Below are 57671 nucleotides of genomic sequence, written 5' to 3'. Positions count from 1 at the left end.
GTAAAGAGCTTTATCGCTCAATCTATATTTTGTGCAATATGAAAGATTGTGAAGTCTTGGAATTAAATGTTCAGCCGGATCACATTCACTTGGTTGTGATAGTTCCACCAAAAGTTTCGATATCAACGTTGATGGGAGTATTGAAAGGGCGTTCAGCAATCCGCTTGTTTAACAAGTTCCCACATATAAGAAAGAAACTGTGGGGTAATCATTTTTGGGCAAGGGGATACTTTGTTGACACAGTTGGTGTGAATGAAGAAATCATCAGGCGTTACGTAAGGCACCAAGACAAGAAAGATCAAGAATATGAGGCGCAGTTAGAGTTGAAGATAAACTAGCAGCGCAGGGATGCCCCCTTATAGGGGGCTATAAACCAAAGCCGCCTTCTAAGAAGGCGGATTTTTACTTAAGGGATAAAAAGATCAACTGGCGTCGAGATCCCTTATCGTGATTATTCTTTTATATCGCTACTTAGCAATGCTCAATAGTGTTCCTGACTTACATTGAAATGAGTAATACTTAGTGCTTTCATTGAATTTGCCAAGACCTTCACCATCACAATATTCAATGTTGATATTACGCATGGTATCCAGTGTTTTTTCACTATTAAGCGCAAATTTAGAACCATCGGCACAAACGATACGTACGCGACCATCATCACTCACCGAATAGATACTAACTTCGGTATTACAAAGCTCAAAAGATGCTTCACGATAGTTATCCTGTTGTGTATTGGATGCACAACCGGCAGTTAATGCGGCAGCAATAAGCGCCAATGTACTGATCGTTTTCATTTGGATTATCCTTAGCTTTGTTATTGTACTTATATAATCCATAAGCCTATAGAACCTCAGCTCAATATTCAAGTTTCTGATATTTTCGTTAAGACAAACAAAAGCCGATATATAGGTATCGGCTATCGATTTTACTTATCAAACAGAAGATTTATTTTACTTCCAGTCCTTTCGCTTGCATGTCGGCGTGATAAGACGAGCGAACGAATGGGCCGCAAGCTGCATGAGTAAATCCAAGCTCTAATGCAATTTCTTTGAGTTCATCAAATTCTGATGGTGGAACATAACGTTCCACAGGTAAATGATGTCGACTTGGCGCTAAATATTGGCCAAGTGTAAGCATGGTGACACCATGCGCTCGCAAGTCTTTGAGTACTTCTACGATCTCTTCTTTAGTTTCGCCCAGCCCCATCATCAGTCCTGATTTCGTTGGAATGCTAGGGTGCTGCTCTTTGAATTTCTTTAGGAGTTCCAGTGACCATTTATAGTTCGCACCCGGACGAGCCTTACGATAAAGGCGAGGAGCTGTTTCTAAATTGTGGTTAAAAACATCGGGTGGGTTGTCTTTTAGTAAATCTAAAGCAACGTCCATGCGCCCACGAAAATCAGGGACGAGCGTCTCGATACGAATCTCGGGGTTTAATGCTCGGATTTCGCGATTACAGTCAGCGAAGTGTTGAGCACCTCCATCACGTAGATCATCACGGTCAACGGAAGTAATCACGACATACTTCAATTTCATGTCTTTAATGGTTTGCGCCAATTTTGCAGGCTCATCATTTTCAGGTGCATTTGGGCGACCATGGGCAACATCACAAAATGGGCAACGACGGGTACAAATTGCCCCTAAAATCATGAAGGTTGCTGTACCGTGGTTGAAGCATTCGGCAAGATTCGGACAAGAAGCCTCTTCACACACTGAGTGAAGGTTATTTTTGCGCATCGCTGACTTTATGTCTTGAATGCGTTGGCTATCCGAAGGCAGTTTTATTTTCATCCATTCCGGTTTGCGCAGTACTTCTTTTTGTTCGACAGCTGGCATGTTTTTAACAGGAATTAGTGCCATTTTATCAGCGTCACGGTATTTAACGCCTTTTTCCATTTGGATTGGTTTGCTCATGCTTTTTACCTATGAAGAGGTGCTTCTGTGCTGATTTCTACTTGCTCGTAACCAAGTAACGTAACGAGTTCTTTTATTATTTGTTTCTCTATCACTTCTAGATCGGAAGGTCCACCAAGCTCACTGACTTGTATCATTTCCATCCCTTGATAACCACAAGGATTAATGCGCAGAAATGGAGATAAGTCCATGTTGACATTCAGGGCCAAACCGTGAAATGAACAACCTTTACGTATCCTCAAGCCAAGAGAGCATATTTTTTTTCCATCGACGTAAACACCAGGGGCATCCGGTCGGGCGGCTGAGTTAATATTGTATGTTTGGAGTGTATTGATGACGATATTTTCAATGTTGGTGACGAGATCGCGCACACCTAACTTTTTTCTACGTAAATCGATAAGAAAATAAGCGACTAACTGACCAGGGCCATGGTAAGTCACTTGCCCCCCTCGGTCGCTTTGCACGACAGGTATGTCGCCTGTATTCAGTAGATGTTCAGCTTTACCTGCTTGCCCTTGAGTAAATACGGGGCAATGCTCGACAAGCCAGAGTTGATCTGGCGTGGTTTCATCCCTTGTGTCGGTAAACTCGTGCATCGCTTGCCACACCGGCTGATAATCTTGGCGACCGAGTCGTTTTACAACAAGCTGGTTAAACATCAACAACACTCATCATCACTATATAAATAAAGTTTTTGGATTATAAACTTCTTCCGGCCAATGGACTACCGATTGGGCTGATAAATTTATCCATGTTGTTGATGTGGCCCATTTAGCTCCATGATTTATATGAAAAAAGCAGCCTAGGCTGCTTTCAAAAAAAATTGAAAAAATCAAAAATATGAGAGGTTAATCCATTCTCATCAACAAATTATAGCACCATTCGTACGATATCTATTTCACCGAGTTCTTTGTATAGCACTTCAACTTGTTCAATTGAAGTGGCGGTGATATTGATCGAAACTGAATGATAATTTCCTTTCGCACTTGGTTTTATCACTGGGCTATAATCACCAGGAGCGTGGCGTTGAATGACTTCTAAAACCAATTCAGGAAGCTCTGGTTTAGCATGACCCATTACCTTGTAAGTAAAAGAGCAAGGGAACTCAAGTAGGTCTTTTAATTTCGCATCAGAATTTATGGTCAGCATAGTAGAGACTCCAGTTAGTCAATCGATTGGTGGCGAATAGTACTGTCAATCGATATTAATCTCAATAATAACAAAAGCCGCCATTATGGCGGCTTTCTCGTTGTTCATTATGAATCTTAGAATAAGCCTTTGAAAAGCAATACGATGTAATCCCATAGGCGGCTAAAAATTCCACCTTCTTTTACATCTTCCAATGCCATCAATGGGTATTGGGCAACGTCTTCACCATCAAGTTGATAGTATAGCTTACCGACAACATCGCCTTTATTTATTGGGGCTTTTAGTTCTTTTTCAAGAACAAAACTGGCGGTTAAATCTTTCGCTTGACCACGAGGTAGGGTCACATAGGTATCTTCGTCTACACCTAGTGCTACCGCGTCCTTGTCACCCATCCAGATTTTTTCTTCAACGAAGGTTTCGCCAGCTTTGTGAGGCGCAACGGTTTCGAAGAAACGGAATCCATAGCTCAGTAATTTTTTGCTTTCCGATTTACGTGCATTAGCATCTTTAGTGCCCATGACGACTGCCACTAAACGCATTTTACCTTCAGTCGCTGAACTTACGAGACTGTATCCAGCATTCGTTGTGTGTCCGGTTTTTATACCATCGACATTCATGCTTTTATCCCAAAGTAAGCCGTTACGGTTGTATTGGGTAATGCCGTTATAGGTATATTTTTGCTCGGAATAAATACGATATTCATCAGGCACATCACGAATCAGTGCTTGGCCTAATAATGCCATGTCGTATGGCGTAGAATACAGATTTGGGTTATCTAATCCGTGTACATTGGCAAAGTGAGTATCGTTCATTCCCAGTGAACTGGCCCAAGCATTCATTAGATCGACGAATGCATCTTCAGAGCCTGCGATGTGCTCAGCCATTGCAACACAAGCGTCGTTGCCTGATTGGATGATGATGCCGCGATTGAGATCTTCTACTTTGACCGTTGTGCCGACCTCAATAAACATTTTTGATGAGTCTGGGAAGTTTTTTGCCCATGCATTGCGGCTGATAACTACATCATCTTCTGGAGAAATGTTGCCACGACTGAGTTCTTGACCTATCACATAGCTGGTCATCATTTTGGTTAAGCTTGCTGGAGATAATTTAGTATTCATCTCTTTTTCAGCTAGAACTTTTCCTGAATGATAATCCATTAAAACGTAGCCCTTTGCTGCAATCTGTGGTGCATCAGGCACCACGATAGGACCTGCGAACACGGAGCTTGTGAAGGTAGCGGAAAGCGCAATTGAAGACGCTAGAATCGGTTTTAGAAACGTTATTTTTTTCATGATGAATGCAAATTTTCTTGTTAACTGTCCATATCTTAACAGAAACGACCTATCATGCCAGAGCCGGAATCAATATCACGGTGTTTGAAGGGTCACTGAGTAACGGGTTGCTTTTTGATGAATGCTGTCTCGTAACCTAGCAATTTAACTTTTTCAAGTGCTTGCTGCGTCAGAGAATAGTCATTAAATGGGCCTAAAAAAACACGGTGGCTATCATTTACGCTGTCGACAAAGCTTTCAACGGATAACTTTTGACTCAAATCTTGAGATAAAGTTCGAGTTCTATCTTCATATTTTGAAGAGGCAACCTGAATAATGTATTTAGGGTGACGATTTGTCGGTTTTGTGGTGTTTGGTTTTTCGACGGTAATGACTTTTATCTCTACATTGGCGGTACCCGTTTGTACTACTCCTAGTTTGTAGGCTGCGGCGTAACTTAAGTCGATGATTCGTCCTTCATGGAAAGGACCACGATCGTTGACACGAACAACGGTTGTTTTTTGGTTATCTAAATTGGTGACCTGAACATAACTGGGTAGTGGCAATGTTTTATGCGCAGCTGTCATCGAATACATATCGTAGATTTCACCATTAGAGGTCAGGTGACCATGGAACTTCTTGCCGTACCAAGATGCTTGCCCCTTTTCAGTGAAACCGTTGCTGTCTTTGATTATGGTGTAATTCACCCCGCGCAGTGTGTAGTTTTTATTGCCACCTAAACTGTACGGTTCGTATTGAGGCTGCGCATCTTCAATGTGATCGACAGAAATAGGGGCTTTAGGCGCTATATCATCTTTGATTGAATAGCGGTCAGAAGAGCTGCAACCTGCGAGAAAAACGCTGGTCGTAATAAAAATAAATAGCGTATTTCTCATGGTTAAGTCGCCTTTGAAAATGCGTTTCTATGTGTATGAATGGACATCAGAATCCCGAACCCTGCCATCAGTGTTACCATGGATGTTCCACCATAGCTGATCAAAGCAAGAGGCACTCCCACAACAGGTAAAATACCACTTACCATGCCAATATTTACAAAGATATAAACAAAAAAGCTCAATACAATACTGCCTGCCATCATGCGGCCAAATGCTGTTTGTGCATTGCTAGCAAGGTATAAGCCGCGTCCGATAATGAAAAGGTAAATAGCTAACAAGCATAAGATGCCAATCATGCCCCATTCTTCGGCGATCACGGCAAAGATAAAGTCAGTATGACGTTCGGGTAAAAACTCAAGTTGTGATTGCGTGCCATGTAGCCATCCTTTGCCTGACATCCCACCAGAGCCGATGGCAATTTTGCTCTGGATAATGTGGTATCCCGCACCTAGCGGATCTGATTCTGGGTTAAACAGTGTGCGAACTCGGACCTTTTGGTATTCACGCATTAAAAAGAACCATAGCACCGGAATAAAAGCGCCCAATGCAACGGCGGCTGCAAAAATAATTCGCCAACTTATCCCTGCCAGGAAAATAACGAATATTCCTGACGCGGCAATCAAAATCGATGTGCCTAAATCAGGTTGTTTGGCAATCAAAATTGTTGGAATGAAAACCATCAATAAAGCGATAAAGAGTGTTTTGAAGCTTGGTGGAAGGGCTCGTTTTCCGATATATCGAGCCACCATGAGTGGTACGGCAAGCTTAAGCAGTTCTGAAGGTTGGAAGCGAACAAAACCAAAATTTAGCCAACGCTGTGCACCTTTAGATGATTCACCAAAGAACAGTACGCCTAGTAGTAATACGACACCACAAAAGAACAGAAATGGGGCAAGCGCTTCATAAGTGCGGGGGGATACTTGTGCAAGGATAAGCATCACACCAAGAGCGAGCGCCATGCGCATTGCTTGCTTGTCCATCATGGCCAAACTTTGACCGCTGGCGCTGTACATCACTACCAAACCAAAGCCCATCAGCAACAAAATGCCAAGCAGCAGTGGGAGATCGATATGTAGGCGCTCAAATAGCGCTCGGTTTTGGCCAGTTGAAGGATCGAGTTCCATTATTTTTCTGCCTTAGTTTCTTCGCCCAATAGCGCTTTATCAAACACTTTACGCACAACGGGGGCTCCATTAGTAGAGCCTCCGCCTGCATTTTCTAGTACTATCGTCACCACGAGTTTTGGATCTTCTACAGGGGCAAAACCGGTAAACAGTGCGTGGTCACGTAAGTGTTCTGCAAGCTCATCTGCATTATATTCTTGATTCTCTGCTAGTCCGAAAACTTGTGCCGTACCTGATTTACCTGCACTGGTATATTTTGATCCGTAAAAAGAGCGGCGCGCCGTGCCTTTTTTCCCATGGTTAACTAATTCCATTCCGTGAATGGCGATATCCCAATAACGTTTTGGCACTTCGTTAATTGGCGGGTACGTTTCGACATCAGACAGTTGTTGTTTACTGAATTCTTCACCATTTTTAATGGTCGAACGCAGTAGGTGAGGGGCGATAACTTTACCATGATTGACTAATACTGAGGTTGCTTTGGCAATCTGCATTGGCGTTGCTGTCCAGTAGCCTTGTCCGATCCCAACCGGTATGGTATCGCCTTGGTACCACGGCGTACGGTGGCGAGCCATTTTCCACTCACGCGTTGGCATATTGGCTTTACTTTCTTCAAAAATATCAATGCCGGTGTAATCACCAAAGCCAAAGCGCATCATCCAAGCTGAAAGCCTGTCGATCCCCATATCATAAGCGATTTGATAAAAGAACGTATCGACAGACTCTTCAAGTGCTTTGGTGATGTCTACTTTGCCATGCCCCCAACGCAGCCAATCGCGGAAGGGTTTGGTTTTAGAGTTAGGTATTGTCCAATAGCCTGGATCGTTGCGCACTGTTTTGGTCGTTATCACGCCCTCTTCTAAGGCTGACACGGCAATAAATGGTTTAACAGTAGAGGCGGGTGGATAAATGCCCAGTGTTGCGCGGTTAACCAATGGCCTGTTTTTATCGGTCAGAAGCGCGTTGTACGCTTTACCAGAGATACCATGAACGAAAGCGTTAGGGTCATAACTAGGGCTAGATACCATAGCGAGTACGCCGTTATCTTTGGGATCGAGCACAACAGCGGAGCCGCGACGACCATCAAGCAGTTGATGCACGTAAAGTTGTAAGTCGATATCCAGGTTTAAAACAATGTCTTTACCAGCAACGGGGGGAACGTATTTTAGGGTACGGATGATACGACCACGGCTGTTGACTTCCACTTCTTGGTAGCCAGCGATGCCATGTAAGGTTTCTTCGTAGAAACGCTCGATGCCCAATTTACCAATATCGCGAGTGGCTTGGTAGTTAGCCGCTTTTTCTTCACGTTCTAGGCGTTCTAAGTCTTTGTCGTTGATCCGTGATACATAGCCAATGACATGAGTCAGCACTGCACCGTAAGGATAATAACGCTTTAAGTTGGCGGTAACGGAAACTCCAGGAAATCGATGCTGATTAACGGAAAAAATGGCCACTTGTTCTTGAGTCAATTGAGTCAAAATAGGGATGGAATTAAAGCGTCGGGTTTGTCGTCGCTCTTTTTCAAAAGTCGCAATTTTCTCTGGTGATATTTCGAGAATATCTTGCAAGCGAGCAATGGTCTCAGCCATATCTTTCACTTGTTCGGGAGTGATTTCGAGGCTAAATACAGGGCGGTTTTCTGCTAAAAGAACGCCATTACGATCGTAGATCAACCCGCGATTGGGAGCGATGGGGACAACTTTAATTCGGTTATCGTTGGAACGTGTTTTGTAATCTTGATATTGATTAATTTGGATGTGATATAAATTGGTGAGCAAAATGCCCACCAAAACTACAATACCAATGAAAGCTGCAATCGCTCGGTTTCTAAAAAGGCGAGCTTCAGCTTGGTAGTCACGAATTTGGCTACGATTACGCAACATGTATATTTATTCTCGATGGTAAGGATGGTTCGCGGTAATGCTCCAAGCTCGATACAAACTCTCAGCCATAACCACTCGTACAAGAGGGTGAGGGAGAGTCAGCGGCGATAGAGACCAGCTTTGTTCGGCAGCCGCTTTGCATGCAGGGGAAAGCCCTTCTGGGCCGCCAATCAAAATCGAAACATCACGAGCATCTAATTTCCAACTTTCTAACTGCCCAGCGAGCTGTTCTGTATCCCAGCGCTTGCCTGGAATATCGAGTGTAACAATTCGATTACCTTTTGGCACTGCCGCTAACATGGCTTCGCCTTCTTTTTGCAAAATTCTTGCAATATCAGCGTTTTTCCCTCGTTTTCCTGCTTGTATTTCAATTAGCTCTAGGGGCATGTCGTGCGGAAAGCGGCGGCGATATTCTTGAAAGCCTTCTTCGACCCACTTGGGCATTTTTGTCCCAACGGCGATCAGTTGAATTTTCAACGTTTAGCTCCAGAGCTTTTCTAGTTGGTACAGTTCTCGATGCTCTTCTTGCATAACATGCAGCATGCTGCTGCCCATGTCTAGGACCACCCATTCACCTTCAGCTTCACCATCCATGCCCAAAGGTTCAAGACCGACTTTTTTTACCTCGCTAGAGACGTGCTCAGCAATAGAAGCAACATGTCTTTTCGATGTGCCAGTGCAGATGATCATATAATCGGTAATGCTGGATTTTCCTTTTACATCCAATGTTTTGATATCTAGCGCTTTCATATCATCAGCTTTATCTGCAAGAAAGTCTTTTAATTCATGGTGTTGCAAAGGTGATCTCCTATAAGAACAAATTTAAGGCGAAAGAAAAATGGAGCGCAGTATATCACGCTTTTAGGCCAACTTTGACAAACCTGATTGAGGTAAACAAAACTCAATACTGAGTTGCTGCAAGAGTGGCCAAGGTGAGGTGTCATACTGCGTTTTAGCCATGATTTCAGCTTGGCTGAGTTGTTGTATCAGTTGCTGTAATTTTACGCTCGACAAGCGTTTTAAACTGGCAGAATACCAAGGACGTTTTGATTGCCATATTCTGTGTTTATCAAAAATAGCGCCTAACGTCATCTGCGAGAGTTCTTTTTGCATTTGCAGCAATAATAAAAGCTCTTTTTGAAGACTACGAATAAGGATAACGCATTCTGTTTCTTCTGCGATCAATTGGCGCAAGATACGCTGTACTCGGTTCGCTTGCCCTTCTAATAAGGCGTCAATCCAATGGAATACAGTGAAGTGGTTGTGTCTACTGAGTGACTCTTCTAAACGGATCAAAGTCAGTTGGCCATCAGGATAGAGCAGGGCAAGTTTTTCTAAACTTTGCGCGAGTGCAAATAAATTCCCTTCATGCCACTGAGCGAGCATTTGAACCGCTTCTTTGTCCGGCGTTAGACCGAGAGCGCGGCAGCGCATCATGACAAATTGTGGCAATTTTTGCATGTCAGGCGTTAAGCAACTGACCCAACAACCTTGAGCTGAGAGCGTTTTAAACCATTTTGCACTTTCTTGTGCCTTGGTTAATTTACCCCCAATGATGACCAGCAAAATATCGTCATGAAGTGACTCACTTAGCGAGAGTAACTCCTTGGCAATCGCAGCGTTAGCACCGGCTTCCGGTAACTCTATTTCTATGATCTGTCGACTAGAAAAGAGGCTTAGAGACTGACAGCAATCATAAACATCAGGCCAATTTAAATTGGAATCAGCAGCAAAGCGGTGGCGTTCTTCAAAGCCATGCTGCTGAGCTTTTTTTTGAATAGCAAGGCGAGATTCTTGTAACAAAAGCGGCTCGTTGCCAAACAACAAATAGATGTTCACTAGTTGCTTATTTAGATGATCAGCCAATTTGTCAGCAAATATTCTCATTACTACGACCTAGTTTGATTGATTGGTTGGGGCTAATTCGCCTTCAATCGTTTGTATATCGTACTGCTTCTCGATGGTTTGCATTTCTTCGTTTTCTTGCGCTTCAAGCATCATCTCACTGGCCGCAATGTTGGCTTTTAAACGAGCCATTTGACGTAAGATTTGGCTGGCGGCAACTTTACGCATTTCATCTTCGATCATATCGCGCTCTACGGATTTAGCGAGTGCTGTCAATGGGTTATCTAGATAGCTGCGGGTAACGCTGGTCGAAAACACTTTTGTTCCTACATCAGGGACAGTCACGCGGTAAGAGGCGTTAAACGTTAACTCTTTTTCAGCCGCGCGAGTGTTTTGATATAAAGAAAGCGTCCGTTCTCCCACGCTTTCACTAAGTAGGTGTAAATTAGGTACATCTTTTGCTGGTGAGACTAGCTCAATTTCAGTCACGCGCAGTTGGTTTTTCACCATACGGGTAAAGGTGCTGTATTGGTCATAACTGGTTAATGACATTCTGTGCAACTCTTCGGGCACCGAGTAATCGCCACGAAGATGAAAACCACACGCTGAAAGTAGAGTCGTCAATGCGAGTACAGAGATTAACTTCAATGAGGAAGAAGGGATAAGGCGCATTAGATTTAAATTCTCATATGTTGTTTACTTATTTTAGTTTACCTCATCAGGTTACTTGCTTAAGAGCATTACTGGAGAGGAAATATTATGTAGTCAGATAAACTAAAATAAGTAAACAGGGTAGCGAGCCACCCTGTTTAATTTGCACTTATAACAAGCTAATCCATTACCGTGATAATGTCTTAGTTTGCTACGATGTTGAGCAATTTACCGGGTACGTAGATTACTTTACGAATCGTCAATCCATCGGTAAATTTCATTACGTTTTCATCCGCTAAACCAAGTGTTTCAACCTGATCCTTGGTTGCGTCTGCGGCAACAGTCAGTTTGCCACGTAGCTTGCCGTTGACTTGCAATACAATCAGTTTTTCATCTTCGACTAGTGCTGATTCATCGTAAGTGGGCCAAGTAGCGTTATCTACATTTGATTCACCGAGCGCATTCCACATTTCAAAACAGATGTGTGGAGTGATTGGGTAAAGCATGCTTACTACCGCTTTCATGGCTTCATCAAGAATAGCGCGATCTTGTGCTGACTCTTGTGGTGCTTTTGTCAGCTTATTCATTAGCTCCATGATAGCTGCGATTGCTGTATTGAAAGTTTGTCGACGAGCAATATCATCAGTCACTTTCGCAATGGTTTTATGTACTTCACGACGAAGCGCTTTTTGCTCACCAGAAAGTGTTGCGGCGTCAACCGCTTCTGCTGCACCTTTTGCTGTGTGTTCACCAACCAATTTCCAAACACGTTTTAGGAAACGGTTTGCGCCTTCAACGCCAGACTCTTGCCATTCCAATGTCATATCAGCAGGAGAAGCAAACATCATAAATAGACGAACTGTATCAGCACCGTATTTGTCAACCATCTCTTGTGGATCAATACCGTTGTTTTTTGACTTAGACATTTTGATCATGCCTGAGTGCTCAACGCTACGGCCTTGGTTATCAATTGCTTGTGTGATACGACCTTTACCATCACGGTCAACTTTCACATCCGTCGGTGCTATCCATTCTTTAGTGCCTTTCTCATTGGTATGATAGAAAGCATCCGCAAGCACCATACCTTGACACAATAGTTGCTTGAATGGTTCGTCAGAAGTGACGTAACCAGCATCACGCAAAAGTTTGTGGAAGAAGCGTGAGTACAGTAAGTGCATGCACGCGTGTTCAATACCACCGATGTATTGATCCACCGGTAACCAGTAGTTAGCTTTTGCTGGGTCTAGAATATCGTCTGCTTGTGGTGAACAGTAGCGAGCGTAGTACCAAGACGACTCCATAAAGGTATCGAAAGTATCGGTCTCACGCAGTGCTGGTTCACCATTGAAGGTGGTTTTTGCCCACTCTTTATCGGCTTTGATTGGGCTTGTAACCCCGTCCATAACTACATCTTCAGGAAGAATGACTGGCAGTTGATCCGCTGGTACTGAATGAACTTGGCCATCTTCAGTCGTCACCATTGGGATTGGTGCACCCCAGTAACGTTGACGAGATACGCCCCAGTCACGTAGACGGAAGTTAACAGTCTTCTTGCCTTTTCCTTCAGTTTCTAGTTTGGCTGAGATTGCATCAAATGCTGCTTGGAAATTAAGGCCATCAAATTCACCTGAATCAAACAGAACCCCTTTTTCTGTATAAGCGGCTTCTGATACATCCACATCAGAACCATCTTCAGGTTTGATCACTGGAATGATATCTAAGCCGTATTTAGTGGCGAACTCATAGTCACGCTGATCATGAGCGGGTACAGCCATCACTGCGCCAGTGCCGTAATCCATCAACACAAAGTTTGCGATATAGATAGGTACTTCACGCCCATTGAGCGGATGGATAGCGGTTAAGCCTGTATCCATACCTTTCTTTTCCATCGTAGCCAGTTCTGCTTCAGCTACTTTTGTATTTTTACATTCGTCGATGAATGCGGCTAATGCTGGGTTATTTTGAGCTGCAATAGTCGCTAGCGGGTGACCCGCAGCGATACCCACGTAGGTTACACCCATTAATGTGTCTGGACGCGTGGTATACACTTCAAGATCTGAATGATCCTGAACGGCAAACTTAAGCTCAACACCTTCAGAGCGGCCAATCCAGTTACGTTGCATGGTTTTAACCATTTCAGGCCAACCGTCAAGTTTGTCGAGATCGTCCAATAGCTCTTGTGCGTAAGCCGTGATTTTGATGAACCACTGTGGGATCTCTTTTTGTTCCACAGGGGTATCACAACGCCAACAACAGCCATCTTCCACTTGCTCATTAGCAAGTACTGTTTGGTCATTTGGACACCAGTTCACTGACGAGGTCTTTTTGTAAACAAGGCCTTGTTCGTAAAGCTTAGTGAAGAACTCTTGTTCCCAACGATAGTATTCAGGAGTACATGTTGCGAATTCACGGCTCCAATCATAACCAAAGCCAAGAAGCTTAAGCTGATTTTTCATGTACTCAATGTTTTCATAAGTCCACGGAGCTGGCGCAGTTTTGTTTTTTACTGCGGCATTTTCTGCCGGAAGGCCAAAAGCATCCCAGCCAATTGGCTGCATTACATTTTTGCCTTGCAGGCGTTGGAAGCGAGAGACTACATCACCGATGGTATAGTTGCGCACGTGACCCATGTGCAGTCGACCACTTGGGTAAGGAAACATAGAGAGACAGTAGAATTTTTCTTTATTTGGGTCTTCACTTACCACAAAGGTCTTGTTGTCATCCCAGTGCTGCTGAACTTTTTGTTCAATATCTTGCGGGTTATATTGCTCTTGCATCGATGATATCCGGTTATCTTGGAATTTGTGAGTTCGGTTAGAACAGATTCTAATTGATCGACATAGAATACCTAAAGCAAGGGTACACAACAATAGCCAATCTAGTTTGATGGAGGTCACTAATGCCAAAACGTAAAGCGAGTTATGAAGAGATTGTTGATGATGTGATAGAAACACTCAAACATAGCCCAGATGAAGTATCAAATGTTTTGCATACATCGGGCAAAGTTGTTGATGCAGCGAACGATATGACCAAAGATGAGTTGGCGTTGATTTCGGCTTACGTTAAAGCTGATTTGAAAGAGTTCGCGGATAATTTTGAAGAGAGTCGAAGTAGCCCGTTTTCGTTGATGATCACAAACTCAATTTGGCAAGGATTGCTAGATATTACTGATCGTACGAAAGTGGAATGGGTTGAGCTATTTCAAGACTTAGAACGGCAAGGTTTATATCAGGCAGGTGAGATGATTGGTTTAGGAGTATTAGTTTGCGACCATTGTGGGCACAAAACGGAATACAACCATCCAACGGAAATTGTAGCTTGTATCCAATGTGGGAAAACTGCCTTTACCAGGTTGCCATTAAAACCATAATAGTGACGTGCTTTGGCTATCTGTGATTTCAAAGGCGCACTAAGCGCCTTTGTTTTATTTTAACTGAGCACTATTAGCTCTTCCATCGCCACCCACAAAGTAAGCTTAAGAAGACCCAAATATACAAAGGCCAAGTTCCAATGGTTCGATAAGGGGTATGACCTGTTGTTGAGGTCAGCTCTGTTTTAAGTACGCCAGTTTCAAACTGAGGCAGTTGTTTGAGGATGTTACCCTTATGATCCGTGACCGCTGTGACGCCGTTATTGGTTGAACGTATTAACGGCTTCCCTAGCTCAAGAGCGCGCATTCTGGCGATCTCCATATGCTGTAATGGCCCAATAGATCGACCGAACCAAGCATCGTTTGATAGTGTTAAGATAAAATCGGTATCGTCTGTGACGTTTGCTCGTACTTGCTCACTAAAAATGATCTCATAACAGAGCGCAGGAGTGAGGTGTTTCCCATTCGCTATGATATTAGGTTGAACATACTCTCCGCGATGAAAAGACGACATTGGTAAGTTAAAAAACGGAGCAATGGGCCTTAAGAATTTTTCAAAGGGGACAAATTCACCAAAGGGCAGTAGGTGATATTTGTGATAGCGCAGGGTTGGGTCATAGGTGTAATCACCATAAGGCGTTTCACCAAGCGTCAGTATGCTGTTATAAAATTCTTTCTCAGGTCCTTGGTTCAATATACCAGTAATGATTGCGCTGTTATTCATCTTTGCTGCGCTATCAAGGTTATGCAGAAAAGAGGGGATCTCAAATTCGAAAGCTGGAATGGCCGCTTCTGGCCAAATGATAATATCCGCATCCCAGTTTTCACGGCTGAGGTCGGTATATTTCATAATGGTTGGCCAACGTTGGTTGGGGTGCCATTTGACGGCTTGGTTGATATTACCCTGGATAAGTGCAATTTTGGTGGTTGAGCTAGGGTCTAGTGTTACCCAATCAATATTTCTTAAGCCAAAACCAGTGGTAAAGATAACCGCAGGAATAAGTAGCAGCGCCCATGCTCGTTGAAGCAACGTCATCGCGATAGCACTGGAACACATGATAACGAGCAAAGTGATGAGCTCGACACCCCCTAATGGGGCAAAGCTGGCCAGGGGGCTATCGATTTGGCTATAGCCTAACCACAGCCAAGGAAATCCGGTCATCACCCAACCTCTTAACCAGTCGGTGAGTAACCAAAGTGCTGGCGCGGCTAAGAAAAAGCGAGTGAGATTATTTTTCGGGAAAAAACGGTTTAAAAGACCGGCAAATAACCCAGTGTAGACTGCTAAATATCCGACCAATAGTGACATTAAAAATAGGCTAGCGATTTTTGGCATACCGCCAAATGTGTCGATGCTGACGTGTACCCAACTGATACCAAAGGCGAAGAAACCTAACCCCCATGCATAGCCTATTACGGTGGCTTTTCTAGTTGATTGTTGGTTAATCAGTAGTAACAAGAGTACGGGGCTGATGATGGCAAGTGGCCAAAATTGGTAGGGAGCAAAAGCTAAAGGGGTTAATACGCCAATAAAAGCGGCCGCTAACGGCCGCTTTAGGCGATGAATAAATGCTTTAATCATCTTTTGTCATTCTAATGTACTTACTTCAGTAAGAATGGATATTGGTTATTCTTCTGTGGTGACAGGAAGAGTTTCAAGATCAGGGATGGTGACTTGTAGTTGAACAACTCTACGGCTGTCTGCTGCAGTGACTTTGAAACTATAGTTTTCGATCTCAACCACTTCACCACGGCTCGGCAAATGACCAAATGCAGTCATGACTAGTCCACCTACGGTATCGACTTCTTCATCACTGAAGTTAGAGCCAAAAGCATCATTAAAGTCTTCAATGGTTGTTAGTGCTTTAACCGCAAATGTATGCTTGCTGAGCTTACGAATATCAAGCTGTTCTTCGTCATCGAACTCGTCTTCAATGTCGCCAACGATTTCTTCCAAAATATCTTCAATGGTTACAAGACCAGATACCCCACCAAATTCATCAACGACGATCGCCATATGGTAACGTTCTTCACGAAACTCTTTCAGCAATCGGTCAACTCGCTTACTTTCCGGCACAACCACGGCTGGGCGAATCACTTCTAAAATGTCAAATGGTGCGCTTTCTGAACCCAAATATTTAAGTAAGTCCTTCGCAAGTAGAATACCTTCAACATGGTCTTTGTCTTCACTGATAATCGGATAACGTGAGTGCTGAGCGTCTGTAATCAGCGCAATTAAAGCATCCAAGTTAGCATTTTTATCAACAGTGACCATTTGTGAGCGTGGGATCATAATATCTCGCACGCGCATCTCAGAAATCTCCATCACACCTTCCAACATATCACGGGTGTCATGGTCGATTAGGTCATTTATTTCGGAGTCGCGGATGACATCTACAAGCTCTTGGCGATCTTTTGGCTCACCTTGAAATAATTGGCCTAGGCGTTCAAAGAAGGACTTTCTACTCGGACCTTCAGAATTCTGGGGGTTATCTTCGTTCATTGTTTCTCTAATTATTCACGCTATCAGATGTGTGATAGCACACATATTTGTACCTGCCAGTCAGGTACAGCTTTAAAGCTCTTGCTTTTAAGCTATTCTTTTTCTGCAATGTATGGGTCTTCAAAGCCCATATCAAGCATGATTTCTGTTTCGAGAGACTCCATCTCTTCAGCTTCGTCATCTTCGATATGATCATAACCTAACAGATGCAGGCTGCCGTGTACAACCATATGCGCCCAGTGTGCCATCAATGGCTTGTTTTGCTCTTGGGCTTCTTGTTCTACCACTTGGCGACAAATAACGAGGTCACCGAGCAAATCGATTTCCATTCCCGGCGGTGCTTCAAAAGGGAAAGAAAGCACGTTGGTTGGCTTATCTTTTCCACGGTATTCGCGATTGAGTTGCTGACTTTCTTGGACATCAACCACACGAATGGTCACTTCTGCTTGAGTCTGAAATGGTGTTACCGCTTTATTGAGCCACTGGCTAAAATCATTAAAAGTAGGTAAACCTTGTTCTGATTCGACCGCTAATTGTAAATCTAGTTCGATACTCATTGTTCACCAGTCGTTTTTTCAGTTTCTAACAATTCAGCGTTTATCGTGTCGACGACTTTTGCTTCGCGCTCTTCTCGTCGACGTTGCTCATTAGCTTTTCGTTCTTTTTGATCTTTCGCTTCCCATTTTTCATAGGCGTTGACGATACGTGCTACGACTGGGTGACGAACGACGTCGTCGGCAAGGAAGAAGTTGAAACTGATTTCATCGACTTCATTGAGTACTTCAATGGCATGTCTAAGGCCAGAACGAGCACCGCGAGGTAAGTCAATTTGGGTGACATCGCCGGTGATCACGGCGCGAGAATTAAACCCAATCCGAGTCAAAAACATTTTCATCTGTTCAACGGTGGTATTTTGGCTTTCATCCAAAATAATAAAAGCGTCGTTAAGCGTGCGTCCACGCATGTAAGCGAGCGGAGCCACTTCAATCACATTACGCTCAATCAGCTTTTCTACTCGTTCAAAGCCGAGCATTTCAAACAAAGCGTCGTAGAGTGGTCGCAAATAAGGGTCAACTTTTTGGCTTAGATCTCCCGGTAGAAAACCCAGTTTCTCGCCAGCTTCAACTGCAGGCCGAGTCAGCAAAATTCTGCGAATTTCTTGGCGTTCAAGTGCATCAACGGCTGCGGCAACGGCTAAGTATGTTTTCCCTGTACCGGCTGGCCCAATCCCGAAACTGATGTCATGAGTGACCATGTTAACTAAGTACTGAGCCTGATTCGGTGTGCGCGGTTTTATGACACCTTTTTTGGTTTTAATGAACACTTCTTTACCATGTTCAATGACCGCTTCCGAGTTTTGTTCAAGGATGCCTGATTCTTTGATCGCTAAGTGGATTTGTTCAGGCTCGATGTCGGGAATATTACCGTGGACAGGTGCGGTATCAACGTATAAAGATTTAATAATATCTAAAGCAGCGGCTGCGGTATGAGGTTGGCCGACAATGGTGAAAAACTGGCTGCGATGGTTGATTTCGACACCTAAACGGCGCTCTAAATGCTTGATGTTGTCATCGAATGGACCGCACAGACTGGCAAGGCGGCGGTTATCTGAAGGTTCTAGATCTATCTCTAGCGTCACAATTTTATTGCTCAATGTTGCCTCTCAGTTTGCCATTTAATAGCACCCGATTTGGACCGGGTGCCATATGGAATTATTGTAAACCTAAGGTGTAAACGTTGCTACTCCTAGCTCATCTTCACGACGAGTCTGCGCCATCATTTGAGTAGGAGAAATCATGGTGCGAAGGTCCATATCTTTTTCTGTACGCACTAATTCACCACGTAGTGAGTTAGCAAATACGTCTACGATCTTCACATCAACGAATTGACCAATGAGATCGGCAGAACCTTCAAAGTTTACAACGCGGTTATTTTCTGTGCGCGCACGAAGTTCCATCAAGTTCTTTTTCGATGGGCCTTCAACTAGAACGCGTTGCTCAGTACCAAGCATCAAACGTGAATAACGCATGGCTTGCGCATTGACCGTTTGTTGTAGTTCGTACAGGCGCTCTTTTTTAACTTCTTCAGACAAATCACAAGGATAGTCAGCAGCAGGTGTACCTGGGCGTGGAGAAAAAATAAAACTGAAGCTCATATCGAAATCAACGTCTTTAATTAGCTTCATCGTGTCTTGGAAATCTTTGTCACTTTCACCTGGGAAGCCAACAATGAAGTCTGAGCTAATTTGAATATCTGGACGAGCTTTACGCAATTTACGAATGATCGATTTGTATTCAATCGCGGTGTGTGGGCGCTTCATCATGGTCAAAATTCGGTCTGAACCACTTTGTACTGGAAGATGCAGGAAGCTCACTAGCTCTGGTGTATCTTCATAAACAGCAATGATGTCATCGGTAAATTCAAGCGGATGACTGGTTGTGAAGCGAATGCGATCAATACCATCAATCGAAGCGACCAAACGTAATAGTTCTGCAAAAGAGCAGATTTCGCCATCGTGCATTGGGCCACGATAGGCATTAACATTCTGACCAAGTAGGTTGACTTCACGTACACCTTGCTCAGCAAGTTGGGCGATTTCGTACAACACGTCATCCATTGGACGGCTTACTTCTTCGCCGCGAGTGTATGGCACTACGCAGTAAGTGCAATATTTTGAACAGCCTTCCATGATAGAAACAAAAGCGGTCGCACCGTCTGCTTTTGGTTCTGGTAGACAGTCAAATTTCTCAACTTCAGGGAAGGATATATCCATCACCGGCCCGGCGTTGGTTTGTGATTGTTTAATCATTTCTGGCAAACGGTGTAGCGTTTGTGGGCCAAAAATAACATCAACGAATGGCGCTCGTTCACGGATATGATCGCCTTCTTGTGTTGCTACACAACCGCCAACACCAATCACAACGCCCTGTTTTTTATCTTTTAGCGTTTTCCAACGACCTAGTTGGTGGAAAACCTTTTCTTGCGCTTTTTCACGGATTGAACAGGTGTTAAGTAATAGTACATCTGCTTCCTCTGGCTCTTCCGTTAGCTCATAGCCGTTTGCAGCGTTAAGCAGGTCGGCCATTTTTGATGAATCGTATTCATTCATCTGGCAGCCCCAGGTTTTAATTAGCAGTTTCTTACTCATCTCACTTCCGCTCATTTTGTTTGTCTAAATTCGTTGAGCCATGCTCAAATTATAGCCGCCATATCAGCGGTAGCCGCGTATTGTACTGCTTTAAAAAGTCACTGACTAGTGATCCAGCGAAATCTATTCTATACAAGGCTGTATCTAGGTTTTTGCCATGTTTTTAATAAGGTTTTTGATGAAAAAAATTAGCAAAAATGTCTGAGGAACGTACAATGAAAAACAGCCTAAAAATCAGAATGAAAAGTGTAAATAATGGATAATTTTGACGTAGTGATCGTTGGTGGTGGCATGGTTGGTGCTGCTGTTGCGCTTGGTTTTGCCAAACAAGGACGCACCGTCGCGGTTATTGAAAGTTGCATCCCTGAAGCATTTGATGCTTCGCAAGCCTTTGATCTGCGTATTTCTGCTATTTCACAAACATCGGTTCAGCTATTGGAGTCTTTGGGGGCTTGGGAGTCTATTGCTCGCATGAGAACATGCCCATACCGTCGTTTAGAAACCTGGGAGCACCCTGAATGCCGAACGCGATTTAATAGCGAGGATTTAGCCTTACCACAGCTTGGTTATATGGTTGAAAATAGACTCATACAGTTGGGGTTATGGCAACAGTTCGAACACTATCCAAACCTAACATTACTTTGCCCTGAGAAGCTAGAACGTATTGATTTTGATGAGCTTAACACTGTGCATTTGCAGTCAGGAAAATCACTCAAAGCTCAATGGGTGGTCGGTGCTGATGGGGCCAACTCCAAGGTGCGCCAACTTGCTCATATTGGTGTTACGGCTTGGGACTATCGCCAACAATGCATGCTTATCAATGTGGAAACCGAAATGCCTCAACAAGATATTACCTGGCAGCAGTTTTTTCCTTCAGGACCTCGTTCATTTCTTCCTTTGCTCGGTCAGCAAGCTTCTTTGGTTTGGTATGACTCTCCAGCGCGCATTCGTCAACTATGTGCCTTGGACGCAGACGCGCTCAGAGGTGAAATATTATCTCACTTTCCACAAGAGCTAGGTGATATCAAGGTGTTGAAGTGGGGGGCGTTTCCTCTTACTCGGCGTCATGCTCAGCAATACTCAAAACGACAATGTGTTGTGGTCGGTGATGCGGCGCACACTATCAACCCGTTAGCAGGGCAAGGGGTGAATCTTGGTTTGAAAGATGCCAAGGTATTATTGAATGTTACTGAAGGAAAAGCTCGATTGTCTGATGACTTGCTGTATGAGTATCAATGTCGACGTTACCCAGATAACTTGTTGATGCAAACGGGAATGGATCTGTTTTATAAGACATTCAGTAACCAAGTTCCGCCAGTTAAGCTGCTTCGTAATGCGGTATTGAAGTTGGCAGAACACTCAGGTCCAGTTAAAGGCCAAGTGTTGAAGTACGCTTTAGGGCTTTAGGCTGTATATACCCTTCCCACTTGAAGCTGCAGCGGTGTTGGCTACATTCGTTCACCCCAATCACATAGTTTATCTATGCTCATGGGGATAAACTCACTTGCCGCCTACCTGCAACTTCAAGTAGTTTGGGTATGGCATCAACAGAGTGAATTTAGGTCCAAGATGTCATGAATTGAATACAATAAAAAACGCTGCTCAAAAGCAGCGTTTTTTTACATAACAATGACGATAACCAATAGGGTTACTTAGTTACGCGTAGAACTGGAGTTTCACCTACAGTTACAGAACCAGAAAGTTTGTTCAACTCTTTGATTTCGTCCATGTTAGAGATAACAACTGGAGTCAAAGTTGATTTTGCTTTCTCTTCTAAAAGCGCTAGATCGAATTCGATTACAGTATCGCCAGCTTTAACAGCTTGGCCTTCTTGTGCAATGCGAGTGAAGCCTTCGCCTTTCAGTTCAACAGTATCGATACCGAAGTGAACAAATAGCTCAACACCATCGTCAGACTCGATTGAGAATGCGTGGTTTGTTTCGAAGATTTTACCGATAGTACCATTTACAGGAGCTACCATCTTATTACCAGATGGTTTGATGGCAATACCATCACCAACGATTTTCTCAGCGAAAACAACATCTGGCACATCTTCAATATTTACGATTTCACCAGAAAGAGGTGCGATGATTTCGATTGCACCCGCATCAGCGCTGTCGTCAGATACTAGCTTTTTAAGTTTGTCAAACAGACCCATTGTGTCATGCTCCTAACGTTTAGTTTAATTCTGTCGATTTATAGTATACCAATCATTGAGATTAGACGACTACTTTTAGTCGTCTAGGTCATTGGTATCGGCAGATTATTGAGTTTTCTCTGCGATGAATTTGTCTACGCAAGCTTCAATCTCTGCAGCAGTTGGAAGAGAAAGTGCTTCTTCAGCCATTGCTTTCACGTCTGCAAAGTTTGAATTACGAATGACTTTCTTCACTGTCGGGATAGAAATACCGCTCATAGAGAACTCGTCAAGTCCCATGCCTAGTAGCAGAAGCGTTGCGCGTTCATCACCTGCGAGCTCGCCACACATACCAGTCCACTTGCCTTCAGCATGAGATGCATCGATAACTTGTTTAATCACCGTCAGTACTGCTGGTGATAGTGGATTGTAAAGATGAGAAATCATCTCGTTACCACGGTCAACCGCTAACGTGTACTGAGTCAAATCGTTAGTACCGATAGAGAAGAATGACACTTCTTTCGCTAAGTGATGAGCGATAGCTGCGGCAGCTGGTGTTTCAACCATGACGCCGATTTCGATATTCTCGTCGAAAGCAAGACCTTCAGCACGCAGTTCTGCTTTGTACTCTTCGATTGCGCTCTTAAGTTCACGAATCTCTTCAACAGAGATGATCATTGGGAACATGATGCGTAGTTTGCCGTGTGCAGATGCACGTAGAATACCACGTAGTTGATCGCGGAGAATTTCACGGCGATCTAGGCTAATGCGAACGGCACGCCAACCCAAGAATGGGTTCATCTCTTTTGGTAGATCCATGTATGGCAGATCTTTATCACCACCAATATCCATGGTACGGATAATAACCGCTTCACCGTGCATTGCTTCTGCAACTTCTTTATAAGCTTGGTATTGCTCATCTTCAGTTGGTAGGGCATCACGATCCATGAATAGGAATTCAGTTCGGTATAGACCGACGCCTTCACCACCATTACGTAAGATACCATCGCAGTCTTTTACGGTACCGATGTTACCGCACACTTCAACTTGATGTCCGTCTAGTGTAATAGCAGGGAGGTCTTTAAGTTTTGCTAGCTCTTCTTTTTCAGCGGCAAAGTCATCACGAATTTTTTTCGCTTCTTCAAGCTGTGCTTCTGAAGGATTAATGATGATTTTGTTGTTCATAGCATCAAGAACAAGCATATCGCCATTTTTCACTTTTTTAGTGATGTCGTTAGTACCAACAATCGCTGGAAGTTCAAGTGAACGAGCCATAATTGAAGTGTGAGATGTACGACCACCAATATCACAAGCAAAGCCCAACACGTAATCAAGGTTGATTTGTGCAGTTTCAGATGGTGTTAGATCGTAAGCAACAAGAATAACTTCTTCGTTGATATCGCTAAGTGAAACGATATTGATACCAAGAGCATTCTTAACGAAGCGAGAGCCGATATCACGGATATCTGTTGCACGTTCTTTTAAGTACTCGTCATCAAGAGACTCGAGTGCAGCAGCTTGTTCTTCGATCACGGTATAGATCGCGTTATCTGCATGCATTTTGTCATTTTTGATGAGTGCTAAAATCTCTTCTTCTAGCTCTTCATCTTCAAGCAACATGATGTGGCCTTCGAAGATGGCTTCTTTTTCTTCACCAAACGTTTCAAGTGCTTTTTGTTTAATCACTTCTAACTGAGCAGAAGATTTGTTACGTGCATCATAAAAACACTTAACTTGGTCTTCTACTTGAGCTTCTGAAATAGAGTGAGTATTTAGGACAATTTCATCTTCTTGAAGTAGCAGTGCTTTACCGAAAGCAATGCCTGGAGATGCTAGGATGCCTGAAATCATAGCCTTACCTTAACTTGGTCAACTGTAAACGGGAGGGTGTGTACTATTGCGCTAACGATAATTAATAGCCCAAAGTTTAGTCTATTTCCAACAAAGCCACTTTGTTTTCACAAAATGGCTTTGAAAATAGAGGACCGGATTAGTGTAGTTGGTCCATTAGAGCTACTAGGTGATCTACCGCTTGCTGAGCTTGAGGGCCTTCAGCAGAAATAGTCACAACAGTGCCTTTTACTAGGCCTAGTGTTTGAAGTTTGAAAAGGCTTTTAGCACTTGCGCTTTTGCCATTAGAAGTCACAGTGATGTCAGCATCGAATGCTTTCGCTTCTTTAACGAATTGCGCAGCAGGACGCGTGTGAAGACCGTTTTCTGCAGTGATTTCTACTTGCTTCTCGTACATGTTATATACCCCAATTGATTTATTTTTTGTTAGTTTCTCAACCAGAACAGCTTAACCGCTAATTGACGATTCTGCTAGTGCATCGACGTCGTTTGCGTGTCAGAACTGATACTGGTCTAAAATAGTACAATCGCGATTTCAATCTATGTTGTCGTTCGCCATTGTTCTGAAATACGTTTCTGACTTCTTTATTTTGAAGCTTAAAATAAAACATTGCTGATATTACCAAAGGAGAGGCAGGGATCAACAAAAAAGCCCCTGAACGGGGCTTTTTTAAACGAAAAATTGATTTGACCACATATTACTGCTGGTTCTCTTTCTCGGTAAATATACCGGCAAATAGTGCGGTGCTTAGATAACGCTCACCAGAACTTGGGAGTATGGTAACAATAGTTTTTCCAGTAAATTCAGGTAGTTCTGCTAATCTATTGGCCGCGACAACAGCAGCTCCAGACGAAATTCCAGCGAGAATACCTTCCTCTTCCATAAGACGTCGTGCCATAGCAATCGCTTCGTCAGAAGTGACAGGTTCAACACGGTCAATTAGAGATAAATCTAAGTTTCCTGGAATGAAACCAGCGCCGATACCTTGGATTTTATGTGGAGCCGGCTTGATTTCTTCACCTGCAATCGCTTGTGCTATGACCGGTGACTCGGCAGGTTCAACGGCAACAGAGATAATCGCTTTGCCTTTTTCACCTTTTATGTAACGACTTGTTCCAGTCAATGTGCCGCCTGTGCCCACACCTGCGACAAATACATCAATTTCACCGTCGGTTGCATCCCAAATTTCAGGACCTGTGGTTTTTTCGTGAATTTGTGGGTTTGCAGGGTTATTGAATTGTTGCAGCAGCAAGAATTTCTCTGGGTTACTTGCCACGATTTCTTCGGCTCTAGCGATCGCGCCTTTCATACCTTTTGCAGCTTCGGTTAATTCTAAGTTTGCACCTAAAGCTTTCAATAATTTGCGGCGCTCTAAGCTCATTGATTCTGGCATAGTTAAGGTCAGTTTATAACCGCGGGCTGCCGCAACAAACGCAAGGGCAACGCCGGTGTTACCACTGGTTGGTTCTACTAGTTCAACACCAGGTTTAAGAGTACCTGCTTTCTCCGCTTCCCAAATCATATTCGCGCCAATACGACATTTAACACTGAAGCTAGGGTTGCGAGCTTCAATTTTAGCAAGCACTTTGCCATTACTGACTTTGTTTAGGCGAACTAAAGGTGTGTTACCAATAGTTAAAGAGTTGTCTTCGTAGATTTTGCTCATTGCGATATTCCTTTATTACACACGTTAATCGTGTCTGTTAGATAAGTAGGACACGTGAGTGGATACAGAAAGAAGGATATGTGTTAACCCTGAAACGTAGAAGGATTAAAAAGTTATAAGTTATATATCCTTCCTACTTGAAGTTGCGACGACGTTGATTCCTCAATCACATAGCTTGCGTATGCAAATGAGCTCTCACTTAAGTGCAACTCCAAGGTGTTTAGAGGGTTAGGTAAACCAATCTATCTCGATTGGAGCTTGTTTTAGCATAGTTTATTCTTAAATTCGGCAACCCACATAGCGGTTGCACCACAAACTGCAACAGGCATAACAATTAAGTTAAGAATAGGAATAGTCGTAAACACCGACACCAAAATACCAAAGCTATAGGCTTTACCCTGTTTTTGTTTCAAATTGTGTCTCATTTGATCAAAGCTGATTTTATGGTTGTCGAAGGGGTAGTCACAATACTGCACGGCCAACATCCAAGCGGTGAACATAAACCATAGTAGGGGGCCGACGGTTTGTCCTAACGCTGGGATCAACAACAATAAAAATAAGCCAATCGCTTTTGGTAGCGTATAAAGTAACTTACGCCATTCTCGAGCAATAACTCTTGGCACATCTTTGATGACAGACATCAAGCCATCATCATTAACGGGGGCGCCAATAAGCTTTTCTTCTACTTTTTCAGCAAGTAAACCATTAAACGGAGCCGCGATAAAGTTCGCTAGCGTGCTAAAAAAGTATGAAAACGTAGCTAGGATAGTAATCGCTAATAATGGCCAGAGGATATAACTTAGCCAAGATAAGAAGCCTGGTATTTGGCCGATTAACTGGGTAATCCAAGTATCCAAGTGGCTGAATAGATAAAAAAGTGCACCACCAACCAAAATAATATTGGTGAGTAAAGGGAGTAAAACAAAACGACGAATTCCCGGGGTAAGAGCCAGTTCAAGCCCAAAGAAGAAGTAACCAAAGCCAGAGCGTTGCTGATGTGTCATATCATTTCCAATACAAAATTTTATCAATTAATAGCGTGAAAGCTATTCTACTCAACCTATCGAAGAAGAAAAGCGTGGTGAAAATCACATCATGTATGGAACTTCTCACATTAAGTTGTTCTAAATCGGTACTAAGTTTTGGTAAAGTACCTGAATAGACCGAATAATCCACCTTGGTGATACGTTCAGTTCAGCGATATACAGCAACGAACAACAATACATCGAGAAACTGAGAGTGAAAAATGCAGGAATTGAGATTCGTACTCATCATTGTTGGCGCGCTAGCGATAGCCGCTCTACTGTTCCACGGCCTTTGGACCAGTAAGAAAGAAGGGAAATCGAAGTTTGGCGACAAGCCTCTCGGGAAAATCGATGTTGATCACGATGATTCCGTCTCTTCACCGCAACGTTCGTTTGCTCCAGAAGATGATTTTGAGATTATCCGAAAAGAACGCAAAGAGCCTGACTTCAGTGAAACAGTTGATCCATTAATTGATGGTTATCCTGAAAAGATGGTTGCAGTAGATACTGTTGATGAGATTGAGGATATTCCTTCAATTTCTGTATCAGAAGCTCCGCAACCGGTTATTGTTCAAGACACTGCTCACGTTGAGCAAGAGAGCCAAGAAGTTGAAGTTGCAGTTGCAGAAGAACAACCCGCAGATATGGAAGTGCTAGTACTTAATGTACATTGCGCAGCAAATGAACCTTTCGTCGGTACTAAGCTTTTTGATAGTATGCAGCAAAATGGCTTGCTCTACGGTGATATGGATATATTCCACCGTCACGCTGATCTTTCAGGGACAGGTAAAGTATTATTTAGTGTTGCTAATATGATGCAACCAGGCACACTGGAGCATAATGATCCTGCTGATTTCACTACACAAGGTATTTCATTTTTCATGACTCTGCCATGCTACGGTGAAGCGGACCAAAACTTTAAATTGATGCTCAAAACCGCGCAACAAATTGCCGATGATCTTGGCGGTAATGTGCTTGATGACGCTCGTAACCTGATGACTCCAGACCGCTTAGCAGCATATCGTCGTCAGATACAGGAATTTAAAAACGCTCGTAGCGCGTAAATAAAAAACAGACCACTAAGGGCTCCTCGTCGGAGCCTTTTTTCATGATCCGAGAGAATTATGACTCAAACAATTCAAAACCAATTAAATCAGTTACGTGAAACGCTTCACTACCATTCGGTACGTTACTACGTTGAAGATAGCCCTGAAATTCCAGATGCAGAGTATGACCGGCTTATGCGTGAGTTACTTGAGTTGGAAGCTCAACATCCTGAACTCATTACTTTAGACTCACCAAGCCAGCGAGTCGGTGGTAAGCCTCTTGATGGATTTGAGCAAGTTAAACATGAAATACCGATGCTATCTTTGGATAATGCGTTCGATGATGATGAGTTGGATGCTTTCCACAAGCGCATACAAGACCGCTTAGCTACGACTGAGCTAGATGCGTTTTGCTGTGAACCTAAGCTAGATGGTTTAGCGGTAAGTTTATTGTATGAAAATGGTGTTTTGATCCAAGCTGCAACGCGTGGCGATGGTACGACAGGAGAAAACATTACTGAGAATGTCAGAACTATCAGCGCGATTCCTCTGAAATTACAGGGGGAAGGGTGGCCTACTCGCCTAGAAGTGCGTGGAGAAGTCTTTATGCCCAAAGCTGGTTTTGAACGTTTGAATCAGCAAGCGCTAAAAACGGGTGATAAAACTTTTGTTAACCCTAGAAATGCTGCGGCAGGCAGTTTAAGGCAGTTAGACTCCAAAATTACGGCAAAACGCCCGCTTAATTTTTATGCTTACAGCGTGGGGGTTGTGGAGGGGGCTGAATTGGCACTGAGCCACTATCAACGCTTTTTGCAATTAAAAGCGTGGGGTTTGCCTATGTGTCCTGAGACACGCTTGGTGAATTCGCTCGATGAAGTTAAAAGCTATTATCAAAGTATTTTAACCCGTCGTGAGCAGTTAGCTTACGAGATTGATGGCGTGGTCATCAAAGTGGATGATATCCAAGCTCAGCAACAATTGGGCTTTGTTGCTCGAGCACCACGATGGGCGATTGCGTATAAATTCCCTGCGCAAGAAGAGATTACGGTACTTAATGATGTTGAGTTCCAAGTAGGACGAACCGGCGCGATTACACCAGTGGCTAAACTAGAACCTATTTTTGTGGGTGGGGTTACCGTTAGTAATGCCACGTTACACAATGCCGATGAAATTGAACGTTTGGGAGTCAAAATCGGTGATAGTGTCACGATTCGTCGTGCGGGGGACGTGATCCCGCAAGTCGTTTCCGTTGTTTTAGACCGACGTCCTACATCAGCAAGAGATATTATTTTTCCCAGCCATTGCCCAGTATGCAATTCAGAGATTGAACGCGTTGAAGGTGAAGCGGTGGCTCGCTGTACTGGTGGCTTAGTTTGTCAGGCCCAGCGTAAAGAAGCGCTTAAACATTTCGTATCACGTAAAGCGCTAGATGTTGATGGATTAGGTGTTAAAGTCATTGAGCAGTTGGTTGATAAAGAGATGGTAAAAACACCCGCCGACCTTTTTCGACTCAAAGCGGGGCAATTGACTATTTTAGAACGCATGGGTCCCAAATCGGCGCAAAATATTGTCAATGCTTTAGAAAAATCAAAACTCACCACTCTCGCTCGCTTTTTGTATTCTCTCGGTATTCGTGAAGTAGGGGAGGCCACGGCTGCAAATTTAGCTCTGCATTTTGAAACTTTAGACAATATCAGCCAAGCGACATTTGATGAGCTACTTGAAGTTCAAGATGTAGGTGTAGTTGTTGCGAGTCACATCACTTCTTTTTTTGAGCAAGATAAAAACAAAAAAGTCATTGAAGAATTAATGGAGTTAGGTATTCAGTGGCCAAGTGTTGTAAAGCCGAGTGAGGATAGCGTTCAACCACTTTTAGGTAAGGTTGTTGTATTGACGGGGAGTTTATCTCAGTTGTCAAGAAGTGATGCCAAGGCTGCTCTGCAAGCTCTGGGGGCAAAAGTGACTGGCAGTGTTTCCAAAAACACAGATATATTATTTGCCGGTGAAGCGGCAGGCTCTAAGCTGGCCAAAGCACAAGAACTTGGCATTGAAATTCGCACTGAGCAAGATTTACTCTCCATGATGAATGCCTAGCCTTTTATTTTCTCCCTGTATGTAATTAAGCCTCAATTTTTCTAATTGAGGCTTAATTTTTTATAAAAAAAAGCATTCTGCCTTTTTGTTTTAATTCTTACATTATTGTGCTTTTATCCATTGTTACTAAAAATGCTCTCCTCTACTTTCTCGTAATTATTGCGAGCCACTTCAAGTTAATTGAAATGGAAAAACACTCAACGTATTGTTTTTTATATCTTTTATTTTTTTCGTGTTCGGGTTTTACTATTTATTAGATCTCGATCTCTTACTTGGCTAAAGTTTGCTGTGGCTCATATTTTTTTAGATAAAAATTAAGTTCTCGTTGATGTTTTTTGCTGCGAAGTTAGTCTACTAAGCATGGATACACGGTGTGTATGCAGGAAATAGAAAATCAAAAGTTAAAGGTTAATTTAGGTTTTCAACATAGGAAATGATTTCTCCCTTCGGCGGCCAACTTAAGGTGAGAAATATAAAAAGCAGCTATATCCATTTTTAGGAGTTTTTTCCATGGACAAAATGTTTAAACGTACTCTGCTAGGTGCAGCAGTAGCAATCGCTTCAACTGGTGCTTTCGCAGCAGAAGAGACAGGCCAGATTGGTGTTCTTTCTGATTTCAATGTTCAAGCTTATGGTGTCGCGGCAATTTCAGTATTTTATCAAGAAGATAGCAATGGCTACGACTACGAAAATGAATCACGAATTGGTTTTCGCGCTAGCAAAGATATGTTCGATAATGTAAATGTTTTTATGCAAATCGAATCTGGTTATGTTGGTGAAGACGGTAAAGGTAGTACTCTCGGTGCTCGTGATACTTTCCTTGGTCTACAGGGTGATTGGGGTAAAGTGCGTTTTGGCCGTATGCTGACACCTTTGTATGAAATCGTTGACTGGCCATACTCTAACCCAGGTCTAGGTCGTGTATTCGACTGGGGTGGGGATGTAAAAGCTCACTATGATCGTAAAGGCGATATTGCTCGTTATGATTCTCCTTCTTTCAGTGGTTTTACATTTAATGTTTCTGTAGGGCGTGGTGATGTAGGTACAAAAGATTCGAACCATGTTGGTGCCGCTGTTCACTATAATGTGGCTGATATTGTGACTGTTCATGGTGGTTTTGAGTCCAACGCAAAATATGGTGGCAGTGATATTGATTCAACTGCATATATTGTTGGTTTTGAACTACCTTTACCCGCTGGTTTTGGTTTAGCTGGTGCTTATAAGTACAATGAAGGCGAATCTAAGCATGCCGCTTATGTAGGAAAAGAAGCAGAGCAAGGTCAATATTCAATCATTGCTCAATACTGGAATGGGCCTTGGGGTGTTAAAGTAGGCTATGCCGCTAACCTTGAATCGGAAATTGCAGGTGTAGAACAAGATGATGCTGATGAAGTTTTGTCAGCTCAGTTAATGTATGTTAAAAATGGTTTTGTACCTTACTTACGTGTAGGCCAGCATGATGCATACAATGCTGATGATAAGAAAGCATTTGTACGTGTAGGTCTAGAATACGGTTTCTAATTTACGTGTATTGCCTTTCATTAATTAAAATACCGGCCTAGTGCCGGTGTTTTTGCTCGAATATAAAGGATAATTATGATGAATCTATTTAGAGCTTCGATAATTTTTTCAACTGCTATGGTTGCGGTTGGATGCAGTAATTTAGACAGTTCTAGTGCATTTAATGATGTCGCAAAAAATATCCAAGAAAGGCACAACTATGTTCAAGTTGTAGCGAAAGATATTACTCCTGAAACAAAAGCACTTTTAGGTGCCGATATTGTAAAATCTGAATTGAACTATGTGGGTAATTTCCCTAAAACGGCCGAAAAGAATATTGACAGTTCTTATGTGGATATGAATGTTACTTACTTTAAGAATTACGACCAATTCAAGACAGTTACCTATTCATCACAACACCTAGAATTAGATACTTATCGTCCATTAGCTGAAACATGCACAGAGCACTGTACTACAACGCAGTGGTTTAAGTTTCCACTTTCACCAGAATTCATACAGCAAACTACAGATGACTCAATAGTGTTTACATTGAATTCGTCTACGAATAAAAATAAGGTGGAATTTTCTGTTCCCAAAGCCTATTTTTTAGCGGTTATTGAAGAAGCCAATTATGTGTTAGTTGGGGCATCTCAGCCTTCCACCGCTATAGCGCAGGTTCAAGCTGAAGTTACTGCGAGCACTGCAAAATCAGTCGAAATGGTTCAATATTGGTTTACTGAAGCATCGGTAAGCGAGCAAAAAGCATTTGCAGATTGGGCTTTTGTCAATCGCTCTTCTATCAACCAAGCACTAAAAACTGAAAGTAAGCCCTTAGAAATGCTTTCTTACTGGTATGAAAAAGCGGATAAATCTGAAAAATCTCAAATTCTAAGCTGGTTATTGAATCAATAGTAATCGACTTGCTTTCTCATGGTAATAAAGGCATGTTTATCAACATGCCTTTTTCATTGAATTTTTAACATGAATATTAGCCAAGTCGCTCAATTAACGGGATTGAGTGCCAAATCTATTCGACTCTATGAAGAAAAAGGGTTGATTACCCCTCCGCTAAGGTCAGAAAATGGATATCGTCACTATCAACAAGAGCATGTAGATGATCTTTTACTGATTGCGCGTAGCAAACGTGTTGGGTTCAGTTTGGAAGAGTGTAAGTCTTTACTCGCTTTAGCCAATGACCCGTCTAGAACCAGCTTTTCAGTCAAAGAAAAGGCCAAAGAAAAGCTGCAGCATGTTTCACGAAAACTCGCCGAATTGGAGTTAATTAGAGAACAACTGGAAGAATGGATTAACGAATGCCCTGGTGATGAGGGGAGCGATTGCCCAATCATTGATAATTTGAAAGGGCAGTGCTGTAAAACAAAAGGCGACAAATAGTCGCCTTTTGTTTATTGCGGCTCAACGATCAAAACAATGCCATCAACTTCGACGACTTTGACTAAACTGCCCGCTGCGATGTCTTGCTTGCATTGCGCTGTCCAGGTGGTATCTCCGAGAGTTAGGCGAAACGTCCCTTGTTGAACATCTTCTGTTAGCCGCGCAGTTTGTCCAATCAGTTGTTTCTGTTTTTGGTTAAGTTTGCGCGATTTGTCACTGTCATGATCAGACTTAAACTGTTTTCTCCACCATAACCATGTGGTGATCAAAGAGAAACTGGCAAAGGTTAGCCACTGCAGCTGCCAGCTGATGGGTAACATGGCGAAAATCACTCCAACAAGTACTGCTGAAATACCGAGCCAAAGAAAATAGCCGGCAGTACCGAATAGTTCTAGCGCCACGAGCACCAAACCAAACGCTAGCCAGTGCCAGTAATTGATTTGTTGTATAAGTTCTATCACTTGGTTACCTACTTATCTTTTACGGATGGTTGCTTGAACATTTCAGCGATTCCAGCCACGGACCCCATTAGCCCCGTAGCTTCTAACGGTAGCATGATGATCTTCCCATTTTCTGCTTGGCCAATGGCTTTTAAGGCATCAGTATAACCTTGCGCAATGAAATAATTCACAGCTTGCATGTCGCCTTGTGCTATGGCGTTTGACACCATTTCAGTTGCCTTCGCTTCCGCTTCGGCAGCCCGTTCACGAGCCTCGGCTTGTAAAATTGCTGCTTGTTTTTCACCTTCCGCCTTTAATATTTCAGACTGCTTTTGGCCTTCTGCACGTAAAATTTGAGCTTGGCGTACCCCTTCTGCTTCTAGAATGTCTGCCCGCTTATTACGCTCAGCCTTCATCTGCGCATTCATTGCTGCAGTTAGATCGGCTGGTGGCTGAACATCTTTTATCTCGATACGAGTGACTTTAACTCCCCATGGGTTAGTGGCTTGGTCAACGATAGAGAGCAGTTTTGTGTTGATCATGTCACGCTGGCTAAGCATTTCATCGAGCTCCATTGAGCCTAGCACTGTACGCATGTTAGTCAGTGTTAAATTTCGAATGGCGTGTTGTAGTTCACTTACCTCATAAGCGGCTTTTGCGGCATCTATCACTTGTACAAAGCACACGGCATCAATCACAACATTGGCATTATCTTTAGAGATCACCTCTTGGGCGGGAATATCTAACACTTGTTCCATCATGTTGATTTTTTGTCCGATTTTGTCAACAAATGGAATAATAATATTTAAGCCAGGTTGTAGAGTATGGGTATAGCGACCAAAGCGCTCCACTGTCCAATTACTTCCTTGAGAAACCGTTTTCACTGCTGCAAAGATAAAAGCAATAACAACGAATACGAATATGCCAACGGCAACGATTGAATCTAAAGCCATAACTGATCCTTTTTGATTATTGATTCTCCTAGCTTTGGTGGTTGTTGATATTATTCATCCAAGCTTAGGAGTGCTATTTTTCTATTTTGTATTATACCGTTACTATTTGACGCTACTGTGGGGTTGGTTATGTTCTCTCAAATAAATCACATCGTTTATCTATGCTCATGAGGATGAACTTGCTTGGTGCTAGACTACTACTTCAAGTTGTTTAGTTATAATACAATTAAGGCTGGGAAATCCCAGCCTTAATTGTTTGATATTATTAATATAATAATGAATATAGTTGTCTTCTATAGTAACCGGCGAGGCTATTACCTTGCCCTAGAGCGCTCAATATATCCATAAAGACTTTTTTGATTTCACCATCTAAGCAGTTGAGATCGCTCTTTAAAAAAGACCATAAAAGTTCTAGTGCTTCTTCATCTCGGCTGACTTGATGATATTGAAGTGCAAGTTCACTCGCTAGCTGAGCATTATCAGGTTGCGCTGCAAAGTTTTCCTCTAACGCTTGTATTTCAGGGCTATCAGCGGCTTGCTTATGCAGTTCCAGTTTGGCAACTAATCCTTTGTAATAGCTATCTTGATATTCTAACGGGATGTGTTGCAATTCCGCTTCTGCCGCATCGTATTGCTGCGTTTCCAAAAAAACATCCGCAAGGGCGAGTTTGGCTTCACCCTTTTCCTTTATCTCTTGTGGCAGATTTAATAGCAAAGGCAGGGCGTCAGAGTGTTGAGACTGTTGAATTAGTTCCAAAGCGTTCTTTAAATCAACCTCACTTTGGCTCGGCAAATGCTTATTTAGCATCTCTTTAACCGCGTCAATAGTTTGAGGTCCGCCTAAGCCATCCACCGCTTGACCGTTGATAAAAAGTGCAATGGTTGGCAAAGTTTGCACGCCAAACTGTGCGGCAACGGCTTGTTCTTCCTGACAATTTAATAGTGCTAAGGTAAAAGCACCATTGTGTTGTTGGGTGAGGGTTTGCAGCTCTGGAATGATCTGCGCACTCTCTTGGCTCATTGGTGCCCAAAAATGAAATAAAATAGGAGTATTTACCGAGCCCTCGAACACTTCTCTAAAGTTATTCTGATTCACTTCAACAATGTAAGGAGATAGCATTGTTTGTTCCTTTGCTGTGTTAGGTCTATAGCTAAGAGATAGGGTTAAAAGTTGAAATATCAAGGGGAAAAACAAAAAACGCCACAAGGCTGCAGCGTTTTTGTCTCTTAACGAGAGAGCAAGCAAAGGTGTCTATAGTATTAATAATAAAGTCAGCGCAACACCGACACTGAGCCAATTTAATTGGTGTAATGTCATATTTGTCGTACCACATGCAACGCTTAGTATTAGGGTATCTGGAATGTCCAGAGCTGCATGATGTCACTTGAATGTTACGAAAAAATGACAAGTTGGTCATTTATGCCGCTTTATCTAACAGATGATCTAACCACCGATTCGGAACCACTCGTTTAAGGATTGCAAACACTTTTGTTGGAGTGGTAATGCGATAACGAAGCTTCGGCTTAGACGATTCAAGTGCATGTAGGAGATAGGGGAGGCAAGCTTTGGCTGGTAAAGCAAAGGCGTTATTTGATTTATCGCCATTGAGTCTTTGAATTTGACTTTGATAAACAGTGCTGTGAACGCTATTTGGGGTGTCAATCCAATGCTTAAACGCTGTAAGCGCATTGGCACGAAATGAAGTTTCGATTGGCCCTGGCTCAATAATGCTGATTAGTATGTTGGTTGTTCTAAGTTCAAGACGTAAGGTGTCACTCCATCCTTCAATCGCAAATTTGGAAGCATTGTAGGCTCCGCGATATTTCATCGCAGCGAAACCTAGTACTGAGCTATTTTGAATGATCCTTCCTTCTCCTTGTTTGCGAAAGTGAGGGATAATTTCTGTTGTGAGTTGATGCCAACCAAAAAAGTTGGTTTCAAATTGTTCACGTAAAGCTGCCGTTGGCAGATCTTCAATCGCTCCCGGTTGACCATAAGCTCCGTTATTGAATAGCGCGTACAGTTTTCCATCACATAAATCCATCGTTTGAGTAACCGCCTCTGTAATGCTTTTCTCACAACGTAAATCGAGTTGGATACAAGTTAACCCTTCTTGACGAAGCTTTTCGACATCTTCCAATTTCCGGCATGAAGCGATCACATGATAGCCGCGTTGCTGTAAGGCATGCGCTGCCATATACCCAATGCCAGTTGAGCAGCCTGTTATCAATATTGCTTTCTTCATACCAGTTCCTAAAGGTTGCGTTTTAGAATGTTTTTGAACGCAGGTTCTATATGTGAGTATTGGAAATGAAAGCCAAGTTCGGTCAGTTTTTTTGGTTTTGCCCGGATGCTATCAAAAAGTAACACAGCAGCCTCTCCCAAAATGATGTTCATTAGCCATTTAGGTGTGAATAATAGATGAGGTCGGTTTAGCGTTTTCGCTAATGATTGACTAAAAACCTTGTTGGTAACGGCGTGTGGTGCACACAGGTTAAAAGCACCTTGCGCATGCTGAGTTTCCAGTAAATAGGTGATGGCTCTTACCATGTCCAGCATATGTATCCACGGCATGTATTGCTCTCCGGAGCCTAGCTGGCCACCAAACCCTAACTTGTAAGGTGGCAACATTTTCGCTAGCGCTCCCCCTTCGGTCGCTAGCACAATACCAGTTCGTAATAGGCAAACTCTGGTTCTTTCTGATTGAGCTTTGAGGGCGATTTGCTCCCATTTAGCGCATACCTGATGAGGAAAATTGTCGCTGTGGGCGTGTAAGGTCTCATCGAAAGGATGTGATTGTTGATCTCCGTAATACCCCACTGCAGAACCACTGATAAAAACGTGCGGTGGTTCGGTGCTAGCATGGATCAACTCAACTAATTGTTCTGTGATTTCCCAACGGCTAGCGCATATCGTTTTTTTCTGTTTTGGGGTCCAACGTTTATCGGCGATAGGTTCACCTGCCAGGTTAATAATGGCGTCAAATTGGTTGAGATCTTTTAATGTTGATAGCGATGTTAAATAGGTGAAATTGCTATTATCAACGTGCTTGAGCTGCTCTTTAGCGCGTGGAATATTACGGGTTAGGATGTGTATATCGTGGGCAAGAATCTGTTTTATCAATGCCTTACCGATAAAACCAGTTCCGCCAGTTAATAGTATTTTCATATCACTACCTCTTGGATTATCCATGATAGAAGGTGGTCGCGATTCCTACTAAGTATTAGAGTATTGCTGCAACTCAATTGTTTTGAACATTTAACATTCAACAGGCCTATTTCAGCATACGTTAAATAATGACAGTGATAAATGACAAACTTTGTAACATTTGGTCACTTTTTTCTGCGCCTCGCAACCCATATCACACTCTCATCAGTCTTGATTTGCCATTATGAACAAAGATATCAAACACGGGAGGAATGAATGGACTCGATGGTGGCACTACTTAAAGCGATGATAGGAAGTTTGCGAGATCTGCTGCCGATAGTTGCCGTTATTGTGTTTTTCCAACTCATTGTATTACAAGAACCACTGCCCAATTGGCTGCCAATCATTGTTGGTTTAGTGCTGGTTGTGTTGGGGTTGACGTTTTTTATTTTTGGATTAGAGATGGGGCTATTCCCTATCGGCGAGTCAATGGCGCAAGCCTTTGCGAGAAAAGGAAGTGTCGCGTGGTTACTTACCTTTGCTTTTTTCTTAGGTTTTGGTACCACGATTGCTGAACCCGCTTTAACTGCTGTAGCTGATGAGGCGGCGAATGTGGCCGCAGCCGAAGGGGTGATCACCGCATCAGTTGAAAGTATGGACGATTATGCCAATGGTCTAAGACTCACCGTCGCGTTTTCTGTAGGAATTGCCATTGTATTAGGGGTGTTGCGTATTTTGAAAGGCTGGCCCATTCATTACATGATCATCGGTGGTTATGTTGGTGTCGTCATTCTGACCGCTTTTGCGCCTGAAAATATTATCGGTATTGCTTATGACTCGGGTGGTGTCACCACTTCGACCATCACGGTTCCTTTGGTGACAGCGTTAGGGGTAGGTCTCGCTTCTGCCATCAAGGGACGAAACCCAATGATTGATGGTTTTGGCTTGATTGCTTTTGCCTCATTACTACCGATGATGTTTGTCATGGTTTATGGGATGGTGCTGGCATGAATGCATTAATCCTGTTCTTCGACATGCTAGGTTCCACTATTTTGGATGTCGTTCCCATTGTCACGATTATTTTTGGCTTCCAGTTTGCTGTATTACGCAAACCTATCGTACGTCCGATAAGAGTAATTTTAGGTTTTTGTTACGTTATCATTGGCTTGACTCTGTTCCTTTTAGGACTTGAATTGGCCTTATTCCCTTTAGGGGAGACGATGGCGCAGCAGTTAACTGCCCCTCAATTTCTCGCGGAATTTAAAATTAGTATGGGTAATTCCCTACATTGGTTTGACTACTTTTGGGTCTATCTATTTGCGTTTTGTATTGGTTTTAGCACCACGGTAGCCGAGCCATCTTTAATTGCTGTCGCGATTAAAGCAAACCAGGTATCCGGTGGCAGTATTAGCGTTAATGGTTTGCGAATCGCGGTTGCTCTTGGGGTAGCTTTTGGAATTTCACTTGGCAGTTATCGTATCGTGGTTGGTGACCCTATCCATTACTACATCATTGCCGGGTATGTGGTGGTAGTGATCCAAACCTTTTTTGCTCCTAAGCTTATTGTGCCATTAGCTTATGATTCTGGTGGTGTGACAACATCAACCGTAACCGTGCCAATTGTGGCCGCATTGGGTTTGGGTTTGGCTTCGACCGTTCCAGGAAGAAGTCCTATGATTGATGGGTTTGGGCTGATTGCATTTGCCAGTCTATTCCCGATTATCTCTGTAATGGGCTATGCGCAGATCACTCAATGGTTAAATAAAACTGCGTCATCAAAGGAGAAAGAAAATGCGCTTTAAACTGATACTGGCTTTTGTTGAAGACAGCAAAACCGATATTGTACTAGACGCTGCGCGTAATGCTGGCGCTACAGGGGCGACGGTTATCAATAATGCAAGAGGAGAGGGGTTAAATAAAAAGCGAACCTTCTTTGGCTTAACATTGGATGTGCAAAAAGATGTGGTGTTGTTTGTGGTCGAAGAACACCTTGCTCGCCACATTTTAGAAACGATTAATGATGTTGGGGAGTTTGACCAAGAGTCAGGGCAGGGTATTGCTATTCAAATCGATATTGAAGATGCCGTCGGTGTTGCTCATCAAGTCGCAACATTAACTAAAGTGGTTGAGGAAGAGCTATGAGTTTGCATAATAAGATCCGAGTTAGAGATGTAATGGCTAATACTTACGTTATCGTCGATGGTTTAACGACGGTGCATGAAGGCATTCATTTAGCTAAACAAAATCAAGTCAAAGCGTTAATCGTTGATAAACGACACGAAGATGATGAGTATGGGATTGTATTGATGAATGATATCGCCAAAAAAGTATTGGCTCAAAACCGAGCTACACAGCGAGTCAATATCTATGAAATCATGACCAAACCAGCGTTATCTGTATCTCCGGACATGAATGTGAAATATTGTGCGAGGTTGTTTGAACGTTTTGGTATTAGCCGAGCTCCAGTGATTGAAAATGGTAAGGTGGTCGGTATGGTCAGCTACAACAATATTGTGATTAACGGCATGGCGAGAGATGACTAAGTGTTTTTAAATTCGTACAATTTCCCCATCAAAACTATGGAGATATATTGTGAAGTTGTTTTTTGCCTCTGATTTGCACGGTTCACTACCTGCAACCGAAGCCATGCTAGCCTTATTTGAGCAATCAGATGCTCAAACCTTAGTATTACTTGGCGATATCCTAAATCATGGTCCTCGTAATCCTATCCCTGAAGGTTATAATCCCGTAGCGGTTGCGGAGCGACTCAATCAGTACGCCGATAGCATTGTTGCGGTTAGAGGAAACTGTGATAGTGAAGTTGATCAGATGCTGCTCAAGTTTCCAATGATGATGGATTACGCTTGGGTATTACTTGAGTCTGGAGTGCGCTTTTTTATCACTCATGGCCATCTTTATAACGCACAACAGATGCCACCGCTCAAAAATGGGGATGTACTGATTCATGGACATACCCATATTCCAACGGCAGAGCCACTAAACCAAGTGTTTATCATGAACCCAGGCTCTGTCACTTTCCCGCGTAACAATTTCCCGCCAAGCTATGCCATATATAGCGAAGGCTTATTTCAGGTATTAGGATTGAATGGCGAATTGATTGTTAAAAATTCAATCTAATGTACCAGTGAGGCCATTATTTATTGTCGGAATGCCCAAGATCTCTTTCAGGAGCAACAATATCTCTTACCCGTTGTTTGAGCACTTTTGCTTCTGGAAAACCACCATCTTGTTTGCGTTCCCAAATAATTTTCTGGTTGCAAATTATTTCAAATCGTCCGCCAGTATCTGGGTGTAAACTCACGGAATCAATCTCTTCACTAAAAGTATGTAGTAATTCTTGGCTTAGCCATGCTGCTCGTAACATCCAATTGCACTGACGACAGTAATAGATGTGAATCGTTGCTTTATGCATCATTGTCCTTTTCGGGTATTCAATAAACGAAAGGCGGTTTTTACGCTATGTACCAAATAGCCGCCTTTCGCTTGGTTGTATGGGGTGGCTAGTATCAGTTGGTAAACAGAACCGTTGACCCATGACTGAGGCTGGTAAGCAGCAATGTTTTCTCGTTTACAACGTCGATACGCCGACTTTGTTGGGCATCCATCTTGAAGAATTGTGTAATTAACTCGAGCTGCTCAGGGGTAAAGTCTTTACCTTGAGTAGAGGTAATATCTTTAAATTCTGAAGGTGAGATTAGCAGGTAGCTGTCACTGACATCCCATTCGCCCGTCTCTGAAATGCTAATCCTACTTTCACTTTCTGAGCCAGTAGCAAATAATAAAATGTTAGACATTCTAATATAGCTACCATTTGGTAGATATTTTACATTAGACGTGACATCAACACGGCGCAGTGTACTGACGGAATCACTTCGCACGCTTGGTCTAATCACCGTCGTCATTTTTGATTGCCACTCTTGGGAAGTAAGGGTTTGCTCAGTTTTAATATCACTGCCCCAGTAGATCCAAGCGCTAAAGATAGCTGAAACTACCAAGATAATTGTTGCGATTTTCTGGTTCATCTTCATGCCCTTATTTACACACGTTGGTGAAATCATCTTGGTTAGCTAAAATGCGTAAGGTGATATTTTCACCAGAGAATTCAGAGCTATGGATGTAGTTCAATACCAATTGATTATTTTGCCCACCAGTTGCAATCACTTCTTTTGGTGCTAGCTCACCAGTATGTGACTTATTGTATTTTTTGACACATTTCTCAATAGAAGGCAGCCAGTTAGTCAAGTCAGGATGATTAATTGGTGTATTCACGACAATATTATTGTAGACAGCCAATTGCCTAAATTTAGAATGGCTAGGGCTGGTTAAGAGCAGAGCCAATATGGGCAATAAAATAGCAACCACTAACATCAATTTACTTCGTATGGTTAGCTTTTGTTTGTCAGCCTTAACATTAGGTGGGATAGTCGCATTAGGGATGAACTCTTCACTGGGAGTGGGACTCCCCGTAACGATAATAGAATCAGCTTCGAATTCTTCCACTTCAGCGCTCTCTTGTTGCTCGACCACTGGTTCTTTGTGAGAATTTGGCAATGAACGCGAAATAGAAGCAATCATCTGATAACCACGCTTTGGAACGGTTTTCACGAACTCTGGTGATTTTGTTGAGTCTTTTAACATTTTTCGCAGTGTCGAAATCGCTTGCGTTAAGCTTGAGTCGTCGACTTCAAAGCCTTGGTCTCGCCAAACAAACTCATGTAACTCATGTCGAGTAATCACTTCATTCGGTCTTTCACAGAGTAGCAGCAGAATACGGCTTTCATTACTGCCGAGCCGAACCATTTCGCTATCATTTTCTTGATCAATAAGAGAGTTGCTGTTGGGGTCAAAGGTGAATCTTTCAGCAAGTATATATTTTGTACCTATGTTACTCATTGTTATCTTCTTATTGTTGATATGGTGAGTAGTTCATCAACCTAGCAGCTTGGGGAAGCAATTGATGAAACAGTATACTAAGTTTTATTTTCTTTTATAAAAATATGGCCAAGCATAATCAAAACAAATAAAAAAAACAGTGTTTTTATTATCTTTGACCTTGATTTTACATTTGTCATCCTCATGTTACTAGCAAATCATTCTCAGTTGCACACAATGGCGTGTGTGAATAATCACTCAGATGTTATGGAGCTAGTATGAGCGAAACTGCCACAAACAATAAAGAAACTCGTGGGTTTCAGTCTGAAGTCAAGCAGTTACTTCATCTTATGATTCACTCTCTTTACTCAAATAAAGAGATTTTCCTGCGCGAATTGATTTCGAATGCCTCTGATGCTGCGGATAAACTTCGTTTTCAAGCCTTGTCAAACCCAGACCTATATAAAGGTGATGCAGAGCTTGGTGTTAAGCTGTCGTTTGATCAAGATGCAAATACGTTAACGCTTTCGGATAACGGCATCGGTATGAGCCGTGAGGATGTAATTGAACATCTAGGAACGATTGCTAAATCAGGCACGGCTGAATTTTTCTCTAAACTGTCTCAAGATCAATCAAAAGATTCGCAATTGATCGGCCAATTCGGGGTCGGTTTCTATTCAGCATTCATTGTTGCAGATGCGGTTACAGTACGTACTCGCGCAGCCGGCCTTGCCGCAGACCAAGCTGTACAATGGCACTCTGCGGGGGAAGGTGATTACACGATCGAAAATATCATCAAAGAATCTCGTGGTACTGACATTATCCTGCATATGCGTGAAGAGGGTAGAGAGTTCCTAAACGAGTGGCGCCTACGTGATGTGATCAGTAAATACTCGGATCATATTGGTATTCCGGTCTCAATTCAGACTAAAGTTCGTGACGATGAAGGCAAGGAAACCGATGAGACGCAATGGGAGCAAATCAACAAAGCTCAAGCATTGTGGACCCGTTCTAAATCTGAAATTACGGATGAAGAGTATCAAGAGTTCTATAAGCATGTGTCTCATGACTTTGCTGATCCGCTGTTGTGGAGCCACAACCGTGTAGAAGGCAAGAACGACTACACTAGCTTGCTTTATATCCCAGCGAAAGCACCTTGGGATATGATGAACCGCGATCATAAATCAGGTTTGAAATTATACGTTCAACGTGTATTTATCATGGATGACGCGGCGCAATTTATGCCATCTTACCTGCGTTTTGTTCGCGGTTTGATTGATTCAAATGATCTGCCTTTGAACGTGTCTCGTGAGATTTTACAAGACAACAAAGTGACTCAGTCACTGCGTAATGCATGTACTAAGCGTGTCCTGACGATGCTTGAGCGCATGGCCAATAATGATGCAGATAAATATCAGTCATTCTGGAAAGAGTTTGGCTTGGTATTAAAAGAAGGTCCTGCTGAAGATATCGCTAACAAAGAAAAGATTGCCAACTTATTACGCTTCGCTTCAACGGAAGTTGACTCTGCGGAACAGACGGTTAGCTTGGCGTCCTATGTTGAGCGTATGAAAGAGGGACAAGATAAGATCTACTACCTCACAGCAGACAGTTATGCTGCAGCGAAAAACAGCCCACACTTAGAACAGTTCAAAGCGAAAGGCATTGAAGTCATTTTAATGTTTGATCGTATCGATGAATGGCTAATGAACTACTTGACGGAGTTTGATGGTAAGCAATTCCAGGCGATTACGAAAGCAGGTTTAGATCTTAGCCAGTTTGAAGATGAAGCTGAAAAAGAAAAACATAAAGAGACGGAAGAAGAGTTTAAGTCTGTCGTTGAGCGTACCAAGCAATACTTGGGTGAACGTGTTAAAGAAGTTCGTACTACCTTTAAGTTGGCAACAACTCCAGCAGTAGTCGTGACTGATGACTATGAGATGGGCACTCAAATGGCTAAACTTCTTGAAGCGGCTGGTCAAGCTGTTCCTGAAGTTAAGTACATCTTTGAGCTAAACCCTGAACATGCCTTGGTTAAGCGCATGGCTGATGAAGCCGATGAGCAAGCGTTTGGTCGTTGGGTCGAAGTACTGCTTGGCCAAGCAATGCTTGCTGAGCGTGGTTCAATGGAAGACCCATCTCAATTTTTAACGGCGATTAACCAACTTTTGACTAAGGTTGAATAACCGTTAAATAAACAAAAAGCTCGCATATGCGAGCTTTTTGTTTTGAATTGTGATGATTTGCTTAGAACTGACGCTAATTTGTGCAAAACGGAAGCGAAAATCTAAGCCGGATTACATTCTTTAGTCTTAATCTCGTCAGCAGCATTGAATTCTATGTTAGAATGCTGCACTTGAACCAAGCGAATAAGGTGTGTATTTTGCACGCCAAACAGTGTGCTTTGCTCAACTGAATTGTTCGTTAAGCTGTAGTTGTTCGCTAAAATCACTAACGTTATACCGAAACTTACCGTTGTATATGTTCGTATCTTTATGTTCGTAACGCTGTGAGCTTCGGTATAAATCATAATTTTCTAAAGAGGATTAAACATGCGCATCATTCTTCTAGGTGCTCCAGGTGCAGGTAAAGGCACTCAAGCTCAATTCATCATGGAGAAGTACGGTATTCCACAAATCTCTACTGGTGACATGCTACGTGCTGCTATCAAAGCTGGTACTGAGCTTGGTAAACAAGCAAAGTCAGTCATCGACGCTGGTCAACTAGTTTCTGATGAAATCATCCTTGGTCTTATCAAAGAGCGTATCGCTCAAGCTGATTGCGAAAAAGGCTTTTTGCTAGATGGTTTCCCTCGCACTATCCCTCAAGCTGATGGCTTAAAAGAGATGGACATTGCTGTTGATTATGTAATCGAATTCGATGTTGCGGATGATGTTATTGTTGATCGTATGGCGGGTCGTCGTGCTCACTTACCTTCTGGCCGTACTTACCATGTTGTTTACAATCCACCTAAAGTGGAAGGCAAAGATGACGTAACCGGTGAAGATTTGGTTGTTCGTGATGATGATAAAGAAGAGACCGTACGTGCTCGTCTAGGTGTTTACCACGACCAAACTGCACCGCTTATTGCTTACTACAGCAAAGAAGCTGCAGCGGGCAACACTAAGTACCTAAAATTTGATGGTACTAAGCAAGTTGCTGAAGTGAGCGCAGATATTGAGAAAGCACTAGCATAATTGGCTAAGTACTGATTATCTAACTTTGTTATAGTGAAGGCGACCTAGATAGGTCGCTTTTTTTATGAACTTTCTAGTCATGGATTCGTATTCAACAGACTACAGTAAAATAGATGAATGGAAGTTATGCAAAATAATAAACGACAAGGGGTATTACTGGTTAATTTAGGTACTCCAGATGAACCTACAACTCCTGCTATTAAACGCTTCTTAGGTCAGTTTTTACACGATCATCGTGTCGTCGATATGAGTCGATGGATATGGTGCCCAGTGTTACATGGCATCATTTTACCGATCCGTTCACCTAAAGTTGCGAAACTCTATCAGTCAGTGTGGATGGATGAAGGTTCACCACTGATGGTTTATTCACAACGTCAAGCCAAACGTTTAGCTGAGCGTATAGCCATGCCTGTCGAATTAGGGATGACCTATGGCTCTCCAAGTTTGTTAGATGGTGTTAAATCTCTATTAGAGCAAGACGTTGAAGAGATTGTCGTATTGCCACTTTATCCTCAATATTCCGGCACAACCACAGCAGCGGTTTTTGATGGCTTAGCCAAAGTGATGAAAAATATCCCGGTGACACCAAACTTACACTTTGTGCGAGATTATCATGATCATCCACTTTATATTCGGGCGTTAGCGGACAAAGTTCGCCAATCTTGGAAGGAGAATGGACAAGGAGATTACCTGCTTTGTTCTTATCATGGTATTCCTAAGCGTTACGCTGATAATGGTGATATTTATCCGCAGCACTGCGAGCGCACAACGCAGCTCTTGGGGCAAGAATTAGGCCTAAATTTGCAACAAATAGGGATGTCTTATCAATCGATATTTGGCCGTGAAGAGTGGTTGCAACCTTATACAGATAAGACCTTAGAGGCTTTACCTAAACGTGGTGTGAAAAGTTTGGATATCATTACCCCGGCATTCTCGGTGGACTGTTTAGAAACCTTAGAGGAAATATCGGAGCAGGGTAAAGAAACCTTTATCCATGCTGGTGGAGAATCATTTACTTATATTGAATGCCTAAATGACTCAGAGATGCATATTGATATGATGGCTTGTCTTATTGCGCGCTGATTTGAATACCATTCAACCTCAGTTCGGGTTATTTAGATTGAACAAAAACGGTCACAATAGTGTGACCGTTTTTCGTTATTATCCCTGAATTACCACCCTTAAGCTTGGTGGTATATTTGAAGCTAAACTAACTGAGCTTGCTGCTCTTCAATTTCTTCAGCGTGGCTTGCCGTTGTTTCAGCACCGTGCATCCAACGAACAAGCGTGTTTGAGAACAACATCAGAATGATGCCACTGATAATTGCGGTTACTGCAATACCGCTGAATATAGCCATTGCACCAAGCTCACCAACGTGAGAGCCAACGTAACCTGCTACATAATTCGCGATTGCGTTACAACCGAACCATGCCCCCATCATTAATGAAGCAAGACGTAGTGGCGCTAGCTTAGTAACAAGTGATAGGCCGATTGGAGAGAGACACAGTTCGCCCAAGGTATGGAAGAAAAATGCACCGACAAGCCAAAGCATTGATGTTTTCACGGCAGTGTCACCACCTTGTTCCATAACCGCGCCAACCATGCAAAGGAAGCCCAAGGCTAAGAAGAACATCGCCAATGCAAACTTCGCTGGTGAGTTTGGCTCACGTTTACCCAGTTTTACCCATAGAACGGCTAATACAGGTGCAAGAGTAATAATGAAGAATGGGTTGAGCGATTGGAACCATGCAGAAGGTACTTCAAAACCACCAATCATACGATCAGTGTATTGCTGCGTATAGATGTTCATTAGACCACCAGCTTGCTCGAAACCCGCCCAGAAAACGATAGTAAACAAACTCATCACAAGGATAACCTTGATACGATCTACTTCTTCTTTTGTTAAAGATTCTTTGCCTGCTGATTTTTTAAGCTTGAGATCACGCTTGGCTGCTGGCTCACGACCAATATCACCAAGCCATGATTGTGCCATTGTCATTTGCATGACCAAGCTGATAAGCATACCAATACCCGCGACAACGAAACCGGCTTTCCAACCAAATGAGTTGGTCACAGAACCTGAAATCACACCAGCCAGCAACGCTCCTAAGTTAATACCCATATAGAAGATAGTAAATGCGCCATCACGACGGTTATCGCCTTCATTATATAAGTCACCAACCATTGTTGAGATATTTGGCTTAAATAGCCCGTTACCACAGATAAGAAGCGCAAGACCTAAATAGAAAGTATGAAGAGAACCAAGGCCTAGTGCATCAGCAGGCAGTGCTAGCGTAAATTGACCGATAGCCATTAACGCACCACCAATAAGAATTGAACGGCGTTGCCCAAGGTAGTTATCTGCAAGGTAACCACCAATAAGTGGTGTGATGTAGACAAGTCCAGTATAGGTGCCATAAAGATCTAGGGCATCTTTAGTCGACCAGCCAAGACCACCATTCATTGTCGCGTCTGTTAGATAAAGGACTAGGATAGCGCGCATGGCATAGTAGGAAAATCGTTCCCAAAGCTCTGTGCCGAAAAGTAAAAATAGGCCTCTTGGATGACCAAAGTATTGATGTTGGTTTGTCATAAGTTTTTTTAGTTTTATAGATTAAAAAAATTGTGGGTTAGATATACATGGGCTTTTATCGTATCGCAATTAGTAAAAAGCAGACGATTATGCTAGATGGTTAGTTAAGTTATTGTTCTTTAAATGATATCACCACTATTTTAGGGCGGTTTTTACGTGCCGCAAACTTACCTTTCAATATTGGTAGGTGATTTTTACCTTTTTCGAACAAATGGAGGTGTTGTTTGTGGCCTGGTGATTTGTCGTTTATTGCGATGCACGATAGTGTTAGGATCCTCAGAAAATAGAGCAGTAGCTAGGAATAAAATGAAACGTTGGTATTTGCTGTATTGCAAACGAGGTGACCAATCACGAGCCAAGATGCATCTTGAAAATCAGGGTGTCGAATGCTTTTACCCAGAGATTGAAATTGAGAAAATCCTCAGGGGAAAGCGTCAAAAAGTGAAAGAGCCACTTTTTCCCTCATACATGTTTGTCAGGTTTGATTTTGAAAAAGGGCCAACCTTTACTTCAGTACGTTCTACACGTGGTGTTGTTGACTTTGTTCGTTTTGGGGCGCAGCCCAAAGAATTAGAAGGGGATCTTGTCTATCAGTTGAAGGTACTTGAGCAGCATGAGAGCTCAGCTTCGGCTCAAAATATTCCCGAGAAAGGACAGGTTGTCAGGGTTAAAGGGGGGCAGTTTTCAGGTATTGATGCCATTTATCAAGAATCCGATGGCGAGACGCGTTCCATTATGTTGGTTAAAATGATTAGCCAGACAATACCGATGAGCATTGATAACAAGCACTTAGAACTGGATTAGATGGTTTATTCTTTTACGGTTTAATAGAAAAAGGCGCATCTAGCGCCTTTTTCATTGGTCATTGGTGAACTTGTAAATCAATAGGCTTCGTTATGAACGGCTTTAACGGCACGGCCAGATGGGTCAATACAGTTTTTAAATGACTCATCCCACTCAATCGCTTTTGCTGAAGAGCAGGCAACTGATGGGCCTCCAGGTACACATCGTGCCGCTGACTCAAGAGGGAATAACTCCTCAAAAATTTCGCGATATACGTAGCCTTCTTTAGTGCTTGGCGTATTGTAAGGGAAACGGTACTGTGCGGTTTCCATCTGCTGATCGGTCACTTTTTCTTCCGCTACAGATTTTAATGTATCAATCCAGCTGTAACCTACACCATCAGAGAACTGCTCTTTTTGACGCCATGCGATAGCTTCAGGTAAATAGTGTTCAAAGCATTCACGTAAAATGTGTTTCTCCATCTTACCATTGCCACACATTTTGTCGGCTGGGTTTAAACGCATCGCTACATCAATAAATTCTTTGTCTAGGAATGGAACTCGGCCTTCAACGCCCCAAGCAGCAAGGGATTTATTAGCGCGCGCGCAGTCAAACATATTTAGTGCAAGGAGTTTGCGAACCGTTTCTTCATGAAACTCTTGCGCGTTTGGCGCTTTATGGAAATATAAGTATCCACCGAATATTTCATCAGCGCCTTCGCCTGACAGAACCATTTTGATGCCCATTGCTTTTATCTTACGTCCCATCAAGTACATTGGTGTTGAGGCGCGAATAGTGGTGACATCGTAAGTTTCAATGTGATAAATCACATCACGAATAGCATCCAATCCTTCTTGAATGGTATAGGTCATTTCATGGTGTACAGTACCAATCTGATTGGCAACTTCGCGAGCTGCTTTAAGATCAGGAGCGCCTTCTAAACCAACCGCGAACGAATGAAGTTGCGGCCACCAAGCTTCTGTTTGTTCGTCATCTTCAATGCGCATAGCGGCGAAGCGTTTAGCAACTGCCGAAGTAATCGATGAATCTAAACCACCAGAAAGTAATACACCATAAGGTACATCGGTCATCAATTGACGTTTAACGGCGGCCTCTAGTGCTTGAGTCAGTTCCTCTTTACTTGTGCTATTACCTTGCACGGCAGCATATTCATTCCAGTCACGGATATAGTAGCGTTGCGGCTCGGCATCTTGAGAGCGGTAGTAGCTGCCAGGAGGAAACTCGCTGATAGTTTTACATACGGGTACTAGCGCTTTCATTTCTGAGGCAACATAGTAGTTTCCATTCTCATCATAGCCTTGATAAAGCGGAATAATACCAATGTGATCTCGGCCCACTAGATACTGATCTTTTTCTTCATCATAAAGAACAAAAGCAAAGATACCGTTAAGCTCTTCAAGGAGATCGGCGCCCATTTCTTCATAGAGAGCAAGGATGACTTCGCAATCTGAATCGGTTTGAAAGTCATATTTTCCTTCGTAGCGAGCGCGAATTTCTTTGTGGTTATAAATTTCCCCGTTTACGGCAAGGATGTGTTTTTTGTTTGGGCTGTATAAGGGTTGAGCACCACTATTTAAACCAACGATGGCGAGACGCTCATGCGCTAAAATCGCTTTATCAGAGGCGTAAATACCTGACCAGTCTGGGCCTCTGTGGCGTAATTTTTTAGACATTTCTAGGGCTATTGGGCGTAAAGCCGCAGCATCACTTTTAATATCGAGAATGCCAAAGATAGAACACATACAACTTCCTTTTTGATAATTTTTAACCTGTTGACTTTAATTTGCCATTTCGATTAAAAAATGCAACCAAATATTATGGAAATTATCTTTTTATTTGCTTGTTGGTGAATTTTGTTCAATGAATTGTTATTTTTGATGGATGGTATCTATTTTTTGGCGTTTGAATGAGCAAAAAGGAACGTTTTGAGGATATAGAACCCAGATAAGAGCGCTGATAGCTTTTATCTGGGCGTTGATAATACTACGGTTTAGTGAAGTTTGGCTGTAGCTGTTGACAGACATGACGTGCAAAACCGCTACCAGCTTCATTATAAATATTGAATGCTGCATCCACGCCACATTCTAATAATGACTCTAGTTGGTCAGGGTACTCTGCAATTGCGGCGATCTGTCCTTTAAAATTTCGATGTTGCAATTGTGACAAAGCGATTTGATTACCTTGGTGGTGCGGCATCGCCAGCAAGACTAACTTAACATTTGCTGTGTCTAGAATACGCTCCCAAAAATCAGGGTCCGTTGCATCTCCAGAAATAACGTTACGACCTTGTGCGCGATGTGTATGAGCAGTATCTTCTCGCACTTCAATACCAAGGCTTATTTTTCCGTATCGAGATCGCAGCTCATCGTAGGCACCAGTGCCTATACGACCCATGCCTAAGATCAATACTTGTGCGTGACCTGGGTTGATAAGTTGATCTTTGGTATTCAGTTTTTCTGCGGCATGCTCTTTAAGCCATGCTCTAGAATGTTGGTATAGCTCATGACCTTTGCGGCTGATTGGGGCGGCAATCACAAATGAGATAGAAACCGCAATCGCCAATGCGACTAATATGTCACCCGACATCCAACCCATTTTAAAAGCAAGTCCACCGACAATAAGACCAAATTCGCTGAAATTAAAGAGTGATAGGGTCGCTAGTAGTGATGTGCGTACGCGGAATTTAAATCGGTTAAGTACCCAAAAATAGAGAACGCCTTTGAGAGGAAGCAATAACAGTAATAACAGCGCTAGTGCAAAACCAGTCATAGTCGGTTGTGCAGATAAGCCAATATTTAAGAAAAAGCAGACTAAAAACAGCTCCTTGAGGTTGAATAAAGATTTAGACAGTTCCGATGCTTTGCTATGAGCGGCGAGTAACATACCTAAAATAAGCGCACCGAGGTCTGGTTTCATACCAACAACCTCAAATAGCCCAGCGCCCATAACCAAGGCAAAGAAAATGCCGAGTAAAACGAGCATTTCTCCGTGTCCAACCCAATCGAGTAGTTTGTAAAATAGCGGACGCATTAATGGCAGAGCAAACAGTATAATCGCATACCAATGTGGTAGTTTGCCTGTTGATATAGTTAGAAATACCACGGCAAATATATCCTGCATAACGAGTATGCCGATTGCAATAGTGCCATAGGTGGCATTCATCTCACCTTTTTCTTGTAGAGATTTTACGGCAAAAACTGTGCTAGAAAATGATAAGGCGAAACCGAGTAAAACGATTTGCTCGGTTGGCATCGTGGCTAAGCTACTAATGCCTAAGTATTTGAAAATTAATAACGCAACACTAAAAGCTAGGGTTGAAAGAAGATTGTGAACGGTTGCTCCGGCCCATATTTCTTTAGCGAGTAACGTTTTTACATCCAACTTTAAACCAATGGTGAACAATAACAGTGTGACCCCTAGGTCGGCCAAAGTGCGTATTGTATCACTGCTTTGGTAGCCAGCAGCATGTAGAGCAAACCCTGCACACAAGAAACCCACCAAAGGGGGTAAGTTGCATTTCAGGGCAATGAATCCGGCTAAAAAAGCGGCTGTAATAAGGACCAGTTCCATAAATTCCTTTGGCAATGATTAAAGTGAGTTTATAAAAAAAGCTGTGTCGAGGTGACACAGCTTATCATTGTAATTCAATTAATTGCTTAATCACCAAGCAATTTTTGCAACAAAACACCATTTAACATTGCACGCTTAATCATCGCAAATGCGCCAATAGTGTCTTGGCTGTCAATCTGTGATGCGACAATCGGTAAATTATTGTGGAAAGTTTTCAGTGATTGATTTTCAACATTTCTTTGAATGGCAGGAAATACAATGTCTTGCGCGGTTGTTATCTGCCCAGCAATCACTACTTTTTGAGGATTAAATAAGTTGATTGTCATAGCAATAGCTTTACCCAGTTGATTTCCTACCCTGACTAAGCTCTGTTTCGCTAATTCATCACCAAGATTAGCGTGTTCACACACATCATTGATAGTAATGCTCTCTATGTTAGCAAGACTTGATTCATAACCTTGTGCTAGCAGTTTTCTAACGCGAGAAATTATGGCAGGGTTCGCCGCCACTGTTTCTAAGCAGCCAAAATTTCCACACTGACATTGCTCGCCAAGAGGATCAATTTGGATATGACCAATTTCCCCTACATTACGGTTATAGCCAAGGAAAACTTGTCCATTTACGATAATGCCAGCACCAGTACCTCGATGAACACTGACTAATATTGAATCTTGGCAATCTTTACTCGCGCCAAAGTAGTGCTCGGCGAGAGCCATGCCGCGAACATCGTTACCCACGAAGCATTGAACGTGAAAATTGTCTCGAATAATGTCACCAAGTGCTAGTGCATCAATCGATATATTTGGCATGTATTCGACAACGCCAGTTTCAGGGTTAACCAAGCCTGGAAGTGCAATACCGATCGCTATGAGTTGGTCGATTTGCTCTTGTTGCTGTTTTATAAATGCTGAGAGGAAAGAAACTAGCCCCTCAACTAATTGAGTTTGATGCGAGTAGTGAAATTCATGGTAATCAGAAACTAGCTCTTTTCCACCCAAGTCGTAGAGGCTTAGTTGAATGTAGTCACGCCCTAAACGAACAGCAACTGAGTGGAAAGGTGCGACTTCTGTCGTCAATGAGATGGCTCTACGTCCACCCGTTGATGCTTGTTGGGCGACCTCTTTGATAAGGCCGCGTTCAAGTAGTTGGCGGGTTATTTTTGTAACACTTGCAGGAGCAAGTTGACTCACATCAGCAACTTGGATTCGAGATATAGGACCTTGCTGGTCGATCAATCGATAAACTGCTGCGCTGTTGAGTTGTTTGACTAAATCTACGTTACCTATTTGTCCGCCATTCATTATCAATTGTGCTCGTATTTTCCGTTAACAACCGTCGCTTGAACATTGAAGTCACGATCAAAAACAGCCAAGTTTGCCACCATGCCTTTTTTAATTCGGCCTAGTTTGTTGTCAACCCCAATTGCTTTTGCTGGATACAGAGTAGCCATTCTTAGTGCTTCGTCCAAAGCGATACCAACGTGCTCAACCGTGTTTTGTACTGCCTCAATCATAGTGAGGGCTGAGCCGCCTAGTGTGCCATTTTCATCAACACACTTACCATCACGGTAATATACTTTCTTACCGACAAAAATAAAGTAATCCATGTTAGCACCTGCGGGAGCTGTGGCATCGGTCACTAATACGAGCTTTTCACCTTTAATTTTGTGGGCGATTCGAATGTTAGCGTAATCAACGTGGAAGCCATCGGCAATGATTCCCGCATAAACGTCAGGTGTATCATAAATGGCACCGACAACTCCAGGCTCACGTCCAACCATTGGGGTCATGGCATTGAATAAGTGTGTCGCAAAGGTGATGCCTGATTCGAAACTGTTTCGTGCTTCAGTGTAGGTTGCGTTGGTATGGCCGATAGACACAACGATTCCCGCTTTCGCGAGGCGTTCAATGTGTTGTGGGTTATTGTGCTCTGGTGCGAGGGTAACTTTTGCTATCACATCGCTGTTTTCACACATCGTGTTAATCATGTTGTCATCAGAAGGACGAATGAAATCAACGCTGTGGATACCTTTTTTCATCACATTCAAATATGGACCTTCAAGGTGTAAACCTAAGGACTGATTTTTGTATTTTGTTTGGTACTCACGAGCTGCCGCGATGGCTTGGCGCATATCTTCATCAGATGAAGTGATAAGAGTCGGTAAAAAGCTGGTGCAGCCTGATTTTAGATTCGCTTTGTGCATTGTCTGCATGGTATCGGCTGTTACTTCATCATTAAGCATCACTCCGCCACAGCCATTAAGTTGCAGGTCGATAAAGCCTGGGCTTACGTTCGCACCCTTCAGATCTTGAGTTGTAATATCTTGTGGTAAATCTGTTAGCGGGCATACAGCTTCAATCAAATCATCCTTAATGATAACAGCGTGATCAACGAGGACATTACTGCCAGTGTAGATTTTACAGTTAGTTAGCGCGTACATAATCAGCGAATCCTTCTCTATCGATATCTTATAAATTTGATTAAGCGACGAAATAAAAGATGAAATGAGTCGGTGTCTTGGCTTACTTTTCTTACTTCAATTAGGTCGCGAATTATCTATTTAGCAAACGGCCATCGGTATATGGTGCTAATGTTAAGTGTTCGTTTTAACTGGGATATTTTATTTATTTGTACAGTTTATCTCTGTGAGAAACCAGTTAATCCGAGTTTTTCATGCTGGCTCTTTAAGTCTTAAGCAAGCAAATCTTATCGTTAATTTTTCATTTTTTTTAATTGTAAAATAAGTTTTATGATCTCGCTAGCAAAAACCTCGATATTTGACGGTTTGTGGTGACTATGATCACAAATGATAAGGTTTTAATTTGCGGGGCAAAATTAATTACATAAACTAAGTTTGACTAAATTGAGCGACCAAAATAAGTGGCTCGACCAAATAAAAAATCCTATAGGGGGAACTTAAGGTGAATATTCTTGGATACTTTCAAAAAGTAGGCAAGGCGTTGATGGTACCCGTTGCCACACTGCCAGCTGCCGCGATATTAATGGGTATTGGTTACTGGATTGACCCGAATGGTTGGGGTGCAAACAGTGCCTTAGCTGCATTCTTGATTAAAGCTGGTGCGGCAATCATCGACAATATGTCTGTGTTGTTTGCTGTGGGTGTTGCGTACGGTATGTCGAAAGACAAAGACGGCGCGGCAGCACTATCTGGCTTCGTTGGCTTCTTGGTTGTTACTACACTACTTTCTCCAGGAGCTGTTGCACAAATTCAAGGCATTGATCCAAGTGCTGTTCCTGCCGCATTTGGTAAAATCAACAACCAATTTGTTGGTATTCTCGTTGGTATTATCTCTGCTGAAATTTATAACCGTTTCTCTACAGTTGAATTACACAAAGCACTTGCGTTCTTCTCTGGTAAGCGTCTTGTTCCTATTTTAACGTCGTTTGCTGGTATCTTTATTGCGTTCGTTCTTATGTATGTATGGCCACATGTATATGGCGGTCTAGTATCATTTGGTGAATCAATTCAAGGTCTAGGTTCTGCGGGTGCTGGTATCTACGCATTCTTCAACCGTCTATTGATTCCTGTTGGCCTTCACCATGCATTAAACTCAGTATTCTGGTTTGACGTTGCTGGTATTAATGATATCCCTAACTTCCTAGGTGGCGCGAAATCAATTGCTGAAGGTACTGGTATTCCTGGTGTTACTGGTATGTACCAAGCAGGTTTCTTCCCTATCATGATGTTTGGTCTACCGGGTGCAGCTCTAGCTATCTACCACACTTCTACTGCTAAGAATAAAGAAAAAGTAGCGTCTATCATGATTGCTGCAGGTTTCGCTTCATTCTTCACTGGTGTTACAGAGCCGCTAGAATTCTCATTCATGTTCCTAGCTCCAGCGCTATATTTGCTACACGCAGTATTAACGGGCGTATCAGTATTTATCGCCGCATCAATGCAGTGGATTGCAGGCTTCGGTTTCTCTGCAGGTCTAGTGGATATGGTATTGTCATCACGTAACCCGTTAGCGGTTAACTGGTACATGTTGATTGCTCAAGGTCTAGCATTCTTCGCTATCTACTACGTAGTATTCCGCACTGTTATTGTTAAGTTCGGTCTAAAAACTCCGGGCCGTGAAGATGATGAAGAAAGTGCTAACCAAGTATCTGGTGCAAAAGAGTCTTCTGAACTGGCTAAGCAGTACCTTAAAGCACTTGGTGGTCACGCTAACCTAAGCAATATCGATGCATGTATCACTCGTCTACGTCTATCTGTGAACGATATGAGTGTCATTGATGAGAAACAGCTAAAAGCGTTAGGTGCTATGGGTGTTGTTAAGCTTGGTACTAACAACTTACAAGTTATTTTAGGTCCTCTAGCTGAGATTGTTGCTGGTGAAATGAAGTCTATCGGCGCAAACGAAGACTTGTCAGCGGTACAACTTCCTAACTAAATAATCTTGTTCTGATTATAACTAAGGCCCTCGTTATTTAACGGGGGCTTTTCTTTATCTTTATTGTAACGCTTGCTCTATTTTGCATAAGGCCGCATGTTGATACCAACCAGAATAAATATCTGGTCATTCTTGCTGGTTAAAATCGCTGATAGCGGCGTTATAGATTTTGTAGGTAGGTCAACTAGCTGCAATCTATGCCTTGCTCTCAGCGATTTTTCCTGCGTAATTATCTGATCACCTATTTATCCCGATTGGTATGAACTGGTGCTTGAACAAGCGAATGATTGAAATATTCGTAAGAAATCCCCACTTTTTATTGTGCAATAGTAGATAATTGTGGATCATTAGCGGCAAACTTTCTGTTTCTGCGGCATTACTGCTTTCCCATACAGAAAAACTTTCTGACAATACTAATAATTTTGAGGTGCTACAGATGAGTGAAGCTGAGGCTCGTCCATCGAATTTTATTCGCCAAATCATTGATAAAGATTTAGCGGATGGTAAACACACAAGCGTGCATACTCGTTTCCCGCCAGAACCGAATGGCTATTTGCATATTGGTCATGCGAAATCTATCTGCTTAAACTTTGGTATTGCTCAAGACTATCTGGGACAGTGTAATCTACGTTTTGATGATACGAACCCAGAGAAAGAAGATGTTGAATACGTAGAGTCAATTAAAGAAGATGTTAGCTGGCTCGGTTTCCAATGGTCTGGCGATGTTTGTTATTCCTCAAACTATTTCGACCAACTTTACCAATACGCTATTGAGTTGATTCAAAAAGGCCTTGCTTATGTTGAAGAACTCAGCCCAGAGCAAATCCGTGAATATCGTGGTACGTTGACTCAACCAGGTAAACTTAGTCCATATCGTGATCGCAGTGTTGAAGAGAATTTAGCACTATTTGAAAAAATGCGCGCTGGTGGCTTTGAAGAAGGTAAGGCATGTTTACGTGCGAAGATCGATATGTCGTCATCATTTATGGTGATGCGTGATCCCGTTCTATACCGTGTTCGTTTTGCTGAGCACCACCAAACAGGTAATAAATGGTGCATTTATCCAATGTACGATTTTACTCACTGTATTTCTGATGCGCTGGAAGGTATTACACACTCTATCTGTACACTAGAGTTCCAAGATAACCGCCGCTTATACGATTGGGTACTAGAAAACATTAC

55 protein-coding genes (2 of these 55 cut by a window edge) are annotated in these 57671 nt (G+C 42.7%); 19 read left to right on the top strand and 36 right to left on the bottom strand.

Annotation, left to right across the window (positions count from 1 at the left end; translation table 11 throughout):
• Positions 1 to 338: the 3' portion of an IS200/IS605 family transposase gene (gene tnpA / locus MCT08_RS11315; protein ID WP_168521467.1), read on the top strand. The gene continues 100 nt to the left of window position 1, outside the view; 338 of the gene's 438 nt are visible here — the last part of the coding sequence; its start codon lies beyond the left edge, outside the window; the stop codon is at positions 336 to 338.
• Positions 339 to 467: 129 nt separating this feature from the next.
• Here tnpA and MCT08_RS11310 read toward each other — a convergent pair whose 3' ends face one another.
• From MCT08_RS11310 to leuS, 13 genes are all read right to left on the bottom strand, one after another.
• Positions 468 to 794, bottom strand: a complete 327-nt coding sequence (locus MCT08_RS11310) for a hypothetical protein (RefSeq protein ID WP_053310282.1) — start codon at positions 792 to 794, stop codon at positions 468 to 470.
• A 151-nt stretch (positions 795 to 945) separates the two neighbouring features.
• Complete coding sequence (gene lipA, locus MCT08_RS11305; protein ID WP_053310281.1) at positions 946 to 1914, bottom strand: lipoyl synthase; 969 nt, start codon at positions 1912 to 1914, stop codon at positions 946 to 948.
• Between the two features lie 5 nt (positions 1915 to 1919).
• Positions 1920 to 2573: a lipoyl(octanoyl) transferase LipB gene (gene lipB / locus MCT08_RS11300; RefSeq protein ID WP_053310280.1), complete on the bottom strand. Its 654-nt coding sequence runs from the start codon at positions 2571 to 2573 to the stop codon at positions 1920 to 1922.
• A 211-nt stretch (positions 2574 to 2784) separates the two neighbouring features.
• Positions 2785 to 3063 (bottom strand): DUF493 family protein YbeD, encoded by a 279-nt coding sequence (gene ybeD / locus MCT08_RS11295; protein WP_053310279.1) that lies wholly within the window; start codon positions 3061 to 3063, stop codon positions 2785 to 2787.
• 116 nt (positions 3064 to 3179) lie between these two features.
• Entirely contained in the window at positions 3180 to 4358 is a 1179-nt protein-coding gene (locus tag MCT08_RS11290; RefSeq protein WP_053310278.1) for a serine hydrolase, read from the bottom strand.
• Between the two features lie 92 nt (positions 4359 to 4450).
• Positions 4451 to 5233, bottom strand: coding sequence for a septal ring lytic transglycosylase RlpA family protein (locus MCT08_RS11285; protein WP_168522950.1), 783 nt, complete (start codon positions 5231 to 5233; stop codon positions 4451 to 4453).
• Between the two features lie 2 nt (positions 5234 to 5235).
• Positions 5236 to 6357, bottom strand: a complete 1122-nt coding sequence (gene rodA / locus MCT08_RS11280) for a rod shape-determining protein RodA (RefSeq protein WP_274678430.1) — start codon at positions 6355 to 6357, stop codon at positions 5236 to 5238.
• Entirely contained in the window at positions 6357 to 8243 is a 1887-nt protein-coding gene (mrdA, locus tag MCT08_RS11275; RefSeq protein WP_274678429.1) for a penicillin-binding protein 2, read from the bottom strand. The genes rodA and mrdA overlap by 1 nt, the downstream gene beginning before the upstream one ends.
• 6 nt (positions 8244 to 8249) lie before the next feature.
• Positions 8250 to 8720: a 23S rRNA (pseudouridine(1915)-N(3))-methyltransferase RlmH gene (rlmH, locus tag MCT08_RS11270; RefSeq protein ID WP_053310274.1), complete on the bottom strand. Its 471-nt coding sequence runs from the start codon at positions 8718 to 8720 to the stop codon at positions 8250 to 8252.
• 3 nt (positions 8721 to 8723) lie between these two features.
• A complete protein-coding gene (gene rsfS / locus MCT08_RS11265) occupies positions 8724 to 9041 on the bottom strand; it encodes a ribosome silencing factor (protein ID WP_053310273.1) in 318 nt (105 codons plus the stop codon).
• 63 nt (positions 9042 to 9104) lie between these two features.
• Positions 9105 to 10130: a DNA polymerase III subunit delta gene (gene holA / locus MCT08_RS11260; RefSeq protein ID WP_053310272.1), complete on the bottom strand. Its 1026-nt coding sequence runs from the start codon at positions 10128 to 10130 to the stop codon at positions 9105 to 9107.
• Positions 10131 to 10139: 9 nt separating this feature from the next.
• The gene (locus MCT08_RS11255; protein ID WP_274678428.1) at positions 10140 to 10760 is read right to left on the bottom strand and encodes an LPS-assembly lipoprotein LptE; all 621 of its coding nucleotides are present in this window, start codon (positions 10758 to 10760) and stop codon (positions 10140 to 10142) included.
• A 182-nt stretch (positions 10761 to 10942) separates the two neighbouring features.
• Complete coding sequence (gene leuS, locus MCT08_RS11250; protein ID WP_171980429.1) at positions 10943 to 13516, bottom strand: leucine--tRNA ligase; 2574 nt, start codon at positions 13514 to 13516, stop codon at positions 10943 to 10945.
• Positions 13517 to 13638: 122 nt separating this feature from the next.
• On the opposite strand from leuS, the gene MCT08_RS11245 reads away from it, so the two are divergent.
• Positions 13639 to 14109, top strand: a complete 471-nt coding sequence (locus MCT08_RS11245) for a zinc ribbon-containing protein (RefSeq protein ID WP_053310269.1) — start codon at positions 13639 to 13641, stop codon at positions 14107 to 14109.
• Positions 14110 to 14182: 73 nt separating this feature from the next.
• Here the strand turns inward: MCT08_RS11245 and lnt are convergent, their stop codons facing one another.
• From lnt to miaB, 5 genes are all read right to left on the bottom strand, one after another.
• Positions 14183 to 15691 carry an apolipoprotein N-acyltransferase gene (lnt, locus tag MCT08_RS11240; protein ID WP_274678427.1) on the bottom strand — a complete coding sequence of 503 codons (1509 nt, stop codon included), beginning with the start codon at positions 15689 to 15691 and terminating at the stop codon, positions 14183 to 14185.
• A 45-nt stretch (positions 15692 to 15736) separates the two neighbouring features.
• Positions 15737 to 16612, bottom strand: coding sequence for a CNNM family magnesium/cobalt transport protein CorC (gene corC, locus MCT08_RS11235; protein WP_053310267.1), 876 nt, complete (start codon positions 16610 to 16612; stop codon positions 15737 to 15739).
• Between the two features lie 92 nt (positions 16613 to 16704).
• Positions 16705 to 17169, bottom strand: coding sequence for an rRNA maturation RNase YbeY (ybeY, locus tag MCT08_RS11230; protein WP_053310266.1), 465 nt, complete (start codon positions 17167 to 17169; stop codon positions 16705 to 16707).
• Complete coding sequence (locus MCT08_RS11225) at positions 17166 to 18266, bottom strand: PhoH family protein (protein WP_053310265.1); 1101 nt, start codon at positions 18264 to 18266, stop codon at positions 17166 to 17168. Before MCT08_RS11225 ends, ybeY begins: the two co-directional genes overlap by 4 nt.
• Before the next feature lie 69 nt (positions 18267 to 18335).
• The gene (gene miaB, locus MCT08_RS11220; protein WP_053310264.1) at positions 18336 to 19760 is read right to left on the bottom strand and encodes a tRNA (N6-isopentenyl adenosine(37)-C2)-methylthiotransferase MiaB; all 1425 of its coding nucleotides are present in this window, start codon (positions 19758 to 19760) and stop codon (positions 18336 to 18338) included.
• A gap of 255 nt (positions 19761 to 20015) precedes the next feature.
• Between miaB and MCT08_RS11215 the strand changes: the two genes are divergently transcribed.
• On the top strand, positions 20016 to 21167 hold the full coding sequence (locus MCT08_RS11215; protein WP_274674779.1) for a 2-octaprenyl-3-methyl-6-methoxy-1,4-benzoquinol hydroxylase: 1152 nt from the start codon (positions 20016 to 20018) through the stop codon (positions 21165 to 21167).
• A 241-nt stretch (positions 21168 to 21408) separates the two neighbouring features.
• Here MCT08_RS11215 and crr read toward each other — a convergent pair whose 3' ends face one another.
• From crr to cysZ, 5 genes are all read right to left on the bottom strand, one after another.
• Positions 21409 to 21918 (bottom strand): PTS glucose transporter subunit IIA, encoded by a 510-nt coding sequence (crr, locus tag MCT08_RS11210; RefSeq protein ID WP_053310262.1) that lies wholly within the window; start codon positions 21916 to 21918, stop codon positions 21409 to 21411.
• A gap of 105 nt (positions 21919 to 22023) precedes the next feature.
• The gene (gene ptsI, locus MCT08_RS11205; RefSeq protein WP_053310261.1) at positions 22024 to 23748 is read right to left on the bottom strand and encodes a phosphoenolpyruvate-protein phosphotransferase PtsI; all 1725 of its coding nucleotides are present in this window, start codon (positions 23746 to 23748) and stop codon (positions 22024 to 22026) included.
• A gap of 139 nt (positions 23749 to 23887) precedes the next feature.
• On the bottom strand, positions 23888 to 24145 hold the full coding sequence (locus tag MCT08_RS11200; protein ID WP_011078325.1) for an HPr family phosphocarrier protein: 258 nt from the start codon (positions 24143 to 24145) through the stop codon (positions 23888 to 23890).
• 301 nt (positions 24146 to 24446) lie between these two features.
• The gene (gene cysK / locus MCT08_RS11195; protein WP_274678426.1) at positions 24447 to 25415 is read right to left on the bottom strand and encodes a cysteine synthase A; all 969 of its coding nucleotides are present in this window, start codon (positions 25413 to 25415) and stop codon (positions 24447 to 24449) included.
• Between the two features lie 263 nt (positions 25416 to 25678).
• The gene (gene cysZ, locus MCT08_RS11190) at positions 25679 to 26419 is read right to left on the bottom strand and encodes a sulfate transporter CysZ (protein WP_274678425.1); all 741 of its coding nucleotides are present in this window, start codon (positions 26417 to 26419) and stop codon (positions 25679 to 25681) included.
• A gap of 242 nt (positions 26420 to 26661) precedes the next feature.
• Between cysZ and zipA the strand changes: the two genes are divergently transcribed.
• From zipA to cueR, 5 genes are all read left to right on the top strand, one after another.
• On the top strand, positions 26662 to 27504 hold the full coding sequence (gene zipA / locus MCT08_RS11185; RefSeq protein WP_274673340.1) for a cell division protein ZipA: 843 nt from the start codon (positions 26662 to 26664) through the stop codon (positions 27502 to 27504).
• Positions 27505 to 27564: 60 nt separating this feature from the next.
• The gene (gene ligA / locus MCT08_RS11180) at positions 27565 to 29580 is read left to right on the top strand and encodes an NAD-dependent DNA ligase LigA (RefSeq protein ID WP_274678424.1); all 2016 of its coding nucleotides are present in this window, start codon (positions 27565 to 27567) and stop codon (positions 29578 to 29580) included.
• 510 nt (positions 29581 to 30090) lie between these two features.
• Complete coding sequence (gene chiP / locus MCT08_RS11175) at positions 30091 to 31101, top strand: chitoporin (RefSeq protein WP_274678423.1); 1011 nt, start codon at positions 30091 to 30093, stop codon at positions 31099 to 31101.
• Positions 31102 to 31176: 75 nt separating this feature from the next.
• A complete protein-coding gene (locus MCT08_RS11170; RefSeq protein WP_274678422.1) occupies positions 31177 to 31992 on the top strand; it encodes a hypothetical protein in 816 nt (271 codons plus the stop codon).
• 69 nt (positions 31993 to 32061) lie between these two features.
• On the top strand, positions 32062 to 32475 hold the full coding sequence (gene cueR, locus MCT08_RS11165) for a Cu(I)-responsive transcriptional regulator (protein WP_168522918.1): 414 nt from the start codon (positions 32062 to 32064) through the stop codon (positions 32473 to 32475).
• An 11-nt stretch (positions 32476 to 32486) separates the two neighbouring features.
• Here cueR and MCT08_RS11160 read toward each other — a convergent pair whose 3' ends face one another.
• From MCT08_RS11160 to MCT08_RS11140, 5 genes are all read right to left on the bottom strand, one after another.
• Positions 32487 to 32936, bottom strand: a complete 450-nt coding sequence (locus tag MCT08_RS11160) for an NfeD family protein (protein ID WP_261915724.1) — start codon at positions 32934 to 32936, stop codon at positions 32487 to 32489.
• A gap of 8 nt (positions 32937 to 32944) precedes the next feature.
• Entirely contained in the window at positions 32945 to 33868 is a 924-nt protein-coding gene (locus MCT08_RS11155; protein ID WP_053310252.1) for an SPFH domain-containing protein, read from the bottom strand.
• Between the two features lie 265 nt (positions 33869 to 34133).
• A complete protein-coding gene (locus MCT08_RS11150) occupies positions 34134 to 34988 on the bottom strand; it encodes a co-chaperone YbbN (protein ID WP_053310251.1) in 855 nt (284 codons plus the stop codon).
• Between the two features lie 298 nt (positions 34989 to 35286).
• On the bottom strand, positions 35287 to 36114 hold the full coding sequence (locus MCT08_RS11145) for an SDR family oxidoreductase (RefSeq protein ID WP_168522913.1): 828 nt from the start codon (positions 36112 to 36114) through the stop codon (positions 35287 to 35289).
• A gap of 8 nt (positions 36115 to 36122) precedes the next feature.
• A complete protein-coding gene (locus tag MCT08_RS11140; RefSeq protein ID WP_274678421.1) occupies positions 36123 to 37037 on the bottom strand; it encodes a TIGR01777 family oxidoreductase in 915 nt (304 codons plus the stop codon).
• Between the two features lie 255 nt (positions 37038 to 37292).
• Between MCT08_RS11140 and MCT08_RS11135 the strand changes: the two genes are divergently transcribed.
• From MCT08_RS11135 to yfcE, 5 genes are read left to right on the top strand one after another with little or no spacing between them, the layout of a single operon-like run.
• On the top strand, positions 37293 to 38027 hold the full coding sequence (locus MCT08_RS11135; protein WP_053310249.1) for a DUF1538 domain-containing protein: 735 nt from the start codon (positions 37293 to 37295) through the stop codon (positions 38025 to 38027).
• Positions 38024 to 38818, top strand: a complete 795-nt coding sequence (locus tag MCT08_RS11130; protein ID WP_274678420.1) for a DUF1538 domain-containing protein — start codon at positions 38024 to 38026, stop codon at positions 38816 to 38818. The genes MCT08_RS11135 and MCT08_RS11130 overlap by 4 nt, the downstream gene beginning before the upstream one ends.
• Positions 38808 to 39158 carry a P-II family nitrogen regulator gene (locus MCT08_RS11125; RefSeq protein WP_053310247.1) on the top strand — a complete coding sequence of 117 codons (351 nt, stop codon included), beginning with the start codon at positions 38808 to 38810 and terminating at the stop codon, positions 39156 to 39158. The genes MCT08_RS11130 and MCT08_RS11125 overlap by 11 nt, the downstream gene beginning before the upstream one ends.
• Complete coding sequence (locus tag MCT08_RS11120; RefSeq protein WP_172532762.1) at positions 39155 to 39559, top strand: CBS domain-containing protein; 405 nt, start codon at positions 39155 to 39157, stop codon at positions 39557 to 39559. The genes MCT08_RS11125 and MCT08_RS11120 overlap by 4 nt, the downstream gene beginning before the upstream one ends.
• 49 nt (positions 39560 to 39608) lie before the next feature.
• The gene (yfcE, locus tag MCT08_RS11115; protein WP_261915721.1) at positions 39609 to 40154 is read left to right on the top strand and encodes a phosphodiesterase; all 546 of its coding nucleotides are present in this window, start codon (positions 39609 to 39611) and stop codon (positions 40152 to 40154) included.
• A 16-nt stretch (positions 40155 to 40170) separates the two neighbouring features.
• On the opposite strand, the gene MCT08_RS11110 is transcribed toward yfcE, so the two are convergent.
• The 3 genes from MCT08_RS11110 to MCT08_RS11100 form a co-directional block, all read right to left on the bottom strand.
• Positions 40171 to 40449, bottom strand: a complete 279-nt coding sequence (locus MCT08_RS11110; protein WP_274678678.1) for an Rdx family protein — start codon at positions 40447 to 40449, stop codon at positions 40171 to 40173.
• A 94-nt stretch (positions 40450 to 40543) separates the two neighbouring features.
• Positions 40544 to 41059 carry a regulatory protein ToxS gene (locus MCT08_RS11105; protein ID WP_274678419.1) on the bottom strand — a complete coding sequence of 172 codons (516 nt, stop codon included), beginning with the start codon at positions 41057 to 41059 and terminating at the stop codon, positions 40544 to 40546.
• Between the two features lie 10 nt (positions 41060 to 41069).
• The gene (locus MCT08_RS11100) at positions 41070 to 41930 is read right to left on the bottom strand and encodes a winged helix-turn-helix domain-containing protein (protein ID WP_261926613.1); all 861 of its coding nucleotides are present in this window, start codon (positions 41928 to 41930) and stop codon (positions 41070 to 41072) included.
• A gap of 257 nt (positions 41931 to 42187) precedes the next feature.
• Between MCT08_RS11100 and htpG the strand changes: the two genes are divergently transcribed.
• From htpG to hemH, 3 genes are all read left to right on the top strand, one after another.
• On the top strand, positions 42188 to 44095 hold the full coding sequence (htpG, locus tag MCT08_RS11095) for a molecular chaperone HtpG (RefSeq protein WP_274678417.1): 1908 nt from the start codon (positions 42188 to 42190) through the stop codon (positions 44093 to 44095).
• Between the two features lie 366 nt (positions 44096 to 44461).
• Entirely contained in the window at positions 44462 to 45106 is a 645-nt protein-coding gene (gene adk, locus MCT08_RS11090) for an adenylate kinase (protein ID WP_168522897.1), read from the top strand.
• Positions 45107 to 45223: 117 nt separating this feature from the next.
• Positions 45224 to 46189, top strand: a complete 966-nt coding sequence (gene hemH, locus MCT08_RS11085) for a ferrochelatase (protein ID WP_274674056.1) — start codon at positions 45224 to 45226, stop codon at positions 46187 to 46189.
• A gap of 122 nt (positions 46190 to 46311) precedes the next feature.
• Here the strand turns inward: hemH and MCT08_RS11080 are convergent, their stop codons facing one another.
• Positions 46312 to 47700 carry a peptide MFS transporter gene (locus MCT08_RS11080; protein ID WP_053310238.1) on the bottom strand — a complete coding sequence of 463 codons (1389 nt, stop codon included), beginning with the start codon at positions 47698 to 47700 and terminating at the stop codon, positions 46312 to 46314.
• A gap of 306 nt (positions 47701 to 48006) precedes the next feature.
• On the opposite strand from MCT08_RS11080, the gene rfaH reads away from it, so the two are divergent.
• Positions 48007 to 48504, top strand: a complete 498-nt coding sequence (rfaH, locus tag MCT08_RS11075) for a transcription/translation regulatory transformer protein RfaH (protein ID WP_053310237.1) — start codon at positions 48007 to 48009, stop codon at positions 48502 to 48504.
• Positions 48505 to 48581: 77 nt separating this feature from the next.
• On the opposite strand, the gene asnB is transcribed toward rfaH, so the two are convergent.
• From asnB to nagA, 4 genes are all read right to left on the bottom strand, one after another.
• A complete protein-coding gene (gene asnB, locus MCT08_RS11070) occupies positions 48582 to 50246 on the bottom strand; it encodes an asparagine synthase B (RefSeq protein ID WP_053310236.1) in 1665 nt (554 codons plus the stop codon).
• 241 nt (positions 50247 to 50487) lie between these two features.
• Positions 50488 to 52074: a cation:proton antiporter family protein gene (locus MCT08_RS11065; protein WP_053310235.1), complete on the bottom strand. Its 1587-nt coding sequence runs from the start codon at positions 52072 to 52074 to the stop codon at positions 50488 to 50490.
• Between the two features lie 86 nt (positions 52075 to 52160).
• Positions 52161 to 53375 carry a DNA-binding transcriptional regulator NagC gene (nagC, locus tag MCT08_RS11060; protein ID WP_053310234.1) on the bottom strand — a complete coding sequence of 405 codons (1215 nt, stop codon included), beginning with the start codon at positions 53373 to 53375 and terminating at the stop codon, positions 52161 to 52163.
• Positions 53376 to 53377: 2 nt separating this feature from the next.
• Complete coding sequence (gene nagA / locus MCT08_RS11055) at positions 53378 to 54514, bottom strand: N-acetylglucosamine-6-phosphate deacetylase (RefSeq protein WP_274673336.1); 1137 nt, start codon at positions 54512 to 54514, stop codon at positions 53378 to 53380.
• A 481-nt stretch (positions 54515 to 54995) separates the two neighbouring features.
• On the opposite strand from nagA, the gene nagE reads away from it, so the two are divergent.
• On the top strand, positions 54996 to 56489 hold the full coding sequence (gene nagE / locus MCT08_RS11050) for an N-acetylglucosamine-specific PTS transporter subunit IIBC (RefSeq protein ID WP_168522891.1): 1494 nt from the start codon (positions 54996 to 54998) through the stop codon (positions 56487 to 56489).
• 436 nt (positions 56490 to 56925) lie between these two features.
• A protein-coding gene (gene glnS / locus MCT08_RS11045; RefSeq protein WP_274678677.1) for a glutamine--tRNA ligase crosses the window boundary here: on the top strand, positions 56926 to 57671 show its beginning. It continues 925 nt past the right edge of the window; only the first 746 of its 1671 coding nucleotides appear in the window; the start codon lies at positions 56926 to 56928; its stop codon lies off the right edge, out of view.

It is taken from the genome of Vibrio aestuarianus (genome assembly GCF_028858425.1).
Taxonomy (GTDB): Bacteria; Pseudomonadota; Gammaproteobacteria; order Enterobacterales; family Vibrionaceae; genus Vibrio; species Vibrio aestuarianus.
The sequence above is the reverse complement of the archived record's forward strand: the minus strand, read 5'-3'. Positions and strand labels throughout refer to the sequence as shown.

What these genes read in the sequence shown, in the direction of transcription:
- MCT08_RS11200 (WP_011078325.1), bottom strand. Translation starts at nt 24,145, where the DNA reads ATGTACGAGAAGCAAGTAGAAATCACTGCAGAAAACGGTCTTCACACG.
- MCT08_RS11120 (WP_172532762.1), top strand. Translation starts at nt 39,155, where the DNA reads ATGAGTTTGCATAATAAGATCCGAGTTAGAGATGTAATGGCTAATACT.
- MCT08_RS11110 (WP_274678678.1), bottom strand. Translation starts at nt 40,449, where the DNA reads ATGCATAAAGCAACGATTCACATCTATTACTGTCGTCAGTGCAATTGG.
- MCT08_RS11285 (WP_168522950.1), bottom strand. Translation starts at nt 5,233, where the DNA reads ATGAGAAATACGCTATTTATTTTTATTACGACCAGCGTTTTTCTCGCA.
- holA (WP_053310272.1), bottom strand. Translation starts at nt 10,130, where the DNA reads ATGAGAATATTTGCTGACAAATTGGCTGATCATCTAAATAAGCAACTA.
- MCT08_RS11135 (WP_053310249.1), top strand. Translation starts at nt 37,293, where the DNA reads ATGGACTCGATGGTGGCACTACTTAAAGCGATGATAGGAAGTTTGCGA.
- nagA (WP_274673336.1), bottom strand. Translation starts at nt 54,514, where the DNA reads ATGTACGCGCTAACTAACTGTAAAATCTACACTGGCAGTAATGTCCTC.
- lipB (WP_053310280.1), bottom strand. Translation starts at nt 2,573, where the DNA reads ATGTTTAACCAGCTTGTTGTAAAACGACTCGGTCGCCAAGATTATCAG.
- rodA (WP_274678430.1), bottom strand. Translation starts at nt 6,357, where the DNA reads ATGGAACTCGATCCTTCAACTGGCCAAAACCGAGCGCTATTTGAGCGC.
- ybeY (WP_053310266.1), bottom strand. Translation starts at nt 17,169, where the DNA reads ATGAGTATCGAACTAGATTTACAATTAGCGGTCGAATCAGAACAAGGT.
- ybeD (WP_053310279.1), bottom strand. Translation starts at nt 3,063, where the DNA reads ATGCTGACCATAAATTCTGATGCGAAATTAAAAGACCTACTTGAGTTC.
- chiP (WP_274678423.1), top strand. Translation starts at nt 30,091, where the DNA reads ATGGACAAAATGTTTAAACGTACTCTGCTAGGTGCAGCAGTAGCAATC.
- htpG (WP_274678417.1), top strand. Translation starts at nt 42,188, where the DNA reads ATGAGCGAAACTGCCACAAACAATAAAGAAACTCGTGGGTTTCAGTCT.
- lipA (WP_053310281.1), bottom strand. Translation starts at nt 1,914, where the DNA reads ATGAGCAAACCAATCCAAATGGAAAAAGGCGTTAAATACCGTGACGCT.
- ligA (WP_274678424.1), top strand. Translation starts at nt 27,565, where the DNA reads ATGACTCAAACAATTCAAAACCAATTAAATCAGTTACGTGAAACGCTT.
- MCT08_RS11255 (WP_274678428.1), bottom strand. Translation starts at nt 10,760, where the DNA reads ATGCGCCTTATCCCTTCTTCCTCATTGAAGTTAATCTCTGTACTCGCA.
- miaB (WP_053310264.1), bottom strand. Translation starts at nt 19,760, where the DNA reads ATGAGTAAGAAACTGCTAATTAAAACCTGGGGCTGCCAGATGAATGAA.
- MCT08_RS11215 (WP_274674779.1), top strand. Translation starts at nt 20,016, where the DNA reads ATGGATAATTTTGACGTAGTGATCGTTGGTGGTGGCATGGTTGGTGCT.
- cysK (WP_274678426.1), bottom strand. Translation starts at nt 25,415, where the DNA reads ATGAGCAAAATCTACGAAGACAACTCTTTAACTATTGGTAACACACCT.
- MCT08_RS11140 (WP_274678421.1), bottom strand. Translation starts at nt 37,037, where the DNA reads ATGAAAATACTATTAACTGGCGGAACTGGTTTTATCGGTAAGGCATTG.
- MCT08_RS11155 (WP_053310252.1), bottom strand. Translation starts at nt 33,868, where the DNA reads ATGGCTTTAGATTCAATCGTTGCCGTTGGCATATTCGTATTCGTTGTT.
- cueR (WP_168522918.1), top strand. Translation starts at nt 32,062, where the DNA reads ATGAATATTAGCCAAGTCGCTCAATTAACGGGATTGAGTGCCAAATCT.
- rfaH (WP_053310237.1), top strand. Translation starts at nt 48,007, where the DNA reads ATGAAACGTTGGTATTTGCTGTATTGCAAACGAGGTGACCAATCACGA.
- crr (WP_053310262.1), bottom strand. Translation starts at nt 21,918, where the DNA reads ATGGGTCTGTTTGACAAACTTAAAAAGCTAGTATCTGACGACAGCGCT.
- hemH (WP_274674056.1), top strand. Translation starts at nt 45,224, where the DNA reads ATGGAAGTTATGCAAAATAATAAACGACAAGGGGTATTACTGGTTAAT.
- MCT08_RS11145 (WP_168522913.1), bottom strand. Translation starts at nt 36,114, where the DNA reads ATGAAGAAAGCAATATTGATAACAGGCTGCTCAACTGGCATTGGGTAT.
- zipA (WP_274673340.1), top strand. Translation starts at nt 26,662, where the DNA reads ATGCAGGAATTGAGATTCGTACTCATCATTGTTGGCGCGCTAGCGATA.
- MCT08_RS11105 (WP_274678419.1), bottom strand. Translation starts at nt 41,059, where the DNA reads ATGAACCAGAAAATCGCAACAATTATCTTGGTAGTTTCAGCTATCTTT.
- leuS (WP_171980429.1), bottom strand. Translation starts at nt 13,516, where the DNA reads ATGCAAGAGCAATATAACCCGCAAGATATTGAACAAAAAGTTCAGCAG.
- ptsI (WP_053310261.1), bottom strand. Translation starts at nt 23,748, where the DNA reads ATGATTTCAGGCATCCTAGCATCTCCAGGCATTGCTTTCGGTAAAGCA.
- cysZ (WP_274678425.1), bottom strand. Translation starts at nt 26,419, where the DNA reads ATGACACATCAGCAACGCTCTGGCTTTGGTTACTTCTTCTTTGGGCTT.
- MCT08_RS11150 (WP_053310251.1), bottom strand. Translation starts at nt 34,988, where the DNA reads ATGCTATCTCCTTACATTGTTGAAGTGAATCAGAATAACTTTAGAGAA.
- corC (WP_053310267.1), bottom strand. Translation starts at nt 16,612, where the DNA reads ATGAACGAAGATAACCCCCAGAATTCTGAAGGTCCGAGTAGAAAGTCC.
- MCT08_RS11170 (WP_274678422.1), top strand. Translation starts at nt 31,177, where the DNA reads ATGATGAATCTATTTAGAGCTTCGATAATTTTTTCAACTGCTATGGTT.
- MCT08_RS11290 (WP_053310278.1), bottom strand. Translation starts at nt 4,358, where the DNA reads ATGAAAAAAATAACGTTTCTAAAACCGATTCTAGCGTCTTCAATTGCG.
- asnB (WP_053310236.1), bottom strand. Translation starts at nt 50,246, where the DNA reads ATGTGTTCTATCTTTGGCATTCTCGATATTAAAAGTGATGCTGCGGCT.
- MCT08_RS11310 (WP_053310282.1), bottom strand. Translation starts at nt 794, where the DNA reads ATGAAAACGATCAGTACATTGGCGCTTATTGCTGCCGCATTAACTGCC.
- MCT08_RS11125 (WP_053310247.1), top strand. Translation starts at nt 38,808, where the DNA reads ATGCGCTTTAAACTGATACTGGCTTTTGTTGAAGACAGCAAAACCGAT.
- MCT08_RS11080 (WP_053310238.1), bottom strand. Translation starts at nt 47,700, where the DNA reads ATGACAAACCAACATCAATACTTTGGTCATCCAAGAGGCCTATTTTTA.
- adk (WP_168522897.1), top strand. Translation starts at nt 44,462, where the DNA reads ATGCGCATCATTCTTCTAGGTGCTCCAGGTGCAGGTAAAGGCACTCAA.
- lnt (WP_274678427.1), bottom strand. Translation starts at nt 15,691, where the DNA reads ATGATTAAAGCATTTATTCATCGCCTAAAGCGGCCGTTAGCGGCCGCT.
- mrdA (WP_274678429.1), bottom strand. Translation starts at nt 8,243, where the DNA reads ATGTTGCGTAATCGTAGCCAAATTCGTGACTACCAAGCTGAAGCTCGC.
- MCT08_RS11245 (WP_053310269.1), top strand. Translation starts at nt 13,639, where the DNA reads ATGCCAAAACGTAAAGCGAGTTATGAAGAGATTGTTGATGATGTGATA.
- MCT08_RS11100 (WP_261926613.1), bottom strand. Translation starts at nt 41,930, where the DNA reads ATGAGTAACATAGGTACAAAATATATACTTGCTGAAAGATTCACCTTT.
- MCT08_RS11130 (WP_274678420.1), top strand. Translation starts at nt 38,024, where the DNA reads ATGAATGCATTAATCCTGTTCTTCGACATGCTAGGTTCCACTATTTTG.
- MCT08_RS11065 (WP_053310235.1), bottom strand. Translation starts at nt 52,074, where the DNA reads ATGGAACTGGTCCTTATTACAGCCGCTTTTTTAGCCGGATTCATTGCC.
- nagC (WP_053310234.1), bottom strand. Translation starts at nt 53,375, where the DNA reads ATGAATGGCGGACAAATAGGTAACGTAGATTTAGTCAAACAACTCAAC.